The sequence below is a fragment of the Mycobacterium sp. C31M genome, from assembly GCF_053345865.1.
Genome location: NZ_JBKFAX010000006.1, coordinates 57064 through 114734, shown reverse-complemented (window position 1 = coordinate 114734; position 57671 = coordinate 57064). Strand labels below are relative to the sequence as shown.

Annotated in this window: 27 protein-coding genes (1 of these 27 running past the window's edge); 15 read left to right on the top strand and 12 right to left on the bottom strand. The window is 67.8% G+C overall.

Annotation, left to right across the window (positions count from 1 at the left end):
- Nucleotides 1–36 precede the first annotated feature (36 nt).
- The 7 genes from ACLBYA_RS11330 to prfB form a co-directional block, all read right to left on the bottom strand.
- Nucleotides 37–2274, bottom strand: coding sequence for a putative bifunctional diguanylate cyclase/phosphodiesterase (locus ACLBYA_RS11330; RefSeq protein ID WP_447709655.1), 2238 nt, complete (start codon nucleotides 2272–2274; stop codon nucleotides 37–39).
- 307 nt (nucleotides 2275–2581) lie between these two features.
- Nucleotides 2582–3079 (bottom strand): SsrA-binding protein SmpB, encoded by a 498-nt coding sequence (gene smpB / locus ACLBYA_RS11325; RefSeq protein ID WP_447709498.1) that lies wholly within the window; start codon nucleotides 3077–3079, stop codon nucleotides 2582–2584.
- A 3-nt stretch (nucleotides 3080–3082) separates the two neighbouring features.
- Nucleotides 3083–3976: a permease-like cell division protein FtsX gene (gene ftsX, locus ACLBYA_RS11320; RefSeq protein WP_447709497.1), complete on the bottom strand. Its 894-nt coding sequence runs from the start codon at nucleotides 3974–3976 to the stop codon at nucleotides 3083–3085.
- Nucleotides 3976–4665, bottom strand: coding sequence for a cell division ATP-binding protein FtsE (ftsE, locus tag ACLBYA_RS11315; RefSeq protein ID WP_335328825.1), 690 nt, complete (start codon nucleotides 4663–4665; stop codon nucleotides 3976–3978). Before ftsE ends, ftsX begins: the two co-directional genes overlap by 1 nt.
- A gap of 51 nt (nucleotides 4666–4716) precedes the next feature.
- A complete protein-coding gene (locus ACLBYA_RS11310) occupies nucleotides 4717–5214 on the bottom strand; it encodes a hypothetical protein (RefSeq protein WP_447709496.1) in 498 nt (165 codons plus the stop codon).
- On the bottom strand, nucleotides 5211–6152 hold the full coding sequence (locus tag ACLBYA_RS11305) for a mechanosensitive ion channel family protein (protein ID WP_447709495.1): 942 nt from the start codon (nucleotides 6150–6152) through the stop codon (nucleotides 5211–5213). Before ACLBYA_RS11305 ends, ACLBYA_RS11310 begins: the two co-directional genes overlap by 4 nt.
- Nucleotides 6139–7248, bottom strand: coding sequence for a peptide chain release factor 2 (prfB, locus tag ACLBYA_RS11300; RefSeq protein WP_447709494.1), 1110 nt, complete (start codon nucleotides 7246–7248; stop codon nucleotides 6139–6141). The genes ACLBYA_RS11305 and prfB overlap by 14 nt, the downstream gene beginning before the upstream one ends.
- Before the next feature lie 141 nt (nucleotides 7249–7389).
- Between prfB and ACLBYA_RS11295 the strand changes: the two genes are divergently transcribed.
- A complete protein-coding gene (locus ACLBYA_RS11295) occupies nucleotides 7390–8733 on the top strand; it encodes an FAD-dependent oxidoreductase (RefSeq protein ID WP_447709493.1) in 1344 nt (447 codons plus the stop codon).
- A 108-nt stretch (nucleotides 8734–8841) separates the two neighbouring features.
- On the top strand, nucleotides 8842–9789 hold the full coding sequence (locus ACLBYA_RS11290) for a hypothetical protein (protein WP_447709492.1): 948 nt from the start codon (nucleotides 8842–8844) through the stop codon (nucleotides 9787–9789).
- A gap of 4 nt (nucleotides 9790–9793) precedes the next feature.
- On the opposite strand, the gene ACLBYA_RS11285 is transcribed toward ACLBYA_RS11290, so the two are convergent.
- The gene (locus ACLBYA_RS11285) at nucleotides 9794–10264 is read right to left on the bottom strand and encodes a hypothetical protein (protein WP_447709491.1); all 471 of its coding nucleotides are present in this window, start codon (nucleotides 10262–10264) and stop codon (nucleotides 9794–9796) included.
- A 23-nt stretch (nucleotides 10265–10287) separates the two neighbouring features.
- On the opposite strand from ACLBYA_RS11285, the gene hisN reads away from it, so the two are divergent.
- The 3 genes from hisN (at nucleotide 10288) to ACLBYA_RS11270 (ending at nucleotide 13785) form a co-directional block, all read left to right on the top strand.
- The gene (gene hisN / locus ACLBYA_RS11280; protein ID WP_447709490.1) at nucleotides 10288–11067 is read left to right on the top strand and encodes a histidinol-phosphatase; all 780 of its coding nucleotides are present in this window, start codon (nucleotides 10288–10290) and stop codon (nucleotides 11065–11067) included.
- Nucleotides 11068–11181: 114 nt separating this feature from the next.
- Entirely contained in the window at nucleotides 11182–12558 is a 1377-nt protein-coding gene (locus tag ACLBYA_RS11275; protein WP_447709489.1) for an acyl-CoA dehydrogenase family protein, read from the top strand.
- Between the two features lie 15 nt (nucleotides 12559–12573).
- A complete protein-coding gene (locus tag ACLBYA_RS11270) occupies nucleotides 12574–13785 on the top strand; it encodes an acyl-CoA dehydrogenase family protein (protein WP_447709488.1) in 1212 nt (403 codons plus the stop codon).
- Nucleotides 13786–14052: 267 nt separating this feature from the next.
- Here ACLBYA_RS11270 and ACLBYA_RS11265 read toward each other — a convergent pair whose 3' ends face one another.
- Complete coding sequence (locus ACLBYA_RS11265; RefSeq protein WP_447709487.1) at nucleotides 14053–15033, bottom strand: esterase family protein; 981 nt, start codon at nucleotides 15031–15033, stop codon at nucleotides 14053–14055.
- A 234-nt stretch (nucleotides 15034–15267) separates the two neighbouring features.
- Here ACLBYA_RS11265 and ACLBYA_RS11260 point away from each other — a divergent pair, with 234 nt between their 5' ends.
- The 5 genes from ACLBYA_RS11260 to ACLBYA_RS11240 all read left to right on the top strand — a co-directional run bounded on the left by ACLBYA_RS11260 (nucleotide 15268) and on the right by ACLBYA_RS11240 (nucleotide 18243).
- Nucleotides 15268–15840, top strand: a complete 573-nt coding sequence (locus ACLBYA_RS11260) for a TetR/AcrR family transcriptional regulator (protein WP_447709486.1) — start codon at nucleotides 15268–15270, stop codon at nucleotides 15838–15840.
- Between the two features lie 34 nt (nucleotides 15841–15874).
- The gene (locus ACLBYA_RS11255) at nucleotides 15875–17038 is read left to right on the top strand and encodes an acyl-CoA dehydrogenase family protein (protein WP_447709485.1); all 1164 of its coding nucleotides are present in this window, start codon (nucleotides 15875–15877) and stop codon (nucleotides 17036–17038) included.
- Nucleotides 17038–17637: an NAD(P)H-dependent oxidoreductase gene (locus ACLBYA_RS11250; protein WP_447709484.1), complete on the top strand. Its 600-nt coding sequence runs from the start codon at nucleotides 17038–17040 to the stop codon at nucleotides 17635–17637. Before ACLBYA_RS11255 ends, ACLBYA_RS11250 begins: the two co-directional genes overlap by 1 nt.
- Nucleotides 17638–17762: 125 nt before the next feature.
- Nucleotides 17763–17918 (top strand): hypothetical protein, encoded by a 156-nt coding sequence (locus ACLBYA_RS11245; RefSeq protein ID WP_447709483.1) that lies wholly within the window; start codon nucleotides 17763–17765, stop codon nucleotides 17916–17918.
- A 118-nt stretch (nucleotides 17919–18036) separates the two neighbouring features.
- Nucleotides 18037–18243, top strand: coding sequence for a hypothetical protein (locus ACLBYA_RS11240; RefSeq protein WP_447709482.1), 207 nt, complete (start codon nucleotides 18037–18039; stop codon nucleotides 18241–18243).
- On the opposite strand, the gene ACLBYA_RS11235 is transcribed toward ACLBYA_RS11240, so the two are convergent.
- From ACLBYA_RS11235 to ACLBYA_RS11225, 3 genes are read right to left on the bottom strand one after another with little or no spacing between them, the layout of a single operon-like run.
- Entirely contained in the window at nucleotides 18198–21191 is a 2994-nt protein-coding gene (locus ACLBYA_RS11235) for an MMPL/RND family transporter (RefSeq protein WP_447709481.1), read from the bottom strand. The genes ACLBYA_RS11240 and ACLBYA_RS11235 overlap by 46 nt on opposite strands.
- Complete coding sequence (locus tag ACLBYA_RS11230; protein ID WP_447709480.1) at nucleotides 21188–52015, bottom strand: non-ribosomal peptide synthase/polyketide synthase; 30828 nt, start codon at nucleotides 52013–52015, stop codon at nucleotides 21188–21190. Before ACLBYA_RS11230 ends, ACLBYA_RS11235 begins: the two co-directional genes overlap by 4 nt.
- Nucleotides 52016–52044: 29 nt before the next feature.
- Nucleotides 52045–52269: an MbtH family protein gene (locus tag ACLBYA_RS11225; RefSeq protein WP_447709479.1), complete on the bottom strand. Its 225-nt coding sequence runs from the start codon at nucleotides 52267–52269 to the stop codon at nucleotides 52045–52047.
- A gap of 555 nt (nucleotides 52270–52824) precedes the next feature.
- Here ACLBYA_RS11225 and ACLBYA_RS11220 point away from each other — a divergent pair.
- The 5 genes from ACLBYA_RS11220 to ACLBYA_RS11200 form a co-directional block, all read left to right on the top strand.
- Complete coding sequence (locus tag ACLBYA_RS11220) at nucleotides 52825–53256, top strand: hypothetical protein (RefSeq protein ID WP_447709478.1); 432 nt, start codon at nucleotides 52825–52827, stop codon at nucleotides 53254–53256.
- Nucleotides 53257–53363: 107 nt separating this feature from the next.
- Nucleotides 53364–54467, top strand: a complete 1104-nt coding sequence (locus tag ACLBYA_RS11215; protein ID WP_447709477.1) for a homogentisate 1,2-dioxygenase — start codon at nucleotides 53364–53366, stop codon at nucleotides 54465–54467.
- A 33-nt stretch (nucleotides 54468–54500) separates the two neighbouring features.
- Entirely contained in the window at nucleotides 54501–55751 is a 1251-nt protein-coding gene (locus tag ACLBYA_RS11210; RefSeq protein ID WP_447709476.1) for an alpha/beta fold hydrolase, read from the top strand.
- Nucleotides 55748–56956, top strand: a complete 1209-nt coding sequence (locus ACLBYA_RS11205; RefSeq protein ID WP_447709475.1) for a CaiB/BaiF CoA transferase family protein — start codon at nucleotides 55748–55750, stop codon at nucleotides 56954–56956. The genes ACLBYA_RS11210 and ACLBYA_RS11205 overlap by 4 nt, the downstream gene beginning before the upstream one ends.
- A gap of 2 nt (nucleotides 56957–56958) precedes the next feature.
- Nucleotides 56959–57671 carry the 5' portion of a hydroxymethylglutaryl-CoA lyase gene (locus ACLBYA_RS11200; protein ID WP_447709474.1) on the top strand. Its footprint extends 190 nt past the window's final position, so the window shows 713 of its 903 coding nt (coding positions 1–713); the start codon lies at nucleotides 56959–56961; its stop codon lies off the right edge, out of view.

Here is a 57671-nt window from a genome sequence, read left to right as displayed (position 1 = left end):
CACCATCATACCGGCCACACCGACAACAGCCAGCGATTAAACCGTCTGACCCGACCGCGCCACCAGATCGGCCATCGGCACCGGCCGACCGAACAGGTGCCCCTGCCCGTATTGGCCGCCGGCCCGGCACACCATCGCAGCCTGCTCCGTCGTCTCGATGCCCTCGGCGATGACCTCCAGGCCCAGGTCATCACACAGTTTGATGACCGACCGGTACAAGGTCAGGTCACGGCCGGGCTCGCCACCGGAGGCCAGGGTGCGGTCCAGCTTCACGATGTCGACCGGCAGGCAGTGCAGATACAGCAGCGAGTTGAACCCCGACCCGAAATCGTCGAGCGCCACCTTGACGCCCAGTTGGGCGAACCGGCTGATCTGCCGCGCGGCCCGCTCCAGGTCGACGATCGGTTCGGTCTCGGTGATCTCCAGCACCAGCCGCCCGCGGGGAACGCTGCGACGTTCCAACACCTCGCGCACTTGCTGCTCGAATCCGGGCGTGCCCAATCGCGCCCCGCCGATGTTGACGTGGATGTCGAGATCCAACCCGCTGTCGCGCACCTCCGCACACGCCATATCGAGCACCAGCGCGTCGAGATCCGCCCCCAGGCCGGCGGCCTCGGTGCTGGCGACAAAGGTCTCCGGCGAGATGTCGATACCGTTGGCGGCGGTCCACCGGGCCAGCGCCTCCACGGCCACCGGCACCCCTTCGGGCATCCGCACCATCGGCTGGTAGACCAGCCGGAACCCGGGTGGCGGCTGCCCGTCCGCGGCACGCAGCACGGTCGGGAAGTCGACGACCGCGCCGACGGCCGGGTTGTAGACCACTACGGTGTCCTTGCCGATCCGCTTGCCCGCGTACATCGCGACATCGGCCTGGCGCAGCAGATCGTCGGGGGTCTGAGCCAATCCCTCAGTATCCGGGCGCACCAGGCCCATGCTTGCCTTCACCCGAATCGATGTGCCGTGCAACGGGAACGGGTCGCGCAACGCGATCCGCAACCGTTCTGCTGCGCCCTCCAACTGCTCGCCGTGATCACCGGTGCTCTCAATCAGCACCGCGAACTCGTCGCCGCCGATCCGCGAGAGGGTGTCGTTGTCGGTCACACACCGCGACAACCGCTCCCCGACCGCACACAGCAGGTCGTCGCCGGCGCCGTGCCCGAACCGGTCGTTGATCTCCTTGAAATCGTCTAGGTCCAGGAAGATCAGCACGAACTGACCGTGGGCCATCGCCTCGTCGAGCCGGCGCGCAAACAGCGTCCGGTTCGTCAACCCGGTCAACGCATCGTGATTGACCTGGTAACCGAGCCGGCGCTGGGCCCAGTACAGCGACTGGGTCAACGACCGTTCCGCCCGTGACGCCAGGACCTGCCGCGCCGCGACCAGGGTCACCAACACCACCGTCAACACCACCGCAGCGACGGGCAGGCCACGGCCGATGATGACATGGAAGGCGAACACCACCGCGACACCGAGAAATCCTGCATACGGCAACAACAGCTGCGGCCAGTCGTCACGACGGAACGCACCAGATCCCCGCGGCTCGGACATCGGCAGGAATGCGATGCCGACGAGCACCGGCCCGAGGATCAGTCCGGCCCCGCCCCACAGTTCCGCTCCAGGCAGGCCGATACCGACAAAATAGGCGGCGAACCGCCCACCGGACGCGGCCATCATCAGGCCCGCAGCCATGAACAAGTAATTCGTCCGCCCCGGACGGCCGGGTTCGTAGATCATCGCGATCAGCACCGCGACGCCGACCAGGATCAGTTCACCGGCAGCGAAGACGATGTCCAACGGCGCAGAACCGGTGGGTGTGGACACCCGCGACGTTCGGGTCTCGAAGTTCGCCATGACCGCCAGAATCAGGTAGGCCAGGCCGGCAATGATCCCGTCGAGCACATTGGTCACCAAGGGTTGCCGCAGCGGGCTGTCGGGCGGACCCGTCACACCGCCGCTGGAGTACACCAACAGAATCACCGAAGTCAGCGCAAGCGCAGGCAGCACCATCAGATACGTCGTCCGAGCCCACTCCGGTGTCAGCTGCGCGACGCCTGCCCACCACAGGATCTCCCCCGCCACCCAGGCCACGAGCGCGACAACGTACAACAGGCGCCACCACCGGGCGGTTCCGGACATCCGCAGGGCAACCACCAAACCGACGAGGGCTGCTCCGCCACTGGTACACATCTGCAGCAGAAACGCTCCGCGGTGCGCCGCAGCGTCGCCCCAGGGCACCGACGCGTTGACCACGATCGCCACGATGACAAGGGCCATCGCGAGCACCCCGAAACGTGCGCGTCGCGTAGCCACCCCATCCTCCCCCTGCGCCGGATCCTTTCTCAGCCGTCCTGGCCCGTCACTCTAGGCCCCACGACAGTTTGCCGACGGCAAGATGAATACATGCCGCGCGTCGATACCCTCACCCGTCACATTTCGGCCGACCCGCATGCCATCTATGCGGCATGGCTGGACCCGCAGGCCCTGGCCTGCTGGCTGCCACCAACCGGAATGACGGCGCGCACCGAGCAGTTCGAGCCACGGGTCGGCGGCCGCTATGTGATGACACTGCCTATCTGGCGCGTTAACGCATGCCCTTGGCGCGGCGGCCGAGTTCGCGGACGATCTCCCGGTCCGCGTCGCGCTTGGCCAGGTCCTGACGCTTGTCGCGGGCCTCTTTACCGCGGGCCAGCGCCAACTCGACCTTGACCTTGCCGTCGACGAAGTACAGCGACAGCGGCACCAACGTCAGATTGCCGTCGCGGATCTTGCCGACCAGGGTGTCGATCTGGCTGCGGTGCATCAACAGTTTCCGGTTGCGCCGCGGTGCGTGGTTGGTCCAAGTGCCGTGGTGATATTCGGCGATGTGCAGGTTGCGCAGCCAGATCTCGCCGTCGTCGACGGTTGCGAACGCATCGGCCAGTGAGGCCTGCCCCTCGCGCAGACTCTTCACCTCGGTGCCCACCAGCATGATCCCGGCCTCGTAGACGTCCAGGATCGAATAGTTGTGGCGCGCCTTGCGATTGGTCGCAACGACGTGGTTGTTCGCCTTCTCGGCGGCTTTGTCGGGTTTTTTCGCCATCTTCTATCTTCGTACGTAAAGGCGCAGCGTCACGTACGCAGTCAGCCCGGCCATCGCCACACCCACGAACAGCAGGATCGGCGATATATAAAGTATGTCGGCGAAGTCCAGCGGCGCAATCAAATTAGCCTGGGTGAACTGCGACAGCGCCTTCTCCAGGAACAGCGAGCGCACCGTCAGCAGGCCGATCATCGCCAGCACCACACCGATGAACGCGGCCAGCATGGCCTCCACCAGGAATGGCAGCTGGGTATACCAACGGGTTGCGCCCACCAGCCGCATGATGCCGATCTCGGTGCGCCGCGTGTAGGCCGCCACCTGAACCATGTTGGCGATCAACAGGATCGCGCCGATCGCCTGCACCAGCGCCACCGCGAACGCCGCGCTGGACATGCCGTCGAGCAGCGCGAACAGCCGGTCGATCAGGTCCTTCTGGTTGAGCACGTTGAGCACACCGGGTTGGCCCTGCATCGCGGTGTCGAAATCGACGTGCTGCTCCGGGTTGTCCAGCTTGACGATGAACGAGGCCGGGAAGGCATCCTTGCTGGCGACATCCTTGAAGGCCGGGATCTTGGCGATCGCATCCTCGTAGGCGTCGGCCTGGTTCAGGTAGCGCACCGATTGCACGTCATCGCGGGCATCGATCTGGGCACGCAGCGCCTTGCACGGATCCTGGTCGCAGTTCGGGTCGTTGGCCGAGACGTCGTTGGTCAGGAAGACCTGGCTCTCCACCCGGTCCAGGTAGATGTCACGGGACTGATCGGCCACCCGCATCACCAGCAGGCCCCCGCCGAACAAGCCGATCGAGATGGCCGTCGTCAGGATCATGGCCACCGTCATGGTGACGTTGCGGCGAAGTCCGGTCCAGACCTCGTTGATCAAAAAGCCAAAACGCACTAGCGATCCATTCCGTAGACACCGCGCTGCTCGTCGCGGATGAGCCGGCCCAGTTCCAGTTCGATGACACGCTGCCGCATCGAGTCCACGATGTGGTGATCGTGCGTCGCCATCAGAACGGTGGTTCCGGTGCGATTGATCCGCTCAAGCAGATCCATGATGTCCTTGCTGGTTTCCGGGTCCAGGTTGCCGGTCGGCTCGTCGGCGATCAGCAGCAGGGGACGGTTGACGAAGGCCCGTGCGATCGCGACGCGCTGCTGCTCACCACCGGAGAGCTCATGCGGCAGCCGGGCGGCCTTACCGGACAGCCCGACCATCTCCAGCACATCGGGCACCACCCGGTTGATGACATCCCCGCGCTTGCCGATCACCTCCAGGGCGAACGCGACGTTCTCGAAGACGGTCTTCTGCTGCAGCAGCCGGAAGTCCTGGAAGACGCAGCCGATGACCTGCCGCAGCTGCGGGATATGCCGGTCGGCGAGCTTGTTGACATGGAATTTGGAGACGCGGATATCGCCCTTGGTGGGGTGCTCCGCGCCGAGCAGCAGGCGCATGAACGTCGACTTGCCCGAGCCGGACGGCCCGATCAGGAAGACGAACTCACCCTTGTCGATTTTGAGCGAGACGTCATCCAGCGCCGGTCGAGCAGAGGATTTGTACTGCTTGCTCACTTTGTCGAGGGTGATCATCACGGCACGCCAGTGTAGCGGGATGTCGACGGGTGTCCGTTTTCCGCAGGGTTACGGCGGCGGCGGTGTCGCCGGTGCGGGCGCGGCGGGCGGCAGCACCGGCAGGGTGATCGGCGGCAGCAATCCGCCCGGTCCGTCCGGGTCGAACACCGTGGTGCTCGGCGGCGCCGTCGACGTCGGCGACTCCCCCGGGCCAGGGGTGTCCGTCGGGCTGGTGGGTGTGGTCGTCGGCGTCGGCTCGGCGCTGGTCACCGGCGGAGCCGTCGTCGTGGTGGTGGTCGGCTCGGTGGTCGTCGGATACGTCGTGCGCGGCCGTTCCTGCACCTGGGTGCGCGGCACCCAGGTGTACTCCGGATCCGGCACGAACCCGGGCGGCACGGTCTGGGTGACCGGCGGCGGTTCGGGTGGTGGCCGATACGTCTCGTAGAGCCAGGCGGTGAAGAAGAACGCGATGATCAGCCCGATGGTCGAGGTGCGCATGCGCCCGCCGAACACATAACCCGGCCACCTCTTGACATCGCTGTCACTGGACCGCGAGATCAGTTTCATTGGCCGCGGACCTCGGAGTTGGCCGCCAACGAGGTGGACTCGGGTTTGGAGGCGATACCGGCGCGGGCCAGCGCCGCGATGACCAGCACCCGCAGCCGGCGGCCCACCTCGAACTGCTTACCCGGCAGGGTGCGGGCCACCATGCGCAGATTCACGGTGTCCAGTTCGATGCTCTCGACACCCATCAGCTGCGGCTGATCCAGCAGCAGGTCGCTCATCTCCGGGTCTTTCATCGCGTTCTCGCACACCGCGTGCAGCAGCTCGTTGATCGAATTGAGGTCGGCCGAGGTCGGCACCGGGATGTCGACGACGGCCCGTGCCCAGTCCTTGGACAGATTGAGCGATTTCATGATCTGGCCGTTGGGGACGGTGAACACCTCACCGTCGCTGGTGCGCAGTTTGGTGACACGCAGCGTGACGTCCTCGACGGTGCCGGTGGCGTCGTTGGAGGCGCCGAGGGTCAGCGTGACGAGGTCGCCGAAGCCGTACTGCTTCTCGGTGATGATGAAGAATCCGGACAGCAGGTCCTGCACGATGCGCTGCGCGCCGAAACCGAGTGCGGCACCGAGCACGGCGGCCGGCGCGACCAGCGAGCTGACCGGGATCGCCAGGATGTCGGTGATCTGCAGCAGCACCATCACGCAGATCAGCGCGATGGTCACCCAGGAGATCACCGACGCGACGGCCTGGCGATGCTTGGCCGTCTCGGTGCGCACCAGGGCGTCGCTCTCCCGGAAATCGGCGTCGATGCGCCGGCTGATGCGTTGGGCCGCCCAGTTCACGAACCGGGCGAGCAGGATCGCCAGGATGACCAGCATGACGATCTGCAGGCCCTTGGTGATGATCCACTGACCGATTTCACCGCGCCAGAAGTCATGCCAGCGGTCGGCCACTGACAGTGCGTTGAAGCTGGTGACAGTCGCGTTAGTCCTGATCATCTCTCCTGTTGCGCCAACGGATTCCTGCCTCCAGGAACCCGTCGATGTCTCCGTCGAGAACCGCTGCCGGACTACCGACCTCGAATTCGGTGCGTAGGTCTTTGACCATCTGATACGGGTGCAGTACGTAGGACCGCATCTGGTTGCCCCACGAGCTGCCGCTGTCACTCTTGAGCGCGTCCATCTCGGCGCGCTCCTCCTGCCGCTTGCGTTCCATCAGCTTGGCCTGCAGCACTCGCATGGCCGAGACCTTGTTCTGCAGCTGGGACTTCTCGTTCTGGCAGGTGACGACGATGCCGGTGGGGATGTGCGTCAGGCGCACCGCCGAGTCGGTGGTGTTGACCGACTGGCCGCCCGGACCGCTGGACCGGTACACATCGACCCGGATATCACCCTCGGGGATCTCGATGTGGTCGGTGGTTTCGACGACGGGCAGCACCTCGACCTCGGCGAACGACGTCTGGCGGCGGCCCTGGTTGTCGAACGGGCTGATCCGCACAAGTCGGTGGGTGCCCTGCTCGACCGACAACGTGCCGTAGGCGTACGGGGCGTGCACCGCGAAGGTGGCGCTCTTGATGCCGGCCTCTTCGGCGTAGGAGGTGTCGAACACCTCGACCGGGTACTTGTGTGCCTCGGCCCAGCGGATGTACATCCGCATCAGCATCTCGGCCCAGTCGGCGGCGTCGACACCACCGGCGCCGGAGCGGATGTTGACCAACGCCTCGCGCTGGTCGTACTCACCGGACAGCAGGGTCCGGACCTCCATCGCCTCGATGTCCTCGCGCAGCTTGGCCAGCTCGGCGTCCGCTTCGTTGCGCTCGTCCTCCCCGCCCTCTTCGGCGGCGAGTTCATAGAGCACCGGCAGGTCCTCGACGCGCTGGCGGAGTTCCTCGACGCGCCTGAGCTCCGATTGAGCGTGCGACAACCCGCTGGTGACCTTCTGCGCGTGCGCCTGGTCATTCCACAGGTTGGGGTCGGCGGCCTCGGCTTCGAGTGTCTCGATGCGGCCGCGCAGACCATCGACATCGAGCACCCGCTCCACAGTTGTCAACGTGGTGTCGAGGGCGGCGATATCGGCAAGACGGTCTGGATCCACGATTGTTGAGGTTACCGGCCGCTTCCTCCGACTCGGCCCTCGATCGGCGGTCCGCGACTAGGCTCGGGTGCGGTAACCGTCCCGGCGACGTCGCGACAGCCCCTTGCGCGCCGCCGGTCAGCCTCACGAAAAGGCTCCTGCATGCGCCCGTACCACGTGGCGATCGTCGGCTCCGGCCCGTCCGGGTTCTTTGCTGCCGCATCGCTTCTGAAGTCTGATACCCACGACGTGCGCGTCGACATGATCGAGATGCTGCCCACCCCGTGGGGGTTGGTGCGCTCGGGTGTCGCGCCGGACCATCCGAAGATCAAGTCGATCAGCGCGCAGTTCGCCAAGACCGCCGAGGATCCGCGGTTCCGGTTCTTCGGCAACGTCAGCGTCGGTGAGCATGTGCACGCTGCCGAGTTGGCGCAGCGGTACGACTCGGTGGTCTACGCGATCGGGGCGCAGGCCGACCGCGTACTGGGCATCCCCGGTGAGGATCTGCCCGGCAGCGTGTCCGCGGTGGACTTCGTCGGCTGGTACAACGCACACCCGCATTTCGAGGAGACCGCGCCGGATCTCAACGTCGAACGCGCCGTGGTGATCGGCAACGGCAACGTGGCCCTCGATGTGGCGCGCATCCTGATCAGCGAGCCGGAGATCCTGGCGCAGACCGATATCGCCGACCACGCGCTGGACCGCCTCGGCGGGCGTGCCGTGCAGGAGGTCATCGTGGTGGGCCGCCGCGGCCCGCTACAGGCGCCGTTCACGACGCTGGAACTGCGCGAGCTCGGACATATGGAACAGATGGCCGAGGTCGACATCGTGGTGGAGCGCGCCGACTTCGATGACATCAGCGACGAGCAGCTCGAGGCTGCCGACAAGACGGTGCGCACCAATATCAAGGTGCTGCGCGAGTATGCGGAGCTGCAGCCCGCCGGTGCCCAGCGGCGCGTGGTGTTCCGGTTCGCGACATCGCCGATCGAGATCCGCGGGACCGATCGGGTCGAGTCAATCGTGTTGGGCCGCAACGAGTTGGTCGACGAGGGCGGCCGGGTGGTGGCCAAGGACACCGGAGAACGTGATGAGCTGCCGGTGCAATTGGTGGTCCGCGCGGTCGGCTATCGCGGGGTCGCCGTCGACGGGCTGCCGTTCGACGAGCGCTCGGGCACCATCCCGCATGTCGACGGGCGCATCGAGGGCCGCGAACACGAGTACGTCGTCGGCTGGATCAAACGCGGGCCGTCGGGAGTGATCGGCTCCAACAAGAAGGATTCCGCCGATACCGTTCAGACGCTGTTGGACGGGCTCGGTGAGCCCGGTTTCGGTGCCGAGCACGCGGCCGATTTGGAGCAGTGGCTGCTGTCGCGTCAGCCGAAGCTGGTCACCGATGCGCACTGGCAGCGCATCGACGCGCACGAGCGGGCCGTCGGCGAGGCGCAACACCGGCCGCGGGTGAAGGTCACCAGCGTCGAGAAGCTGCTGGGGATCGCGCACGGCTGAGGGTGCTCGTCTGTCGCGAGATTGCCGTTATCGCGGCGTCCACTCGCACTTTCGCGTAATAGTCGCAATCTCGCGGAGCTTGTCGGTGCGTCTGGGCAGCATCACCTCATGGGGGAGCTTGTCGTCGGCAGCCACGCGCGTGCCGCAGGAATCGTCACCGGCCATGAACTTCGTCGCTGGTATGAACGTGTGCACCGCGACATCTATGTGCTGCGCGGGTACGAACTCACCTCGGAGGATCGCATCGACGCGGCTCATCTCCGGTCCGGGCGCGTGGGAGTCGTCGCCGGGGTGGCGGCGTCCGCGCTACACGGTGCCGAGTGGGTGCCCAGTGATCGGCCGATCGAGATGATCTGGAACGTGAGCCGCGCCCCGGCCGGAATCATCGTGCGACGCGACCGCATCGGGCCAGACGAGATCACGGTGTGCAACGGCATTCCGGTGACGACGCCGGAACGCACCGCGTTCGATCTCGGCCGCTATCAGGATCGCAGCGAAGCGCTTGCCCGATTGGACGCCCTCCAGCGGGCGACGCCGTTCCGGCCGGATGACGTGCTCGTGCTCGCGCAGCGCTACCGGGGCGCCCGCGGGTTGAAGCAACTTCGCGAACTCCTCCCACTGGTCGACGGCGGAGCTGAGTCACCCCGCGAATCCCGACTGCGGCTGCTTTTCCTCGACGCCGGTTTCCCGGACCTCACTACGCAGATCCAGGTGTTCGACGGGACGCGGCCGCTTCGCAGGCTGGACATGGGTTGGGAGGAGCTCATGGTGGCCGCCGAGTATGACGGCGAACATCATCAGGCCGACCGCTATCAGTACCTCAAAGACCTCCGCGTGCTCCCACAGGTCGAGCGTCTGGGCTGGACGGTGTTGCGGGTGGTCAAGGAGGACAGCAAGGGCGAGACTCTGGTGCGTGCGTCCCGCGCCCTCACCGCGCATGGCTGGGACGGGGAACTGCGTCCACCGCACCGATCCGTCGCGAAGCTCGCCGCGAGATTGCCGTTATCGCGTTCTGCACTCGCACTTTTGCGCAATAGCCGCAATCTCGCGGGCTAGGTGCCTAGCGGGAGGGGCCCGGCGGTGGGTAATCCGGGGGCGGCGGGTAGTCCGGGGCCGGTGGATAGTCGGGTGGCGGCTGGTTCGGTGGTGGCGGCGGATAGTCGGGAGGCGGCGCGTCCAGGGGTGCGAAACCCCACTTGTCCGGGTTCTTCGGCGAGTAGACGACATCGATCAACTGCCCGATGGTCGGCCACTGGTCGACGTCGACGATCATCCGCTGATAGACCACATGCTCGTTGACCGTCGGGCCGTTGATCACCCCGCTGATGGTGACAAACTGCTCACCGACCTCGTCCGGCCGCGGGCTCACCCCGGTGACCAGGAGTGTGCCCGGTGCCAGATTCGACGGGCGCCCACCACCGAGCCCTCGGCCCCCGCCGCCACCCCCGGAGGCGGCGCGCTTACGGATCCAGGGCGCTGCGATCAAGACCAGCGCACCGACCAACAGCAGGATCATCGCGAATTCGACCACAGGGCCATGGTAGGCATTCGGTCATGACCACCGTCGCCGATGATCTCGCCCTCGCCCTGCACCTCGCCGATCAGGCTGACGCGCTGACGATGGATCGGTTCGGCGCGCTGGACCTGACCATCGAGACCAAGCCGGACCTCACACCGGTGACCGATGCCGACAAGGGTGCCGAGGAGACGCTGCGGGCACTGCTCGCCGAGGCCCGACCCGAAGACGCGGTGTTCGGCGAAGAGTTCGGCGGCGCAACCGATTTGACGACGGCAGGCCGGGTATGGGTGATCGACCCGATCGACGGCACCAAGAACTTCGTCCGCGGCGTGCCGGTGTGGTGCACCCTGATCGCCCTCATCGAGAACGGCGTCCCGACCGTCGGCGTCGTCAGCGCACCGGCGCTGAGCCGACGGTGGTGGGCCGGCCAGGGCCTGGGTGCGCACACCGCGTTCGCCGGTCGCGAACGGCGCATCCAGGTGTCCGGCGTCAACGACCTGTCCGCGGCCAGCCTGTCGTACTCGGACCTGACCACCGGCTGGGAAGACCGCCGGGATCGGTTCGTCGCTCTCACCGACGAGGCCTGGCGGGTGCGCGCCTACGGTGACTTCTGGTCCTACTGCCTGGTGGCCGAGGGTGCGGTCGACATCGCCTGCGAGCCCGAGGTGAAGATCTGGGACATCGCCCCGCTGGACATCCTCATCCGCGAGGCCGGCGGCACGTTCAGCAGCATCGACGGCCGACCCGGCCCGCACGGGGGCAGCGCGCTGGCCACCAACGGCAACCTGCACGAGGCGGTACTCGCCAGGTTGTGACTTTGGTAACAGCCTCCTCGCTATCTTACTCTGGAGTAAGATAGCGTCACGACACATCGTCGCCTATCCGACGTTGTCCCAAAACGCACGAGTCCCCAACCACACGAGGCTGTGATGACCCAACTCGAATCCCGTCCGAAGCGCACCGGTCCGGAGAGCGCCGTCGGACTGCAGAAGCACAAGCGCACCGCCACCGATATCGGCATCGCGCTGCTCACCCCGTTGGTCGGCCAGGAGTTCCTGGACCGCTACGGGCTGCGTGACCCGCTCAACAAGGGCATCCGCTACGGGGTGAAGACCGCCTTCTCGGCGATCGGCGCAGGTAACCGGCAGTTCAAGCGCATCCAGAACATCGGCGCGTCCCCCACCCGGCTGGCACCCAGCGCCTCGGACTATTTCGACCTGACCCCCGATGACGACCAGAAGATGATCGTCGAGACGGTCGCCGAATTCGCCGAGGAGATCCTGCGTCCCGCGGCCCATGACGCGGACGCCGCGGCCTCCTACCCGACGGACCTGATCGCCAAGGCCGCCGAGATCGGTGTCACCGCACTGAACATCCCGGAGAACTTCGACGGGATCGCCGAGCACCGCAGCACCATCACCGGCGCCCTGGTCGCCGAGGCGCTGGCATACGGCGATATGGGCCTGGCACTGCCGATCCTGGCGCCCGCCGGGGTCGCCTCCGCGCTGACCCACTGGGGCAGTGCCGATCAGCAGGCCACCTACCTGCCCGAGTTCGCCGGCGAGAAGGTGCCCCAGGCCTGCCTGGCCATCGCCGAACCGCACGCGCTGTTCGACCCGACCGCGCTGAAGACCACCGCCGTGCGCACCCCGGGCGGCTACCGCCTCAACGGCGTCAAGTCGCTGGTGCCCGCCGCCGGCGATGCCGAACTGTTCATCATCGCCGCCCAGCTCAACGGCAAGCCGGCGCTGTTCATCGTCGAATCCTCCAGCGAGGGACTGACTGTCGAGGCCGACCCGTCGATGGGTGTACGTGCCGCCGCTCTGGGCCGGATCGCCCTCGACGATGTCGCCGTCCCGCTGCACAACCGGCTCGGCGAGGACGGTGCCACCGATCAGGACTATTCCGAAGCCATCGCGTACTCCCGGTTGGGCTGGGCCGCACTGGCCGTCGGCACCTCTCACGCGGTGCTCGACTACGTCATCCCCTACATCAAGGAGCGCACCGCATTCGGTGAGCCGATCGCGCACCGGCAGGCGGTGGCCTTCATGACCGCCAACATCGCCATCGAACTCGACGGCCTGCGGCTGATCGTCTGGCGTGGCGCATCACGGGCCGAGCAGGGCCTGTCCTTCGCCCGGGAGGCTGCGCTGGCCAAGCGGATCGCCACCGACAAGGGCATGCAGATCGGCCTGGACGGCGTCCAGCTGCTCGGCGGCCACGGTTACACCAAGGAACACCCGGTCGAACGCTGGTACCGCGATCTGCGGGCACTCGGCGTCGCCGAAGGTGTTGTGGTCCTCTAGAAAGGCTCGAAAGACATGGCAATCAACCTGGAAATGCCGCGCAAGCTGCGGGCCGTGATGGAAAAGGGACATCAGGGTGCGGCCGAGATGCTGCGGCCCATCTCCCGCAAGTACGACCTGGCCGAGCACGCCTACCCGGTGGAACTCGACACCCTGGCGACCCTGTTCGAGGGCATCTCGGCGGCCAAGACCATCTCGTTCGCCGGGGCCGACGGTGTCGGCGGCGGGGACAACGATGGCAAGTCGAATGTCAACGGCGCCAACATGTCTGCTCTGCTGAACGCCCTCGAGGTCAGCTGGGGTGACGTCGCGCTGCTGCTGTCGGTGCCCTATCAGGGCCTGGGCAACGCCGCGATCTCCAGCGTGGCCAGCAAGGAGCAGCTGGAACGCCTCGGCAAGGTGTGGGCGTCCATGGCGATCACCGAGCCGGGCTTCGGGTCGGACTCGGCCGCGGTGACGACCACCGCGGTGCTCGACGGTGACGAGTACATCATCAACGGGGAGAAGATCTTCGTCACCGCCGGATCGCGCGCCAGCCACATCGTGGTGTGGGCGACGGTGGACAAGTCACTCGGCCGGGCCGCCATCAAATCGTTCATCGTGCCGCGTGAGCATCCCGGTGTGACGGTGGAGCGCCTGGAGCACAAGCTGGGCATCAAGGCCTCCGATACCGCAGTCATCCGCTTCGAGAACGCCCGCATCCCCAAGGACAATCTGCTGGGCGATCCCGAGGTCAAGACCGACAAGGGTTTCGGCGGGGTCATGGAGACCTTCGACAACACCCGGCCCATCGTCGCGGCGATGGCCGTCGGTGTCGCCCGGGCGGCGCTGGAGGAGCTGCGGGTGATCCTCACCGAGGCCGGTATCGAGATCTCCTACGACAAGCCGGCACACGCGCAGAGTGCGGCGGCCGCGGAGTTCCTCCGGATGGAGGCCGACTGGGAGTCGGGTTACCTGCTGACGGTGCGCTCGGCCTGGCAGGCCGACAACAAGATCCCGAATTCCAAAGAGGCGTCCATGGGCAAGGCCAAGGCCGCCCGGGTGGGCAGCGACATCACCCTCAAGGCTGTCGAGATGGCCGGTACGGCCGGCTACTCCGAGCAGTCGCTGCTGGAGAAGTGGGCCCGCGACAGCAAGATCCTGGACATCTTCGAGGGCACCCAGCAGATCCAGCAGCTGGTGGTCGCGCGTCGGTTGCTCAGCCTGTCGTCGGCTGAGCTCAAGTAAGCGCCCTCAGCAGCACCCTGCGCCCGGTCCGCCATCGGCGGGCCGGGCGCAGCTGCGTAGCCAAGTAGGTACCGATCGAAAATATGAGTAGTGCTCTACTCAGGTCGCTACGCAGCCGGTCGCGCAGACTACGTACAGGGCAAAGAGCCAGACGCCCGAGGCGCGGATCGCGATCTGAGGGGAATCGCGATCCGCGCCATTATTTGTCTGTCACGAACAAAAAATCCCCCCGAGGCCTGGCCTCGGGGGGATTTTTCAGTGCTCAGATCAGGCGGTCGGGGCTGCACCCAGAACGCGCTGCAGATCCGGCTTCATGGCCTGCAGCTCCCGGCCCCAGTACGCCCAGTTGTGCGTGCCGTTGTCCGGGAAGTTGAACACACCGTTGCTACCGCCCGCGGCCAGGTAGTTGTCGCGGAAGGTGATGTTGGTGCGGATGGTCAGGTCCTCGAGGAAGGTCGCGGGCAGATCGCCGCCACCGAGCTCGTTGGGCTGGCCGTTACCGCAGTAGACCCACAGGCGGGTGTTGTTCGCCACCAGCGTCGGGATGTTGACCATCGGGTCGTTGCGCTTCCAACCGCTGTTGGGGTCCTCGGTCTTGCCCCACATGTCGTCGGCCTTGAAGCCGCCGGCGTCACCCATGGAGATGTTGATCAGGAACGGCCACCAACCCTCGGAGGGGTTCAGGAAGCCCGACATCGAGCCGGCGTAGATGAACTGGCCGGGGTGCCAGGTCGCCAGGTTCAGCGCGGACGAACCGGCCATCGACAGACCGATCGCGGCGCTGCCGGTCGGCTTGACGGCCTTGTTGGCCTGCAGGTAGGCCGGGAGCTCCTGGGTCAGGAAGGTCTCCCACTTGTAGGTCAGTGTCGGACCCTTGTTACGGGCCGGCGCGTACCAGTCCGCGTAGAAGCTCGACTGGCCACCGACCGGCATGACGATCGACAGGCCGCTGTCCAGGAACCACTCGAAGGCCTGGGTGTTGATGTCCCAGCCGTTGAAGTCGTCCTGCGCACGCAGGCCGTCCAGCAGGTAGACCGCCGGCGAGTTCTCGCCACCGCTCTGGAACTGGACCTTGATGTCGCGACCCATGCTGGAGGGCACCATCAGGTACTCGACCGGCAGTCCGGGGCGGGAGAAGGCACCAGCGGTGGCCGTCTCACCCACAACTGCGATCGCGCCGGGCACGACCAGCGCGGCCGCGGCGGCGGCCCCGATCCGGCGCATCCACCGGCCTACAACGTTCTGCATCAAATTCATCCCAACTCTAAATTGTTCACGGTCCCGCCCGACCCTCGGTGACGTCATGTCCCCGTCACCCAGAGATACCGCAGTGCGTCTTTGCACTGCGGTATCCGCGTCCGCTCGCCTCGATTCGGATCGTGGAGCGGACCGAGAATTCAGTTGTCGCGGGTTGCAGTAAAACACGGCGCCAACGGGTACAGAAAGTCAGGGCACCCGGCGCGCCGCCGTAGGCTGCCGGTCATGACGCCCGCCCAAACGCCGTCCGGCAACCGTCTGACCACGGACGACTGGCTTCAGGCCGGCTATACGATCCTCGCTGAGGACGGTCTCAAATCGCTGAAAATCGACAGGCTCTGCCAACTCCTCAAAGTGACCAAGGGCAGTTTCTACTGGCACTTCGACGGTATGCCCACTTATCGCACGGCGCTCATCGAAGGTTGGCGCGACCTACGTGACGAAGATCGCCGCCAGATCGATGCCGTCGACACCCTCCCGCCGCGCGATCGGCTGGCACAGATGATGGCCTCGCTGCTCAGTCCGCGGCACTGGACGCTGGAGCGCGCGATGCGGGAATGGGCGCGCACCGACGACACCGTGGCCGACAGCGTGCGCGCCGCCGACCGACGCGTACTAGCCGCCGTGCGCAAGGCCTTCGACGACGCCGGGTTCGACGCCGACGACGCCGACCTGCGCGCCAACGCGACATTTGCCGTGGGTATCGGATTTCTGCACCTGGCCGGCGAGGCTCCGAACGCCCGACTGACCGCACAGAGTGAGCGCTTCCTGGACCTCATGCTGGCCGGCCGAGCCTAGTTTCCATACTAAAAGGTATGGTACGTTTCGGGCCATGACGACGATCGAGGCCCGTGGCCTTATCACCGATGCGTTCGTGGCATCACTTGCCGAGCGCGCCGCAGAAGCCGAGACTCTGCGCCGACTGCCCGATGCGACGATCGCCGACCTGACGGCCTCCGGTTTCACCGATCTGCTCGTTCCGGCGGCCTATGGCGGCCAGCAGGCGCCGTTCCCCACCCTTCTCGACCCGGTTCGGCGGATGGCGCACGGTTGCACGTCGAGCGCGTGGACCATCGGCTTCCTGGCGCTGCACAACTGGATGCTGGCGTTGTTCGGCGAGCAGGCCCAGGCCGAGGCGTTCGCCGACCGGCCGTTCCTGGCCCCGGCGCCGCTGGCCCCGACCGGTCGCGGTGTGCCCGCCGACGGCGGCATCCGACTGACCGGCCGCTGGTCGTGGGCGACCGGGGTGATGCACGCGAACTGGATCATCGTCGCCGCGCTGTGCGGCCCCGATGACAGCATCTACCCGGCCCTGGCGCTGCTGCCCGCCGCCGACGTCACCGTCGAGGACGTCTGGCATACCGACGGCATGCGGGCGACCGGATCCAACGACGCCATCGCCACCGATGTCTTCGTCCCGGCGCACCGGCTGGTCAAGGTCACCGATATCTATGCCGGGACCGCACCGGGGGCCGGGCTGCACGACAGTGCGACCTACCGGTGGCCGATGGTACCCGCGCTGGCCCTGTTGTCGGCGATGCCGGCGCTGGGCAGCGCCGAGAAGGTCACCGAGATGTACGCGGCGCGGCTGGCCGAGCGGGTGCTGGCCTATGAGGGTGTGATGCAGAAGGACAAGCCGATCGCCCAGGCGCGGCTGGCCGAAGCACAGGTGCGCCTACGTGCGCTGCGCGGTCTGCTGGCCGACACCGTCGGCGAGATCGAGGCCATCGTGACGACCGGGGACAGTGTAGACAAGCCGGTGCGCGCACAGGCTCGACTGGCCGCCGCCCATATCGTGGCGGAATCCAAGAGTGTGATCGCCGATCTGATGGGGTCCGGCGGTGCGAGCATCCATTTCCTGTCCAGTCCGATGCAGCGCTACAAGCGCGATGTCGACGTGCTGTCCGGGCATGTGGTGTTCGACTACGACACCGCCCGAGAGCTGGCCGGCGCGCTGTCGCTGGGTATGCGTATCCCCCGAACGTCGATGATCTGATGAAAACGCTGTGGATCGAGGGCAGCCCCAAGGGAGACGACGCGCTGTCCTCGCAGCTGGCCCAGGCCTTTCTGGAAGGCGAGGACTACGAACGTTTCTCGGTGTGGGGCGAGGATGTGCTGCGGTTCGGCCGGGATGCCGCTATCGCCAAGTTCGCGCCGCTGTTCGGCGAACAGGTCACCTCCGAACAAGACGCCGTGTGGCAGCAGGTGCTCGCCGAGATCGAGCGGGTACGCGGTTTCGACCGACTGGTCATCTCGTCCCCGATGTGGAATTGGCATGTGCCGCATGCCCTGAAGGCGTGGATCGACATCATCGTGCAGCCGATCGCCAGCTTCACCCTCAACGCCGAGGGTGAGCACGTCGGCACGCTCGGCGAGGGAAAGCCGGTGCAGCTGTTGCTGACCCGCAGCAGCGCCTATGACGGCCGTCATCCCGAGCTGCAGGATTTCCAGCGCCCCTACCTGGAGTACGTGTTCCGGATGCTGGGCTATCGCGTGCAGACGCTGGCCATCGAGCCGACGACGCGCTGGACGCCGGAGGAGCGGGCACAGATGCGTTCGGAGGCCGTTGAATTGGCTCGGCGGGCTGGAGCGTAGCGACCGGGGAATCGATACAGCTCAGCCGGGCGGGCCGGGTAACGTCGCGGCGTCGCGCCGGATCAGAGACGCTGGACCTTGCGCTGTCGGCCGCACCGGAGGCACTGCGGCCGGCCGCCGATGTGGTGGGCACCGACCGCTTGCTGTACGGCAGCGATATCCCGTTCGCCCCGGGAGGGTTCATCGACCGCAACACCGCCGCGGTCAGCTCGGATCTGGTGGCCCGGACCAGGGACAACACCGCTCGGTTGTTCGCCTCAGCAGCGCCTACTGTGCGTTGAGCGCTACCTGCACTACGGGCTAGTAACATAGCCGCCAAACCGTTTGTACGGCGGTTCGCGGCGTGCCCACCGCCCGGTCCCGCTGCGCCGATGAGCTGCACCGATACGAGATAGCGATATGAGCAACGACACGTCCACCGGCGAGAGCGTGGCCCTCGCCGAGCCGCAGGAGACGCCGGAGCCACCACAGCCCGCGCCGCCCACCCCGCCCGGGGAGGACGGGGCGACGACGCCGGGCGGCCCAACCATGGTGCTGGTGGGACTGACCGCGTACATCACCTACAAGGTATGGCGGTACCGGCGCCGGCGCGCCAAGCGGAGCTGACCGGCTAGCCGCCAGCCCACCGGTACCGGTTCGTCCTCCGCCGGCGCGGGCCGTTCCCGCGGTGCCCGCCGACCCGACGGCCACCAGTTGTACTTGCCGAACAGCACCGCCAGCGCCGGCACCGTCAGGGTGCGCACCAGCAGGGTGTCCAGCAGCAGGCCGATACCGATGATGAAACCGCCCTGCACCATCGAACTGATACTGGAAAAGCACATGGCCAGCATCGGCGCCGCGAAGATCATGCCCGCCGAGGTGATGACGCTGCCGGTGGCGCGCACTGTCTTGATGACACCCGAGGAGATCCCGTGCGGGGATTCGTCGCGGATCCGGGAGATCAACAGCATGTTGTAGTCGGCGCCGACGGCCACCAACACGATGAACGCCAACCCCGGTGTGCTCGCCGCGATCTGCTGATCGGCCAGCACCTGCAGCACCAGCACGCCGATACCGAGCGCGGACAGGCACGAGATGATCACCGAGACAACCAGATACAGCGGGGCGACCACCGCCCGCAACAACAGCATCAGGATCACGAACACCACCGCGACCGTCATGATCACGATGAACAACAGGTCCCGGTCGTAGAAGTCGCGCAGTTCGCTGTAGTAGGGCGTCATCCCCGACATCGAGATCGAGGCATCCGCCAAAGCCGTGTTCACCTGGGCGCCCTGCGCGGTCACCAGGATCTCCTTCACCTGATCCATCGCCGCGGTGTCATAGGGGTTCAGCGAGGACTCGACGAGATAGCGGGCCGAATGCCCGTCGGGTGACATGAACACCTGCACGACATCCTGGAACTGCTCGTTGTCCAAAATCTCCGGTGAGACGAAGAAACCCGCGGTGCCCGGATCGTTGGCATTCCGTTTCATCGACATCAGGAACGCCGAGGCGTCGGACAGTCCCCGGCCCAGTTCGTCGGTCTGCTCGTCGAGCATCTTCACACCCTCGGCGAGCTGCCGACTGCCGTCGGCCAGTGCCGTTGCGCCCTGGTCGATCTGGGCGATCTGCTGCTGCAACCCACTCGAGCCGCCGGAACCCAAGGTGGAGAGTACCTTGGATGCGGCGTCCAGGGACGGCTGCACCTTGTCGAGCACCTCGACCACCCGCTGCCACCGGTCCCGGTCGGCTGCGCACGCCGGGTCCATATCGCAGTTCGGGTTGTTGCGCAGCGAGTCGACCACGAACCGGGTGAACTCCAGTGACTCCTTGAAGCTCTGCGCGTCGGTGACCACCGGACCACCGGGCATCTGCGGCAACAATTCGGAGTTGGTGAGCTGGCTGCGGACATCGGACATCGTCTTCTTCAGCCCGTCGAACACCGAAGTCGCCCTGGTCAGTTGGGCCCGCACCGAGGCCAGGCTCTCGGCGAGCTGGTCGGCTCCCCCGGTCAATTGCGCTCGTGCGTCCGTGCTCTCGGTGATCTTGTCCGACGCATCGGCCAGCCGGCTACCGATCTCACCGGCCTGGAAACTCAGGGTGGCCTGTTCCAGCGGTTCACCGGTGGGCCGGGTGACACCGCGCACCGTCTCGATGTTGGGGAGCTGGCTGACCCGCTGCGCCATCTGCTCCATATCGCCGAGTGCCTCAGTGGTGCGCAGATCGTGCGGTGACTGGATGAAGATGTACTGCGGCGCGGTGATACTGGCCGGGAAGTGCTCCTCGATGGCGGCCATCCCGACATTGCTCTCGGCCGACGGCGGCAGCGCGGTGCGTGCGTCATAGCTGGTGTCCATCATCAGCACACACAGCGCCAACGGCACCAGGATGATCATGCTGCCGACCAGATGCGCCGTCGGCCGCCGCACGATCCGGATGGCCGAGCGGCGCCAGAACTGCTTGGTGAGCTCGCGCCGCGGTTTGGCCCAGCCGCGCCGACCGCACAACACCAGGAACGCCGGCAGCAGCGTGATCGAGGACAGGAAGGCCACCACAATCGACACCGCTAGCGCGGGCCCGGCTGTCGAGAACACCTTGAGCGTGGTGAATCCCATGCCGAGGAAGGTGACCGCCACGGTGGCCGCCGAGGCGGCGATCACCTTACCGATCGCGGTGATCGCCTGCGCGACGGCGTCATCGGGGGCCAGCCCGGCCCGCAGGTATTCGTGGTAACGACTGATCAGGAACACCGCGTAGTCGACACCGGCACCGATCATCATCGCCGACATGAACACCAGCGTCTGCTGCGAGATGGCCAGCCCCATCTCTGCCAGGGCCGCGACGATCTGCGCCGCGGCCACCTGCGAGATGGAGATGGTCAGCAGCGGTAGCAGCATCGTCACGATGCTGCGGTACACCACCAACAGGATGATGAGCACCAAACCGACCGTGACGGTTTCGATCAGCCGCAGGTCGCGTAGACCGATCTCCTCGCGTTCGGCCACCGTGGCGGTCAGGCCGGTCATGTGCAGTGTCAGGTCCGAACCGGCGACCGATTCCTCGACATCCTCGACCACCCGTTGGTAGGCTTCGGTCGATTCCGGGGAGCCCAGTTCGCCGATGATGCCGACCGGGATGAACCACGCCCGGTCGTCCTGGCTCTGGAACACCGCACGCAACGGGGGCTGGCTGACGAAGTCCTGCACCATCACCACGTCGCGGACGTTGTCGTGCAGCCGTTCGACCAGCCGGCCGTACACCTGCTCGTCGGCCTCGGTGAGCCCGTTGTCGTTGGTGAGCACCACCAGCGCGATGTTCTGGATGCCCGGTTCCCCGAAATCTTCGGTCATCTGCTTGGTGGCTACCATCACCGCGGCGTCGCTGGGCAGCATCTCCTGATCGCGGTCACTGGCCAGCTGGATCAGTGGCGGGATGGTCGACACCAGAACCGACACCAGCACGAGCCAGGCCGCGATCACCCACCATGGCCGCCGGACGACGACGCGGCCCAGCAAACCGAAGAACCCGTTGACCGACCACTTCGGGGTAGCGCCGCGCATCCCCAGCTTCACGGCACCTCGTGGATCTGTCTCAACCGGTCGCCGTAACCGTCCAGCGCGTCGAGGGTCAGCATGTCCTGGTGGCTGCAGTCCACCGGATGCACGGTGACGGGACCGTCGACATGTTCGCGCCACCGCCGGGTCAGGTAGCCGGCGCGGTCGATGTCGTCGCGTTCGGCGGAGAACAGGATGAGTTCACCGCGGAAGGTGCCGGCCTGGTGGCCGCGGTAGCAGGCGATGTTGGTGTCGAAGTTGTGCACCATCTGGTCCACCAGAGCCGTGATGTCGAGATCACCGATCAGGACGTCGATCTGGCGCCTGTCCACCGCATGCGCGGCCTTGTCGCTCAGGCTGGGTTCGGCGTCCAGCAGCACCAGCCGGTCGACGACGGCGCCGCGGTCCTGAAGCTCCACCGCGATGGCATGCGCCAGCACACCGCCGTAGGACCAGCCCAGTAGCCGGTACGGTCCGCCCGGATGGTGGGCCTGCAGGCGGTCGGCGTACCGGACGGCAAGGTCGCGCAGCGAGGTCGGGTCGGGCTCACCTCGCACCTGCTGGATTCCGATGACGGGGTTGTCGAGGATACCGGCGAACACCTGGTAGGGCCAGCTCACACCGGTGACGGCGTGCGGGGTGAACACCGGGATGCCGGTACCGTCCTGCAGGACCTGCAGTGCGGCGATCTCGGCGCCGGTCGGGGCGTTCAGTCGCTGCGCCAGCCCGGCCACCGTCGGGGCTTCGAAGACCGCCGACACCGAAAGATCGCACCCCAGCGCGGTATTGGCGTCGGCGACCAGCCGCATGGCGGCGATGCTGTCACCGCCGAGGTCAAAAAACGACGCATCGATGTCGACGGCCGCCTCAAGTCCGAGGACCGCGGTGAACACCGCGGCCAGCTGTTGCTCGGTGTCGGTGCGTGGGCCGCGATGCGCGCCCGTGGCATACCCGGGGGCGGGCAGGGCGCGGGTGTCGAGCTTGCCGTTGACGGTCACCGGCAGCGCTGCGAGCGCGACCACCGCGGCGGGCACCATATAGCCGGGCAGCACGTCGGCGAGCGCGGCCCGGGCGGCCGCCGGGTCGGCGCTGCCGGTGATGTAGCCGACCAGCCGCTGCTCACCGGGAGTGTCGGTGCGGACGATGACGGCCGCCTGGTCGACGCCGTCGAGTGCGACCAATGCCGTTTGCACATCACCGAGTTCGATACGGTAGCCGCGGATCTTGACCTGGTCGTCAGAGCGTCCGAGATGCTGCAGTTGGCCGTCGCTGCCCCAGCGGGCCAGGTCGCCGGTGCGGTACATCCGGGTGCCCGGCGGCCCATACGGGCAGGGCACGAACCGGGTCCCGGTCAGCGCCGGACGGTGCAGGTACCCGGCGGTGACGCCGGTGCCGGCGATATACAGCTCGCCGACGACACCGACCGGAACGAGTCGCAGCCGGTCGTCGAGCACAAAACACGCCGCCCCGGGCACCGGTGCGCCGATCGGCATCGGCCCGCCGACGGTCAGCGGCGTACTCACCGAGGCGTAGATGGTGGTTTCGGTGGGTCCGTAGATGTTGACCATGGTGCGGCCGTCGGCGCTGAAGCGGTCCACGAGGTCCTGTCGGCACGCTTCGCCGCCGATCAGCATGGTCACAGATTCCAGCCCGTCGGGGTCCAGCATGGCTGCCGCCGAGGGGGTTTGGGCCAGGGCGGTGACCTGTTCGTCGATCAGCAGGGTGTGCAGATCCGTCGGTGAGGCTGTGACATCCTCGGGAACCACCACCAGGCGGCCACCGTGCAACAGCGCCGCCCACATCTCCCCCACCGAGAAGTCGAAGGCGAAGGCGTGAGTGAGCGTCCAGACGGCATCGGCCAGTCCGATGACCGGGGTGCCGAACTGGCCGGTGACGTTGTGATGGCTGACGACAACACCTTTGGGGACACCGGTGGTGCCGGAGGTGTAGATGATGTAGGCCAGGTCATCAGGGTCGGGGCCTTCTGGTGCGGTGACCGGCTGATAGTCGAGCCGGACGTCGTCTGGTGTGATGACCGGCAGGCCGTCGAAACGGTCGGCCAACTCGACGCTGGTGACCGCGGCGACGGGCGCGATATCGGTGAGCATGAAGACGCGGCGTTCGGCGGGCACACCGGGATCGATCGGTAGGTAGGCAGCGCCGGATTTCAGGATGCCGAGCACCGCGACGACACCATCGGCGCAGCGTGGGAAGGACAGTGCGACGAATCGTCCGGCGCGGGCCCCGTGGGTGACGAGCATCTGCGCCAACCGGTTTGCCGCCTCGTCGAGTTCCCGGTAGGTCAGTGTTTTTCCGGCACAGCTCAGCGCGGGTGCGTCCGGGGTACGCGCGACCTGCGCAGCGAACAGTTGCACGATCGAAACCGGGGCCGCCGGCCGGTCCAGCACGGTCCGGTGGCCGATCTCGTCGAGACGGGCGCGGGCGGTGTCATCGAGGACGTCGATCGTGGTGAGAGCTTGCGCCGGATCATCGGTGATGGCGGTCAGGATTCGTTCGAACCAGACGGCGACGGCATCGATATCCTCGATGACGTCGGTGTCGTACTCGATACGCAAGGTCAGCCGTGGCCCGGGCGCGGCTTGCACCGTCAGCGGGTAGTGGTTCTGCTCGTGGGTTCGGAACCCGGTGATGGCAAGTCCGTCGTCGGACCCTGCGGCCGCGGCGCTCAGCGGGTAGTTCTCGTAGACGAACATGGTGTCGAAAAGCTGTTCCTGACCGGTCATCCGGTGGATCACGGCCAGTGCCACGTGCTGGTGATCCAGGGTCGCGGTGTGGGTGTCCTGCAGCCGGGTCAGCAGGTCGGCGCCGGTGCCGGCGCTGGTCGCCCGGACCGGGACGGTGTTGATCAGCAGTCCCACCATGTGTTCGGCACCGGCGATCTCCGCGGGTCGACTCGACACCGCGGTACCGAACACGATGTCGTGTTCTCCGGTCAGGGTCATCAACAGCCGAGCATAGGCGGCCTGCAGCACCACGTTGGTCGTGGTGTGCCGCGCCCGGGCCACCTCGCTCACGGCAGTGGTCAGCCGTTCGGGCAGTTCGAACGTGCGAACTGCCCTGGGCCCCCGTGACTTCCGTGTGCTCAGCAGGGTCGGCGTGTCGAATCCGTTCAGCACCTGCGCCCACGCGGCGCGGGCACTGTCGAGGTCGCGGCCGGCGAGCCAGCCGACGAAGTCACGGTATGGAGCCGCGGCCGGCAGTCGCTGTCCATGGTAAACGGCGAAGATCTCGTGCAGCAGGATGGGCAGCGACCAGCCGTCGAGCACGATGTGATGGTTGGTCAGGATCAGCCGATGCTGCCGTTGTGCGGTGCGGACGACGGCGACTCTGATCGGTGACTGCCGGCCGACATCACCGACCGCGACACGTTCCGCGACACACACCTGCTCGATCTGGCTGTCCGACAACCGGTCCAGGTACTGCCAGGCCGCAGTCGGCTCGGCCGGAATGACCGCGACGGTCTGCTCGAATCGGGCGTCCAGATGCGGGTGCCGCATCAGCACAGCTTCCACCGCGCGATGCAGGCGGTGTGCATCCAGCTCGCCGGCGACGGTGAGGTCGAGTTGCACCGCGTACGCGTCGGATTCGGCCGTGCTGCTGTGGTAGAGCAGGCCCTGCTGCAGCGGTGTCAGTGCCACGATGTCGGCCACCCGGTGCCGGCGGGACAGCTCGTCGATCTGAGGTTGGGTCAACTCGGCGGGCGCGATATCGGACGGGGTGAGTCCGCCACCACCGGCCCGGACATGGGCGCAGATGCCGCGCAGGGCCTCGAACCACAACCTGTTCAGGCGGTCCACCGCATCGTGGTCGAGGACCGAGGTGGCCCATGTCCAGTTGGCCTGCAGCTGCAGGCCATCACCGGTGTCGACGGTCGCGGCGTTGACGTCGACGGTGTGCATGAGCGGCATCGGTACGGCGGCGCAGACCGCGGTGATGGTGGCGTCGGTGGCCGGGGTCCACAGGTCGGCGGGTAGCGCGCCGCCGCCGAGGCGGCCGAAGTAGTTGAATCCGATGGCCGGTTCGGGACCGTCGAGGTCGCCTGCATCATCGAGGTAGCGGGCCAGGCCGTAGCCGATGCCGTCGGGGTGTGCCCGCAGTTGTTCCTTGATGTTCTTGAGGATCGGGCCGAGTGCGGGGTCGCCGGTCCGGATCTGCTCCCAGCTGAGTGTGCCGGGGGTCAGGGCGACCGGGTATTTGGTGGTGAACCAGCCCACGGTGCGGGACAGCTCGATATCGGGGCCGAGTTCCTCGTTGCGGCCGTGCCCCTCCACGTCGATCCCGACGGTTGCTTGCCCGGTGAATTCGGCTACCGCCAGCGCGAATCCGAGCAGCAGGATGTCCTGCACGCCGGTGTGAAAGGCGGCCGGGGCGGCGCCGACCAGGGTCTGTACGAGGTCGGTGTCCGTCAGGGATGCTGACAGGCGGCCGGCGGCGGCATAGGTGTCGAGCTCGGGCTGGATGGCCGGGAGTGCCGGCGGGGTCGCCGCGATGCGGCGCCAGGTGTCGGCGTCGGAGGCCGCGGTGGTGGCGTATTCGGCGAGCAGGTGCGACCAGGTGGCGAACGAGGTTCCGCCGGTGGGTAGTTCGATCGGCTGGCCGGCGCGGTGCTGCCCCCAGGCGACGTTGAGGTCTTCGGCCAGGATTCGCCAGGACACCCCGTCGACCGCGAGGTGGTGGACGATGAGCAGCAGTCGTGCACCGTCCCACAGCGCCCGCAGCGTCACCCCGGCGCCGGGGTCGAGCTCGGTCCGGGCTGCCTGCACGGTGGCCTCGGTGAGCGTCTCCACGGTGCGCAGGCAGTCTTCGGCGCGCACCGTTCCCGGTGCGGGAACCTGCAGCGAGTCGCCGACGGCCTGCGCGCGCAGCATGGCGTGTCGATCGAGCAGTGCCTGCAGGATCACCAGTACATCGGCTTCCCCAGTGCCGGCCGGTGCTTGCAGCAGCATGCTCTGGTTGAATTCCGTTGTCGGGCCGTCGACCTCGGCGAGCCAGCGGATGATCGGCGTGGCCGTCACCGGTCCCACCCCGTCGTCGACGGGGCCGTCGGCGTCGGCGGTGCCGACGACCAGCGCCAGCCGGGCCGGTGTCTGTTCGACGAACATGTCGCGCGGCCGGCAGATCAGCCCGGCGGCCCGGGCGCGGGCCACGGCCTGCATGGACATGATGCTGTCGCCGCCGAGTTCGAAGAAGGAGTCGTCGACACCTACCCGGTCGAGGCCGAGCACCTCGGCGTAGATCGCGGTGAGTGTCTCCTCGACGGGTGTGGCGGGCGCGCGGTAACGGTCCGGCTGGTCGTAGGTCGGTGCGGGCAGGGCACGGCGATCCAGCTTGCCGTTCGGGGTCAGTGGCAGCGTGTCGATCGCGACGACCGCGGTGGGCACCATGTACGGCGGCAGCACCGGGATCAGAGCCGTCCGTGCTGCACCCGGGTCGACGCCGCCGGTGATGTAACCGACCAGCCGCTTGTCCCCCGGACGGTCCTCCCGGGCGATCACCACCGCCTGCTCGACACCGGCGACACCGGCCAGTGCGGCCTGCACATCACCCAATTCGATACGGAACCCCCGGATCTTGACCTGATCGTCGGCGCGTCCCAGGTACTGCAGTTGACCGTCGGCGCCCCAGCGCACCAGATCGCCGGTGCGGTACATCCGGGTGCCACCGCCGGCGAACGGGCAGGCGACGAAGCGTGAGGCGGTCAGCTCGCCGCGGCGCACATAGCCTGCCGCGACACCGGATCCGGCGATGTACAGTTCGCCGACGACTCCGACCGGCACCGGCCGCAGCCGGTTGTCGAGCACGAAGGCCGCCGCACCGGGCACCGGGACGCCGATCGGGACGGCCGGGTCGGTGGCCCGCAGGGGTGCGCTGACCGTGCCGTAGATGGTGGCCTCGGTGGGACCGTACGCATTGATCATCCCGCGTGAGGACCACCGGTCGACGAGTTCGGCCGGGCAGGCCTCACCTGCGACCACCAGCGTCGTCGAGTCCAGCCCGTCGGGCGCCAACATCATGGCAGCCGAGGGTGTTTGGGTGAGCATGGTGACCTTCTCGGCCACCAGCAGTGCATGCAGATCCTCCGGGGTGCGGGCGACCTCTTCACCGACGATGACCAGGCGTCCCCCGCGCAGCAACGCACCGAAGATCTCCCACACCGAGACATCGAAGGCCAGCGAGTGCCACTGCGACCACACCCCGGCCGGGGCCAGGTCGTCGCCGGCCGGTCCCAGTAAGCCGACAACGTTGGCATGGCTCACAGCAACACCTTTGGGCTTGCCGGTGGTGCCGGAGGTGTAGATCAGGTAGGCGATATCGTCGATTGCGGGCGCAGGCAGCGCGGTGGCCGGATACCGGTGCAGGGTCTCGATTTCGACATCGGTGAACACCGTGATCGGTGCGGCGTCGGTGAGCATGAACTCGACGCGGGCCGCAGGCAGGGTCGGATCGATCGGCAGGTAGGCGGCGCCGGTCTTGAGGACGGCGAGGATCGCGATGATCGCCTCGGCGGAGCGGTGTAGCTGCAGGCCGACCGTCTGACCGGGCCGCGCGCCGTCGGCAGACAGCTTGTGCGCCAATCGGTTCGACGCGTCGTCGAGGTCGGCGTAGGTCCACGACCGGTCGCCGTGGGTGAGCGCGACCGCCACCGGAGTGCGGGTGACCTGCGCGGTGAACAGGTCGACCAGCGAGCCAAGGGTGGGGCGCGGTTGCGTCAGGGCCGGCAGGTGTTCGAGGTCGGCGAGCTGGTCGTGTTCGGTGTCGTCGAGCAGGTCGACCGTCGACAGCGGCCGCTCCGGTGCGGCGGTGGCCGCGGTGAGCACCCGCTCCAGCCGCGCGATCAGGGTCTGCACGGTGCCCGGGTCGAACACATCGGTACGGTATTCAACCTCGCCGCCGATGCCGGCCGGTGTGCCGGTGGCCGACCAGCGTTCCGACAGTGAGAAGGTCAGATCCATCCGGGCCGACCGGCTGTACAGCGGCAGTGATTCGATGTCGACACCCTTGAGCCCGGATCCGCCGGCGGGGTCGGTGAGGCCGCCGAAGTTCTGCCAGGCCAGCAGTACCTGCACCAGCGGGTGGTGGGCCAGGCTGCGGGTGGGGTTGAGCCGCTCGACGAGCACCTCGAACGGGACGTCCTGGTGCTCGAAGGCCTCCAGGCTGCGGGTGCGCACCTGGGCCAGCAGGTCGGTGAAGCTGGGGTCGTCGGTCAGGTCGGCCCGCAGCACCATGGTGTTGACGAAGAATCCGACCAGGTCGTCCAGCGCGGGGTCGCGGCGTCCGGCGATCGGGAAGCCCACGGCCACATCGGTACTCGCACTGATCCTGGAGAGCAGTGCGAGCAGGCCGGCCTGCACCACCATGAACGGGGTCGCATTGTGGGCGCGCGCCACCCGGGTGATCTGCTGTTGCAGGTCGGCCGGCCAGTTCACCTCGACGGTATCACCGGCCAGATCGGCGACCCGCGGGTGCGGGCGGTCGGTGGGCAGGTCGAGGCGCTCCGGCATCCCGGCCAGGGTCCGTTCCCAGTAGCCGAGCTGCGCGGCGATCCGGCTATCGGCGTCGTGCAGGTCACCGAATTGTGCTCGCTGCCACAGGGTGTAGTCGACGTACTGGACTCCCAGCGGTTCCCAGCCCGGCGGCCGGCCCACACTGCGTGCGGCGTAGGCCACCGCGAGATCGGCGACCAGAGGTCGCAGTGACCAGCCGTCGGCGGCGATGTGATGCAGCACCGTCACCAGCACGTGCTCGTCCTCGGCGATGCGGAACAGGTGGGCGCGGATCGGGATATCGGCGCTGAGGTCGAAGCTGCGCTGTGCCACCGCGTCGACGGCCTGCAGCAGCCGGTCTGTCGACCAGTCGGCGGCATCGGCGATCTGCCAACCGAAGTCGGCGCGCGCGGCGGGGACGATGACCTGTTGCGGGGTGCCGTCGGTGGCGGCGAACACGGTGCGCAGGCTTTCGTGCCGCCCCACCACATCGGCGAGCGCCGCGGCCAACGCGGCGGTGTCGAGGGCGCCGCGGCAGCGTAGGGCCGAGGCGACGTTGTAGGCAGCGGAGCGGCCGTGCAGTTGGTCGATGAGCCACAGCCGGCTCTGCCCGAAGGACAGCGGGATCTCTGCGGGCCGGGCGGTGGCCACCAGCGGTTCCCGAGCTTTGTCGCCGTCCCCGATGCAGGCCGCAAGCCCGGTGACGGTCGGCTGTTCGAACACCATTCGCACCGGCAGGTCGACGTCGAGCGCGGCATTGATCTCGGCGACCAGTCGCATGCTGGACAGCGAGTCGCCACCGAGATCGAAGAACGAATCGTCGACCCCGACCCGGTCCACCCCGAGCACCCGGCCGAACACCGCGGCCAGCACCTCTTCGGCGAGATTGCCCGGCGCACGGTGTGATCCGCCGGTGTAGTCGGGTTCGGGTAGCGCGCGGACGTCGAGCTTGCCGCTCACCGTCATCGGTAGCTCGGGTACGTCGACGACCGCGGCGGGCACCATATAACTCGGGAGCCGCTGGGCCAGGGTGGCGCGCACGTCACCGGGGTCGGCGGCGCCGGTGAAGTAGCCGAGCAGCCGGCGCCTGCCCGCGGGGTCCGGGCGGGCGATCACCACGGCATGCTCGACGCCGGCGACGGCGGCCAGTGCCGAGCGGACCTCACCGAGTTCGATCCGATAGCCGCGGATCTTGACCTGATCGTCGGCGCGGCCCAGGTACTGCAGTTGGCCGTCGGCACCCCAGCGGACCAGATCACCGGTGCGGTACATGCGCTCCCCCGGCGGCCCGAACGGGCAGGGCAGGAAGCGGGTCGAGGTCAGTGCGGAGCATTGCCAGTAGCCGATACCGACACCGCTGCCTGCGACGTAGAGTTCGCCGATGGCGCCGGGCCGGACCGGCCGCAACCAGTCATCGAGCACGAACAGGGCCGCGCCGGGCGGTGGCGAACCGACCGGCGGAGCACCCGATCCCGTCTGTAGCGGGGCGCTGGCGGCGGCCCAGATGGTCGCCTCGGTGGGGCCGTACAGGTTGACCATCACCCGGTTGGGCTGATCGTGTTCCTCGCGGCCGCCCCAGCGGTCGACCAGTTCGGGTGGGCAGGCCTCCGCACCGACCATGAGGGCCACCGAATCCAACCCGTCGGTGGACAGTACCGCCGCCGCCGACGGTGTCTGGCACAGCACGCTCACCCGTTCGCGGATCAGCAACTCGTGCAGGGCATCGGCGGAGCGGGCGGTCTCCTCGGGCACCACCACCAGCCGTCCGCCGTGCAGCAGGGCGCCCCAGGTCTCCCACACCGAGAAGTCGAAGGCGTACGAGTGGAACTGGGTCCATACCTGGCCGGGAGCCATCTCGATGCCGATATCGACTCCGTCGTACAGCCGGGTGAGGTTGCGGTGGCTGATGGCAACACCTTTGGGCCGGCCGGTGGTGCCGGAGGTGTACATGATGTAGGCGATATCGTCGGGCTGTGGCGCGGGGATGTCGATCGGGTCATCGACTGCCACGGATGCCTCGATATCGATGATCGGCACCGGGTGACCGTCCAACTGATCGGCCAGTTCGGTGGTGGTCAGTGCAGCGACCGGTGCGGTGTCGGCGAGCATGAACGCGATGCGCTCGGCGGGCATCAGCGGGTCGATCGGCAGGTACGCCGCACCTGATTTGAGCACGGCGAGGATCGCGACGATCGCGTCGGCCGAGCGCCCGAACAGCAGTGCCACGACCCGGCCCGGGCCCGCACCGTCGGCCACCAGCCGCCTGGCCAGCCGGTCCGACGCGTCGTCGAGTTCGTGGTAGCTCAGAGTGGTGTCCCGATACACCACCGCGATCTCGTCGGGGGTCCGGACGGCCTGGGCGCGGAACTGCGCGGGGATGGACACCGCGGACCCCTGCCGGGTCAGGGCGGCTCGGTTGCCCCAACGGTCCAACATCGCGTGGTCCTCTGTGTCCAGGCCGGCGAGGGTGGCCAGCGGCCGGTCGGGATGGTGCGTCATGGCCGTCAGGACACGGGCGAATCGGGTGACAAGCGCGGCTATTTCGGTGGGTTCGAATACCGCGGCGTCATACTCGATGCGCAGGGTCAGGTCCGGGCCGGGCTGGGCCTGCACGGTGAGTGGGTAATGGCTGGACTCGCGGGTGGTCACGCCGGTGACAGTCAGGTCGCCGCCATCGTCACCGCCTCCCGACAGCGCGGCGGTGTCGACGGGGTAGTTCTCGTAGGCGAACATGGTGTCGAACAACTGATCCTGGCCGGTGCTGCGGTGAATCTCGGCCAGTGCCAGGTGCTGATGGTCGAGAGTGGCCCGGTACCCGTGCTGCAGTTGGTCGAGCAGGTCGACGGTGGTGGTGCGTGTGGTGAGCGCGGCCCGCACCGGCACGGTGTTGATGAACAGACCGACCATGGACTGCACGCCAGGGATCTCGGCCGGGCGGCCGGAAACCGTGGTGCCGAAGGCGATATCGTGCCGGCCGGTCAGCCAGCCCAGCACCTGGGCATAGCCGGCCTGCAGCACGGTGTTCGCAGTGGTGTGCCGGGCACGGGCCAATGCGGTGACCGCCTCGGCCAGACCGTCCGGCAGCGTGGCGGTGTGTACCCCGTGTGGTCCCGGAGTGGCGCCGGGGGCGACCAGGGTGGGGTCGGCGAAGCCGGCGAACTGCTCGGCCCAGACGGAGCGGGCAAGGTCCCGGTCGCTTTCGGCGAGCCAGGTCAGGTAGTGCCGGTACGGGGTGGACGCGGGCAGTCGGTGACCGTGGTAGGCGGCGAAGATCTCGCCCAGCAGGATCGGCATGGACCAGCCGTCGAGCACGATGTGGTGGTTGGTGAGTACCAGGCGGTGGCGGTCGGCGGCCTCCCGGATCACCAGCACCCGCAGCGGCGGTCCGGTGGTCAGGTCGCACACCGCGGCACGCTCGGCCGCGCATTCTGTCCCGATCGCATCGACATCGGTGAGATCGACCTGCCGCCAGGCCAGTACCGGGTCGGCGGGGATGACCTGCACCGGTTGGGCGTAGCGGCGGGGGAAGTCGGCGACGAGGTGCGGATGTCGGGTGAGCACGGTGTGCATGGCGGCCTGCAGGCGGTCGGTGTCCAGCGGTCCGGTCAGCGCGATGTCGAGTTGTCCGGCGTACTGGTCGCCGCCAGGCTGCCCCGTCGACGCGTGGAACAGCAGTCCCTGTTGCACCGGGGTGAGCGGCAGGATGTCGGCGATCCGGTGGGTGCGTTGCAGGTCGTCGATCTGCGCCTGGTCGAGCACGGTGGGCGCGATATCCGATGGGGTGAGTCCGCCGCCCCCGGCCCGGATGTGGGCGCAGATCCCGCGTAGCGCCTCGAACCACAGCGCACCCAGTCGGGCCACCCGGCCCTCGTCGAGCGCCGAGGGCGCCCAGGTCCAATTGGCCTGCAGCACGGTGCCATCGGAGCTTACGACGGCGGCCGCGTTCAGGTCCAGGGTGTGCATCAACGGCATCGTGATGGCCGCCGCAGTTTCGACGACCGTAGCCGTCTCGGTCACCGAGGTGTCGCGGGCGATGCGCCACAGGTTCTCCGGCAGCTCGTCGAGGCCGCCGAGCCGGCCGAGGTAGTTGAATCCGATGGCCGGGTCGGGTGTGTCGAGGTCGGTGTCGTCACGCAGGTACCGCAGCAACCCGTAGCCCAGCCCGGTGGGAATGGACCGCAGCTGTTCCTTGAGATCCTTGAGCACCCGTCCCAGTGCGGGTCCGCCGGCGACGACCTCCGGCCACGACAGTGTGCCGGGCCGCACCGCCACCGGGTACTTGGTGGTGAACCAGCCGACGGTGCGGGACAGGTCGATATCGGCGCCGAGTTCCTCATGCCTGCCGTGGCCCTCCACATCCACCGCCATGGTGTCGGTGCCGAGCAGTTCCGCTGCGGCCAAGGCGAATCCGCAGAGCAGGATGTCCTGGATACCGGTACGGAAGGCCGCGGGCGCCGCGCCGAGCAGGGCCTCGGTGGTGTCGGCATCCAGCGTGGTGGTCAGCCTGCCGGCGCCGGCGAAGGAGTCGGTGTCCGGCTGGACCGGCGGTAACCCCGAAGGAGCGGTGACGATCTGTCGCCACGTCGGTGCGTCGGCGAGCAGTTCGGCCGACTGGGCGTGCGCGGCGAGGATCGACGACCACCGCTGCAAGCTGGTGCCGGCTGAAGGGAGGGCGATCTCGCTCCCGGCACGGCGTTGTTGCCAGGCGATATTGATATCTTCCAAAAGGATTCGCCAGGATGCGGCGTCGACGGCGAGGTGGTGGACGATGACCGCGAGCCGCCCGGCCGACGGCACCCAAAGCGCACGCATCATGACTCCGGCGGCGGGGTCCAGTTCGGCGCGGGCCGACTGCAGTGCCTCGTCGGTCAGGGCGCGCACCGTCTGCAGGCAGGTGTGCACGGCGACGGCACCGACGGGCGGGATCTCGACGGTGTGCTCATCGCGCACCCGCAGTCGCAGCGCGGGATGCCGATCCAGCAGTGCCTGCAGCACGGCTTCCACATCGGCCGTGATGACCCCGACGGGTGCCTGTACCAGCACGGTCTGGTTGAACTCGTCGGTGGGGCCGTCGACGTCGGCCAGCCAGCGCATGATGGGTGTCGCAGTCAGCGTTCCGATGCCGTCATCGTCGGCGTCGGGGCCCGCCGGGTCCGAGGCGGTGCCGACCACCCGCGCCAGTCGGGCGACGGTCTGTTCGACGAAGATGTCGCGGGTGCGGCAGTTCAACCCGGCGGCACGTGCCCGCGTCACGACCTGCATCGAGGAGATGCTGTCGCCGCCGAGATCGAAGAAGGAGTCCTCGACACCGACGGCGGTGGGTGCCAGGCCCAGCACCTCGGCGTAGATACCGGCCAGCAGTTCCTCGACGGCATCGGCGGGCGCCTGATAGGCGGTGGTGCCGAAATCCGGTGCGGGCAGCGCCGACACGTCGAGTTTGCCGTTGGGGGTCAGTGGCAGTTCGGGCACCGCGAGGACGGCGGCCGGGATCATGTAGCCGGGCAGCGTGTTCACCAGTGCGGCGCGTGCCCGCGCCGGATCGGCGGATCCGGTGAGGTAACCGACAAGGCGGTCGTCACGGGCGATCACGACCGCCTGGTCGATACCGTCCACCGCGGCCAATGCGGCCTGGACATCACCGAGTTCGATGCGGTACCCCCGGATCTTGACCTGCTGGTCGGCACGGCTCAGGTAGTCCAGCTGACCGTCGGCGCGCCACCGCACCAGGTCGCCGGTGCGGTACATGCGCTCGCCGGGCGGCCCGAACGGACAGGCCAGGAAGCGACCGGCGGTCAGCCCGCCGCGGTGCAGGTAGCCGGCGGCCACCCCGTCGCCGGCCACGTACAGTTCACCGACCACGCCGACCGGGACCGGTTGCAGCCGTGCGTCCAGCACGAACAGCGCGGCCGCGGGTACCGGGGTTCCGATCGGGGCCCCGGTCGACGGGGTCAGCGGTGCGCTGACGGACGCATAGATGGTGGCTTCGGTCGGCCCGTAGGCGTTGATGACGGTGCTGCCCGGTGTCTGCCAGCGCGCCACCAGTTCGTTCGGGCAGGCTTCCCCGGCGACGATCAGTGTGCGGCCGCCCAAGCCTTCGGTATCGAGTGCACCAGCGGCCGAGGGTGTTTGGCTGATGATGTTGACCTGTTCGGCGATCAGCAGGTCGTGCAGGTCCTCGGGCGCGCGGGCCACCGATTCGGGCACCACGACCAACCGGCCGCCGTGCAGCAGGGCACCGAAGATCTCCCAGACCGAGACGTCGAAGGCCAGAGAGTGCCATTGCGACCAGACCCCGGCGTGCGGCAGCGCGGATTCGGCCGCGATCAGGGAGGTGACGTTGTGATGATTGACGGCAACACCTTTCGGCATACCGGTGGTGCCGGAGGTGTAGATGATATAGGCGAGATCGTCGGCGGCCGGGGTGGGCAGCGGCCGCGCAGGACCCGGGGTCCGATCCCCCACGTCGAGGACAGCGCCCGAGCAACCGGCCAGCCGATCGGCGAGAACCGAATCGGTGAGGATGACGACCGGGGCCGCATCGTCGAGGATCAGACCCAACCGGGTGTCGGGCAGCGCGGGATCGATCGGCAGGTAGGCCGCACCCGATTTCAGGACTGCCAGGATCGCGATGATGGCGTCCGCGGAACGTGGCAGCAGCAACGCCACCACCTGACCGGCACCCGCTCCCCGACCGATCAGCGTGTGCGCGAGCGTGTTCGAGGCATCGTCGAGTTCGGTGTAGGTCATCGACGTGTCGCCATGGCGCAGTGCCACCACATCCGGGGCGTGGCGCACCGTCTCGGCGAACAGCGTGGTGATGGTGTGCTGCTGTCGTGGCCGCAGAGCGCCGCGGTTGCCCCAGGCGTCCAGCCGGTCGAGTTCGGTGGCGTCGAGCATGCCGATGGCGGACAGCCTCAGGGTCGGGTCGGTGGTGGCGACGGTCAGCAGCCGCTGCAGCCGGGCGATCAGGGTGGTGATGGTCGCGGCATCGTAGATGTCGGTGCGGTATTCGACGGTGCCGCCGATGCCGGCGGGTTCGCCTGCGTCATCCCACAGTTCGCCGAGCGAGAAGGTCAGATCCATTCGTGCGGTGCGGGTGTCGACGGGCAGCGGTTCGACCCGCAGATCGCCGAGGGCCAACCCGGTGACCTGGGACCGCCCGGGCAGGTTCTGCCAGGACAACAGGACCTGGATCAGCGGGTGGTGGGCCAGGCTGCGGGTCGGGTTGAGCCGTTCCACCAGCAGGTCGAAGGAGACGTCCTGGTTCTCGTAGCCGGCCAGGCTGCGGGTGCGGACCTGATCGAGCAGGTCGGCGAAGGTCGGGTCACCGTCGACGTCGACCCGTAGCACCAGGGTGTTCACGAAGAATCCGACGAGGTCGTCGAGCGCCGGGTCACGCCGGCCGGCGACCGGGACACCCACGGCGACATCGGTGCTGCCGGACAGTTGCGCCAGCAGGGCCGCCAGGGCCGCCTGGACCACCATGAATCCGGTGACATCGTGGGTACGTGCCGCGCGGGTGATCTGGCGCTGCAGGTCGGCGGGCCACCTTACCCGGGTGGTGGCGCCGCGCTGGTCGGCGACCAGCGGCAGCGGGCGGTCGGCCGGTAGCGACAACCGGTCCGGCAGACCGGCCAGCTCGCGCTCCCAGTATCCGAGTTGCCCGGCCAGTGGGCTGTCGGAGTCGTCGAGATCACCGAATTGGGTGCGCTGCCAGAGGGTGTAGTCGACGTACTGGACCGGCAGCGGCGCCCAGTCCGGGGCGGTGCCGGCGCACCGGGATGTGTAGGCCAGGCCCAGGTCCCGGGCCAGCGGGGTCATGGACCAGCCGTCGGCGGCGATGTGGTGCACGATGGCGACCAGTACGTGCACGTCGATGTCGACGCGGAACAGGTGCGCCCGCAGCGGGATCTCGGCAGCCAGGTCGAAGGTGTGCCGGCCGGCGGCGTCGGTGGCGGCGGCCAGCCGGTCGTCGGACCAGCCGGTGGCATCGGTGAACTGCCAGCCGAAGCGGGCGTCTGCGGCCGGGAGGACGACCTGTTGCGGCACCCCGTCGGGTGCCGCCAGCAGGGTGCGCAGGATCTCGTGCCGGTCGACGACGTCGCCCAGCGCCGCCTGCAGTGCGGCGGTGTCGAGGCCGCCGTGCAGCCGCAGCGTCGTGGTCATGTTGTACACCGCCGATGGGCCCTGCAGCTGTTCCAGGAACCACAATCGGTTCTGCGCGAACGACAGTGGGATGACCGCGGGCCGGTCGACGGCTACCAGCGGTTGCAGGGACGACTCGGAGACCGTGATGCGGGGTGCGAACTCGGCGATGGTGGGTGCCTCGAACAGTGCCCGCACCGCCACGTCGGTCCGCAGCGCGGTGTTGACGGCGGCGATCAGTCGCATCGCGGTGATGCTGTCACCGCCGAGGTCGAAGAACGAATGGTCGACCCCCACGGCGGCCGGGTCCACACCGAGGGTGTCGGCGAAGATGCCGACGAGGATCTCCTCGACCTCGCAGGTCGGCGCTCGATGGTCGCCGGCAAGGTAGTCGGGCGCCGGTAGCGCGCGAATGTCGAGCTTCCCGTTGGCGGTCAGCGGCATCGAGTCCACCGTCAGCACCGCGGCCGGCACCAGGTGGCCGGGCAGCCGGCCGGCCAGTGCGGCCCGCGCGGCAGTGGGATCGGCGGCACCGGTGATGTAGCCGACCAGCCGCTTGTCCCCCGGCCGGTCCTCCCGCGCGATCACCACGGCCTGCTCGACGCCATCGACGGCCGCCAATGCGGCTCGCACCTCACCCAATTCGATGCGGAAACCGCGGATCTTCACCTGTTCGTCGGCGCGGCCGAGGTACTGCAACTGACCGTCGGAACCCCAGCGCACCAGATCGCCGGTGCGGTACATCCGTTGTCCGACAGCACCGAACGGGCAGGCCACGAAGCGGGACGCGGTGAGCGGGCCGCGGTTGCGGTAGCCGACGGCGACCCCGGCTCCGGCGACGTACAGTTCGCCGATCACCCCGGGAGGCACCGGTCGTATCCAGCCGTCGAGCACGAACAGACCGGCAGCGCCCACCGGGGAGCCGATCGGGACGACGGACCGTTCGGGGTCCAGCGGTGCGCTGATGGCCACGCACATGGTCGTCTCGGTGGGGCCGTAGGCATTCACCATGACCCGGCCGGGGGCCCAACTGCGGACCACCTCCGGTGGGCAGGCCTCCCCGACCACCACCAGCGCGGCGGCCTCCAGTCCGCTCGAGGACAATACCGCTGCCGCCGAGGGTGTCTGGGTGAGTACCGTGACGCCCTCGGCCACCAGCAGCCTGTGCAGATCCGGTGCCGAGCGGGTGACGGTGTCGGGTACCACCACGACCCGGCCACCGCGCAACAGTGCCCCGAAGATCTCCCAGACCGACACGTCGAAGGCCAGCGAGTGGGCGTGACTCCACACCCCGGCCGGCGGCAGACCCGAATCGAGTGCCCCGAGCAGTTGGGTCACGTTGCGGTGGGTCAGTCCGACCCCCTTGGGCAGGCCGGTGGTGCCGGAGGTGTAGATCAGGTAGGCGAGATCATCGGCCGCGGCGACGTGCACGGTGGTGGCGAGGTACCCGGCGATCGCGGGATCCTCGATATCGAGCACCACGCCGGTGAATCGGGTGACCCGGTCGGAGAAGTCGCCAGAGGTGATGGCGGCGATCGGTGCCGCGTCGGCGAGCAGGAAGTCGACACGTTCGGCGGGCACCGCCAGATCGATGGGTAGGTATACCGCACCGGATTTCAGGACCGCGAGCATCGCGATGATGGCCTCGGCCGATCGCGGCAGGAGCAGCGCGACGATGTCACCCGCGCCGACACCGTGGGCGAGGAGGTGGTGTGCCAACCGATTCGATGCGGCGTCCAGGTCGGCATAACTCATCGACGTGGGTCCGCTGATCGCGATAGCGTGCGGGATACGCGCCACATGGCTGCCGAACAAATCGGTAATGGTCACCGCGGGCGCCGGTGTGCGCAGCGCCGCCCGGTGGGCCAGCGTGTCGAGGTAGGCACGTTCGGCCGGCGTCGAGACATCCAGCGCCGCCACGGTGCAGGTGATGTCGGTGGTCAGGGTCGTCAGGACCTGCTGCCACCGGTTCACCAGCGTGGTGACGGTGTCGGCGTCGAAGACATCGGTACGGAACTCGACGATTCCGCCGATGCCCGCCGGTTCACCGGTGGCGGTCCAGCGGTCCGACAGCGAGAAGGCCAGGTCCATCCGGGCGGCCTGGGTACCGACCGGCTCCGGGGTGACCCGCAGTTCGCCGAGGGTCAATCCCGTGGCGGTGTCGCTGTTCTGCCAGGGTAGGTTCTGCCAGCCCAGCATGACCTGGACGAGCGGGTGGCGGGTCAGGCTGCGGGCGGGGTTGAGTCGCTCGACGAGCACCTCGAACGGCACGTCTTGATGCTCATAGGCTTCCAGACTGCGGACGCGAACCTGGTCGAGCAGTTCGGCCATGGTGGGGTTGCCGTCCAGTTCGACCCGCAGCAGCAGCGTGTTGACGAAGAACCCGACCAGATCGTCGAGCGCAGGGTCGCGCCGCCCGGCGATCGGAAAACCGATGGCGACATCGTCGGTGCCGCCGAGCTGGGCCAGCAGGACGGCCAGCGCAGTCTGGATGACCATGAAACTGGTCGCGTGATGCTCGTTGGCGATCCGGGCGATCTGCTGCTGCAGGGCCGGCGGCCAGTTCACCTCGACGGTGGCGCCGCGGTGGTCGGCCAGCGGTGGGTAGGGGCGATCGGTCGGCAGGTCCAGGTGCTCGGGCATGCCGGCCAGCGTGTGCTGCCAGTATGCGAGCTGTTGGGTGATGGCGCTGTCGGGGGTGTCGAGGTCGCCGAGTTGGGCGCGCTGCCACAGGGTGTAGTCGACGTATTGCACCGGCAGCGGCGGCAGGTCCTGGGCGGCGCCGGCGCAGCGCCGGATATACGCCGCACCCAGGTCGGTGATCAGCGGCCGCAACGACCAACCGTCGGCGGCGATGTGGTGGATCACCGCGACGAACAGGTGCTCCTGCGGCCCGGTGCGGAACAGGACGGCCCGCACCGGGATGTCGGTGGCCAGCACGAAGGCGTAGCGGGCGACGGTACGAACCGCTTCGGCCAGCCGGGCGGCCGGCCACCCGGTGGCATCGATGTCGTCCCAACCGATCTCCAGACTGTCGGCCGGTAGCACGACCTGGTGGGGAACGCCCTGATCGGCGCCGAAGACGGTGCGCAGACTCTCGTGGCGCGCGACGATATCGGCCAGCGCCATCCGCAGTGCAGCGGTGTCCAGCGGGCCGTGCAGCCGCAGCGCGACCGGCAGGTTGTACACCGGTGACGGGCCCTGCAGTTGGTCGATGAGCCAGAGCCGATTCTGCGCGAACGACAGCGGAATCCGTGGTGGGCGCTCCATTGCCGTCAGTTCTGCACGTCGAGAGCCGGCGCCGTCGATGTGCAACGCGAGTTGAGCCACCGTGGGCGCCTCGAACACGGTGCGCACCGGCAGGTCGACACCGAGCGTGGCGTTGATCTCGGCGACCAGCCGCATGGTGGACAACGAATCCCCGCCGAGATCGAAGAACGAGTCGTCGGCACCGACTCGGTCCACCCCGAGGATCTGTGCGTAGGCATCGGCCAAGGTGTGTTCGATATCGCCCGACGGGGCCCGATAGTGCCCGCCCGCACGGTAATCCGGTTCGGGCAGCGCGCGGGTGTCCAGCTTGCCGTTGACCGTCACCGGTAATGCCTCGATCGCGACCACGGCCGCCGGCACCATGTAGGCGGGTAACCGCTCGGCCAGCAACGCCCGAATTGCCGCCGGGTCGGCGTCACCGGTGATGTAGCCGACCAGCCGCTTGTCGCCCGGGCGGTCCTCCCGCGCGATCACCACGGCCTGCTCGACAGCGTCGAGTGCGGCCAGTGCGGAGCGGATCTCGCCCAGTTCGATCCGGTAGCCGCGGATCTTCACCTGTTCGTCGGCCCGGCCGAAGTAGTCGAGCTGCCCGTCGGGTCGCCAGCACACCAGGTCACCGGTGCGGTACATCCGCCCTCCGGCCGGGCCGAACGGGCAGGCCATGAAACGTGTTGCGGTCAGCGACGTCCGGCGCCAGTACCCGACACCGACCCCGCGACCGGCCAGATACAGTTCGCCGACCACCCCGGGGGGCACCGGGCGCAGCCACTCGTCGAGCACGAAGAAAGCGGCACCGGCGGTGGGTGCACCTATGGGCGGTGCCCCCGATCCGGGCTGCAGCGGGGTGCTCTTGCAGGCCCACATGGTCGTCTCGGTCGGACCGTAGACGTTGACCATGGTGCGTCCGGGCGCCCAGCGGTCGACCAACTCCGGCGGGCAGGCCTCGGCTCCGATCACCAGCGCTGTGTCGGGCAGGTCGGCGCAGTCCAGCACCGCGGCCGCCGACGGCGTCTGGGTGAGCACGGTGACACCCTCGTCGACCAGCAGGGTGTGGAAGTCCTCGGCGGACCGGGCCACCGTGTCGGGCACCACCACCAGGCGCCCGCCGTGCAGCAACGCGGCCCAGATCTCCCAGACCGAGAAATCGAAGGCGTAGGAATGGAATTGGGTCCAGACCTGCTCCGAATCCAGATCGATACCGATGCGCAGTCCGTCGAACAGCTGCACGACGTTGTACTGGGTGACCGCCACCCCCTTGGGCACCCCGGTCGTCCCGGAGGTGTAGATGATGTGGCCGATGTCCGCCGGCGCGGGTGCCGGCGGCGCGGTGTCGGGGCGGGTGTCGATACCCGGGGCGTGCACATCGACGGTTGTGATGCCGAGACCGTCGAAACGCGAGACGAACTCGGCGGTGGTCACCGCCGCGATCGGTGCGGCGTCGCCGACCATGAACTCGATACGCGAACCGGGCAGCGCCGGATCCATCGGCAGGTAGGCGGCGCCCGATTTGAGTACCGCGAGGATCGCGATGACGGCCTCGGCGGAGCGGGAGAACAGCAGCGCCACAATTTGTCCGGGGCCGGCGCCGTGGGCGATCAGTTCATGGGCGATACGGTTGGCGGACGTGTCGAGGTCACGGTAGGTCAAAGTCTGCCCGTGGCAGGACAGTGCCGCGGCGTCCGGAGTGGCATGCACCTGTCGGACGAAGCGGTCGACGATGGTGTCCGGAACCGGTGGCTGCGACAGCACCGCCCGGTTGCCCCAACGGTCCAGCCGGTCGGCCTCGGCGGTGTCGATCAGGTCGACCGTCGACAGCCGGCGGGCCGGGTCCGCGGTGAGCTCCATGAGTGCGCGGGCCAGTCGTGCGGTGAGCGTCTCGACCGTGTGCGCGTCGAAGACGTCGGTGCGGTATTCGACGACGACCTCCAGGCCCGCGGGCTCGCCGTCGGCATCCCACCGTTCGGCAAGGGAGAAGGCCAGATCCATCCGTGCGGTCTCGGTATCGGCGGGGATCGGCGTCACCTGCAGGTCACCGAGGGACAACCCGGCGGCATCGCCGGGCTGCCAGGAGAAGTTCTGCCAACCGAGCATCACCTGCACCAGCGGGTGATGGGTCATGCTGCGGGTCGGGTTCAGCCGTTCGACGAGCATCTCGAACGGCACGTCCTGATGCTCGTAGGCGGCCAGGCTGCGGCGACGCACCTGGGCCAGCAGGTCGGCGAACACCGGGTCGCCGGCCAGGTCGACCCGCAGCACCAGGGTGTTGACGAAGAACCCGACCAGGTCCTCCAGCGCCGCGCCGCGCCGACCCGCGATCGGAAAGCCCACCACCACATCGGTTGTCGCGCTCATTTTGGACAGCACGGTGGCGAATGCCGCCTGGATCACCATGAAGCCGGTGGCGTTGTGCACGCGCGCGACCCGACGGATCTGCTGCTGCAGCTGCTGTGGCCACAACGCGCTGATCCGGGCACCGCGGTGGTCGGCCACCGGTGGATAGGGCCGGTCGGTGGGAATGGACAGTTGTTCGGGCATCCCGGCGAGCGCGTCCTGCCAGTACGTCAGCTGGGTGGCGATCGGGCTGTCGGGATCATCGGGTTCACCCAATTGGGTGCGCTGCCAGACGGTGTAGTCGGCGTACTGCACCGGTAGCGGCGCCCAGGCCGGTGCCTCACCGGCGCACCGGCAGGCATACGCCGCTCCGAGGTCACGCACCAGCGGGGTCACCGAGGCCCCGTCGGCGGCGATGTGGTGCACGACCGCGACCAGCACGTGTTCACCGTCGCTGCGCCGGAACAACTCGGCGTGGAACGGGATGTCGACGGCCAGGTCGAAGGTGTGCCGCGCCGCGGCGGTCACGGCCTCGTCGAAGCGCCGGGTTGTCCAACCGGCTGCATCGGTTATGCGCCAACCGATATCGGCCTGTTCGGCGGGCAGCACCACCTGCTGCGGAGTGCCCGCCGGCGCGACGAACCTGGTGCGCAGCGATTCGTGGCGGGCCACCACATCGGTGAACGCGGCCGCCAGCGCGTGCGGATCGAGCCGTCCGCGCAGCCGCAGCGCGACGGCGAGGTTGTAGATGGGCGACGGACCCTGCAACTGGTCGAAGAACCACAGCCGGCTCTGGGCGAAGGACAGCGGGATCACCGCCGGCCGGGCGCCGGGTGCCGGCGGCGGGATGGCTGCGGCGTCACCGCCGATGAACGGTGCCAGCTGCGCGATGCTGGGAGCATCGAACACGGTGCGCACCGAAAGGTCCACGCCCAGACTGGTGTTGATGGCCGCGATCAGCCGCATGGCGGACAGCGAATCGCCGCCCAGGTCGAAGAACGAGTCGTCGACCCCGACACGCTGCATCCCGAGCACCTGTGCGTAGATGTCGGCGAGGATCTCCTGCACCGCACCGACCGGGGCGCGGTATCCGTCGGCGTCGGCATATTCCGGTGCGGGCAGTGCGCGGCGGTCGAGCTTGCCGGTCGGGGTCAGCGGCAACTCGTCGAGAACCACGATATGCGGCGGCACCATATAGTCCGGTAGCCATTCGGCCAGGCGTCGCCGGACCCCGCCGACCTTGGTGCTGCTGTGTGGTTCGTTGGCGTGCACCGCATTCCGTCCGGAATCCGGTGCGGGCAGGTACAGGTCGGTCAAGGCCGGTCGGGCCGGGTGACCGCCGGCGACGAAGACGGCGTCGACCGTGCCCGGTTCGCTGCCCCAGGTGACGGCCGCGTGGTAACCGGCCCGCTCCCCCAGCGCGTACAGCTGTTCCGGGGTGACCGCACCGATCGGATCGGGGTGGGCGCGTCCTGCGCTGTCGGTCGCGCGCAGCACATCGGATATCACCCCAGCGCGCGGAATTCCGGTGATGCGCACCATGTCCGGTCGCTCGGCGAGCAGCCGGTCACCCACGGCGGCGGGGTCCGACGTCCACTCCCAGTGCGGCGCATCGGCCATCGAGCGCGGCGCCGTGGGTGCCTTGTGGATGATCACGTCGTACCGGTAGCGAGTCAGCTCGTTGTCGGCGCTGCCCCGTTTCACCAGGACCTCCACCCCGGCCGCCGATGGGTGGCGCGCGGCAAGGGCTGTGAAGAATTCCGGAGCCAGCAGGAGTTCCGGTTCGCCGAGCATGGCGTTGCGGACCCGTTGCCGGATGATCGCCGGGTCGGTGTCGGTGCCGCCGCTGCGGGCCAGCGCGATCGCCGTCTGGAAGGCCTCCTGCAGGCTGTGGTTGCGGACATCGCCGATGAACAACGCGCCGCCGGGGGCGAGCAACCGCAGCGCGTTGTCGATCACCTCGCTCAGGTATCCGGCGTTGGGAAAGTACTGCACCACCGAGTTCACGACGATGGTGTCGAAGGTCTGCGCCGGCAGCGATCCGGTGTCATGGGCGGGACCGGCCAACAGCTGCACGCGGTCTCGCCACGCGACCTGCTGCAGCGACTCCTGCAGCGCAGCCACCACCACCGCCGAGATGTCGGTGCCCACATAGCTTTCGCAATGGGGGGCGAGTTTGGCGAGCAGTAGTCCGGAGCCGACGCCGATCTCCAGGACCCGGCGTCGGCGCAGCGACAGCACGCGGTCGACGGTCCCCTGTCGCCACTGCATCATCTCCGGCAGCGGGATCGCCTCACCGGTGTAGCTGCTGGTCCAGCCCCGGAAGTCGTCACCCAAGCCGGGTGTCTCGATATCGGCGCCGTACAACTCGTCGTAGATGCCCTGCCATTCGTCGACGATCTCGGCATCGTGTGCGGTGTCGCGGTGGCTGTCGGTGGCGCCGTCGAAGGTGACGTAGGCGACCAGTTGCGCTCCGCCGGCGCCGTGATGCACGGTGGCGGCGGCCTGCCCGACCTGTGGGCAGGCCAGCAGCGCGCTCTCGATCTCACCGAGTTCGATGCGCTGGCCGCGCAGCTTGATCTGAGTGTCCACCCGGCCGCGGTAGTCCAGGGTGCCCACCGACGTCCAGCGGGCCAGGTCACCGGTCCGGTACATGCGGTTGCCGTGCGCACCGAACGGGTCGGCGACGAATCGGTCGGCGGTCAGCGCGGCCCGGCCGATATAGCCGTGCGCGACCGCCGGGCCGGCCAGGTACAGCTCGCCGACCACGCCGACCGGTACCGGGCGCAGCTGGGCATCGAGCACCATGGCCCGCACGCCGGTGATGGGGCTGCCGATCTTCACCGTGTCCGAAAGTGCGGTGCCGCTGGCCCAGATGGTGACCTCGCTTGGGCCGTAGGCGTTGAACATCCGCCGTCCGGGGGCCCATTCGGTGACCAGCTCGCCCGGGCAGGCCTCACCGCCGGTGATCAGGGTCGTCAGCCCCGGCAAGCTGTCGGGGTCCAGCGATGCCAGCACCGTCGGGGTCAGCAGTGTGGCGCTGACCTGATGGCGTTGCATCAGCGTCGTCAGGGCTCGGCCTGCGTAGATATCGGCCGGTGACACCACCAGCGGCGCACCGGAACCGGTGGCGAGCAGGATCTCGAAAAGCGAGGCGTCGAAGGTGGGCGCGGCGACCATCAATACCCGCGCGGCCGGGTCCAGTTCATAGGCATCGCGTTGGGCGACAGCGAATCCCAGGAGGCCGGCGTGGCTGACGGCCACACCCTTGGGCTCGCCGGTGGAACCGGAGGTGAAGATGACGTAGGCGGTGTCCACGACGGCAGTGGCAGCGGTCCGGTCGGCGTCGGTGATCGCGGTGTCCGGATACTGTTGCAGCACAAGGTCGTCGATGCGTAGCACCGGGCGCGCGCCGGCCCCGTCCACGATGTCGGTGTCCCGGCTGATGACGCAGACCGCGTCCACCGAGTCCAGCACCTTGGCGATGCGCTCGACAGGATGTGCCCGGTCGACCGGGACATAGCTGCCGCCGGCCTTGAGCACCGCCCACCATGAGGCCACCAGTTCCGCGCTGCGGCTGACGGCCACCCCGACGGCACCTCCCGGCGCGACGCCGTGCTCGATCAGCCTGCGCGCCAACCGGTTGGACCAGGCGTCCAGGTCGCGGTAGCTCCATATGCGGTCACCGTCGATGACGGCAGGCGCGTCGGCATCCGCTGCCACTGCCGCGGCCAGCAGTTCGGTGCCCAGCCCGATCGGCGCCTGCCGGCCGGCTCCGGACCAGTCCTGCAGCCGGGCCCGCTCGGTGTCGTCGAGCAGGTCGATCGACAGCAGGTTGTGTGCCGGGTCGGCGGCCATGGTCGCCAGTAGCCGCTCGAACCGGCCCAACAGTGAATCGATCTCGGCTGCGGTGAACAGTTCGATGTCGTACTCGACATGGAATCGTAGTTCGGGGCCCGGCAGGGCTTCCACCGTCAGCGGGTAGTGGTTGAACTCCCGGTTGGTGAACTCGTCGATGCGCAGATCGTCGATGCCGAGCGCGGCCAGGCTGTCGACCGGGTAGTTCTCGTAGACGAACAGCGTGTCGAACAGTTGCTCGTGGCCGGTGGCGCGGTGGATCTCGGTGAGCGCCAGGTGTTGATGATCGAGCAGCGCATTGTGCGCGGTGTGCAATTGCTCGAGCAGGTCGGCGGTGTCCATGGTGGCCGCGAGGGTGGCCCGCACCGGGACGGTGTTGATCAGCAGTCCGACCATCGATTCGGCCTCGTCGACGTCGACCTGTCCGAGTCGGGATCGGGCGGTGCCGAAGACGATGTCACGCCGGCCGGTCCACCCGGCGAGCAGCACCGCCCAGGCGGCCTGTAGGCCGGTACTGAGCGTGGTCTGCTGGTTGCGGACCATCACGACGAAATCCTCGGTGGTGGCCTCGGACAGGGCGAACGTGGCAAAACCACGCCCGCCATCGCCCAGTCGGTCGGTGCGCTTGTGCTGAGCGGCCACCAGGGTCGGCGTGTCGAACCCGGCGAGGGCCGCACTCCACGCGGACCGGGCGGCGTCGAGGTCACGGTCGGCCAGCCAGGTGATGAACCGGCGGTAGGACGCGGCCGGCGGAAGTCGATGTCCGGCGTAGGCGGCGAAGATCTCGCGCAGCAGGATCGGCAGGGACCAGCCGTCGAGCAGGATGTGGTGGTTGGTCAGGATGAAACGGTGCCGCTGCTGCGCGACGCGGACCAGCACCGCCCGGAAGGCGGCCCGGCCGGATCCGATCTCGCTGACGGCGACGCGCTCGGCGGCGCACAACCGGTCGATCTCCGCCTCATCGATATGGTCGTCGACGGTGAGATCCAGGAATTGCCAGGCGATCTCCGGTTCCTCCAGGACGACCTGCACGGGCTCGTCGTAGTCGGTCACGAACAGCGCGGCCAGGTGTGGGTGTCGGGTGAGGACAGTGTGCACCGCCGCGCCCAGCCGATTCGGGTCCAGCGCACCGGTCAGGGTGAAATCCAGTTGTACCGAGTACATGTCGGACCGTGCGGTACTGGTGTGGAAGAGCAGGCCCTGTTGCAGCGGTGTCAGCGGCAGGATATCGGCGATCCGGTAGCGCCCGGCGAGTTCATCGATCTGCGGTTGGGTGAGTCGGGCCGGCGCGATATCGCTCGGTGTCCGGCCGCCACCGCCGTCGGCTACAAGCGCGCAGATGTTGCGTAAGGCCTCGAACCACAACCTGCTCAGCCGTTCGACCTGGCTGCGGTCGAGGGCGGTCGGGGCCCAGGTCCAGTCTGCCCGCAACTGCGGTCCGGCCTCCGTGTCGATGGTGGCGGCGTTGACCTCGACGGTGTGCGAAAGCGGTATCGGTACCGCGGCGGCGACGGCCGCCAATGCCATGCTGTCCGGGTGCAGCCGCCAGTCGTCCTCGCCCGCGTGTGAGCGCGCCGCGCCCAACCGGCCGAGGTAGTTGAACCCGAACACCGGGGCGGGCTCGGTCAGTTCGGCATCGTCGGTGAGGTGGCGCAGCAGTCCGTGGGTGAGCGGGTGCGGGAGTCCGCGTAGCTGCTCCTTGGCGTCCTTGAGCAGCCGGTCCAGTGTCGCCCCTCCGTCGAGCACCCGTCGCCACGGGGTCGGACCCACGGTCAGTGCGGCGGGATGTGTGGTGGTGAACCAGCCGACGGTGCGGGACAGGTCGAGGTCGGCGGCGATCTCCTCGTGCCGGCCGTGCCCCTCGATATCGATGCCGACTCCTGCCTGGCCGGTGAATTCCGCTGCGGCCAGTGCGAACCCGAGCAGCAGGATGTCCTGGACGCCGGCGTGGTAGGCGGCCGGCACCGCACCGAGCAGGGCGGCCGTGGTGTCCTCGTCGAGAGTGACCGACAAGCGTCCCGCGCTCGCGTGGGTGTCGTGACCCGGTCCGGGCAGCGTCGAGGACGCGGCGGCCTTGGCGGTGCGTCGCCAGGTGTCGGCATCGGCGCGGATCTCGGGGGCGCGGGCAAGTTCGGTGAGGCGTTCGGCCCACCGCCGGAAGGAGGTGCCGGACACCGGGAGCGCGGCGGGTTCGCCGGTGCGGTGCCGATGCCAGGCACCGTTGATGTCCTCCACCAGGATTCGCCAGGACACCCCATCGACGACGAGGTGATGGCCAATGAGCGCCAATTGCCCCGTACCGGGCACCCAGAGTGCCCGCAGGTTGACACCGCGGCTCGGGTCGAGTTCCGCGCGGGCCTCCGACACCGTCTGCTCCGACAGTTCGGTGACGGCGCGGATGCAGTCGGTGGCCCGCACCGTGCCGGCCTCGGGCACCGTCATCGCGCCGTCGACGACCTGCAACCGCAGCATCGGGTGCGCATCCAGGATGGCCTGCAGCACAGCGGTGACCTCGTCGGTACCGGCGTGGACCGGCGCCTGCAGCAGCACGGTCTGGTTGAACTCGGTCGTAGGACCGTCGATCTGGTTGAACCAGCCGATGATCGGTGTCGCCGGTACCGTCCCGACACCAGTGTCGGCGACGAGCTCGGTTCCTGACACACCGATGACCGCGGCCAGTCGTGCCACGGTCTGTTCGACGAAGATGTCCCGCGGACGGCAGCGCAGTCCGGCGGCTCGGACCCGCGACGCCACCTGCATGGACATGATCGAGTCGCCGCCGAGCTCGAAGAACGAGTCGTCCACGCCCACCCGCTCGATCCCGAGGACCTCGGCGTAGATTCCGGCGAGCAGTTCCTCCACCGCGCTGGCCGGTGCCCGCGACGGCGCGGTGGAATGGCCGGGAGCCGGCAACGCGCGGACATCGAGCTTGCCGCTGGAGGTCAACGGGAGCACCTCGAGCGCGACCACGGCGGCGGGCACCATGTACCCCGGAAGTCGTTGTGCCAGTTGGGCGCGCACCTCCTCGGGATTCGCCGTGCCGGTGACGTACCCGACCAGCCGCTTGTCGCCAGGGCGGTCCTCCCGGGTCACCACTACCGCCTGCTGCACACCGTCGAGCGCTGCCAGACACGCGCGGACCTCACCGAGTTCGATGCGATGCCCGCGAATCTTGACCTGTTCGTCGGCGCGGCCGACATAACGCAGTTGACCGTCGCCGCCCCAGTACACCAGGTCACCGGTCCGGTACATCCGGCCGCCGGCGACGCCCTCGAACGGACATGCCACAAACCGGGACCCGGTCAGGCCGGCCCGGCCGAGGTAACCGACCGCGAGGCCGGCGCCGGCCACGTACAGCTCGCCGATCACACCGGCACCGACCGGTTGCATCCAACCGTCGAGCACGAACAGCGCCGATCCGGGAACCGGTGACCCGATGGGCGCGGCTCCCCCGCCGGCGTGCAGCGGCGCGCTGACCGAGGCGTAGATGGTCGCCTCGGTCGGCCCGTAGGCGTTGATCATCACCCGATCCGGTCCGCTCACCCCGGGTGCCCAGGTGTCGACGACCTCGGCCGGGCAGGCCTCACCGCCCATGACCAGGTTCACCGACTCCAGGCCCTCGGGATCCAACAGTCCGATCGCCGAGGGTGTCTGGGTCAGGATGTTCACGTTCTGGTTGATCAGGTAGTCGTGGAAAGCATCCGGGTCACCCGAGACGGACTCGGGAACCACGACCAGGCGCCCGCCGCGCAGCAGCGCCGCGAAGATCTCCCAGACCGAGAAGTCGAATGCGTATGAATGCCAGTGTGACCACGCCTGTTCCGACGGTTCGGGTAGTCCGCCGTCGAGCGAGGTGATCACCTGGGTGAGATTGTGATGGCTGACGGCGACACCCTTGGGCGTGCCGGTGGTGCCGGAGGTGTAGATGACGTACGCGATATCGTCGGGTGCGGCGTATCGGCGTGCGTCGCCGACGGTCCCCCCGGGTGCGACGGCACCGATATCGATGATCTGACCGTCGAAGTCGCCCAACAGTTCCCGGTGTTCGGTAGTGGTGAGCGCCGCCGCCGGGTTGCTGTCGCCGAGCACGAAATCGATCCGCGCCGGCGGCAACTCCGGATCGATGGGCAGGTAGGCGGCACCGGTCTTGAGCACCGCGAGAATCGCCGTGATGGCCTCGACTGAGCGCGGCAGCATGACCGCAACCCGCTGACCGGCGCTGACATCACGCTCGATCAGCACCTGCGCCAGCCGATTCGATGCCTCATCGAGCTGCGCGTAGCTCAGTGTGTGGTCTGCGCAGCTGATCGCGACGGCATCGGGGCGGTGCCGGACCTGCGCGGCGAAGACCGCCGGTATAGACATCGATGTGGCATCGGATGTCAATGCCGACCAATTTCCCAGGTCGGCCATCGTCGACCGGTCGGATTCGGTGCCGGCCGTGATCGTCGACAGTCGGCGCTGCGGGTCGGTGACCATTGCGGTCAGCACCCGCAGGAGCCGATCGGCGACATGGGCATTCGGCTCGGCCGTGAACGACCGGCCCGCACCGAAGGTGGACAGCTGTAGGTCCTCGCCGGCGCCGGTGAACATCAGCCCCGTTCCGCGGCCGAGGCCGGAGAGCATGGTCGCCGAGGCTGTCGACCCACCGAAGGGCACGACGAACGACGCCGTCAGGAAGTCCAGAACGACCCGATCGGCGGCCGCACCCGGGCCCCGCGGGTGGAGTTCGCGTTCCAGCGCCTCGACGGGGAAGCGCTGATGCCGGATGGCCTCCCGGATTCGGATGTCCACCTCTGCGCAGTATTCGGCGACCGAGGCCTGCGGTGTGGTCCGCAGGGTCAGCGGGACCACGCCGGCAAGCATCGCGGGCAGCATCTTGGACTGCGGGTCGACGCGGCGGCGGACGGGGAGATCGAAGACGATGTCGTCACCGTCGGCACACGAACTGCGCAGCATCAGCGCGCACGCGGCGGTGAGCACCGAGGAGCGCCGCATTCCCCACGTCGCACACAGTTGATCGACCCGCTCGAGAAGCTCGGGGTCCAGAGTCACCGGCGCCGACGACGAGGGCCGCCCGGCACCGATTTCGGCGGCTGTACGGCCGTGATCATGCACCGATTGCGGGGGCAGATGCGCCGACCAGTATTCCCGATCCACGCCGTATGAATCAGAATTCTCGTATTCGCTTTCTAGTTCAAGAAAATCGGGCAGCGAGCCGAAGCCGGCCGGTGGAATCGGCGCACCGGATACCGCTACCGAATACAGTGTCGCAATGCGGTGCCCGAACAGCACCAGGCCATGACCATCAACCACGATATGGTGGCACCCGATATACAGAAACGATTGTCTGCCGCCGGTGGTGAATAGCGCGAATCTGTACAAGGGTCCGTGCATCGGAATTGGCGTGTGCAGAATGGCCGACGCCCGCTCACGCGCCTGCTCTTCAGGGTTTTCCGCACTTTCCAGGTCGACGACGTCGAGTTCCACCTCGATGTCATCGAGCACGCGCTGGCGAACCTCGCCGTCGACCTCATACAGGCCGACACGCAGCGGTTCTGATTCGTCGACGGCCTGTTGTAACGCCCATTCGAGAGCGCCGCGTTCCACGGCCCCGTCTATTTCGGCGAATACCCCGAGTTGCCATTCGGTTTCGGCGTGGCCGGTCTCCTGTGCGAGCCAGATGTCGAGTTGTCCACGGGTGATCGGTAAAGACTGCTCTGCGGGTTCCATCCCCACCCTCGAATCGCGCTACGCCGATATCAGCCTGGTTGGTTCACGGCCAATCGGTCACGCAGGCTCTTCGGGCGGATATCGGTCCACGATTGTTCGATGTAGTCCAGGCAGGAGGCCCGATCAGCCTCGCCGAACACCACCCGCCAGCCATCGGGGACATCGGCGAAGGTCGGCCACAGGCTGTGCTGTTCCTCGTCGTTGACCAGTACCACGAACCGGCCCTTGTCGTCGTCGAACGGGTTGGTGGTCACTGTGCCCTCCAAAGGAATTGGCGTATAGAGAAATTCGATTCGGCAGATCCGGCACAACACCGCGGCGGATCCGGAGGACGGGTGTGGACGCGGTTTCCTGAACGTGCGCCCGGATACGGGTTTCCCAGTTCAGCACTACGCCGGCCATGAAAGTGCAGATTGCCGACGCGGGCCGCCGAGTAGTCGCCTCCGAGGGATTCCGCGAGGCGCATCGTAGGTGAGCCGGCAAACTTCAAAGTGAAATCAACTTTCTCAGTCGAAAACAAACACACGGGGCCGATGAGCGGACGAAGTCGTTTATCGTTCGAGCGCATATTCCGCCTTCGCTGCCGCCGTAGCGACCATCGGTCTTAGAGCAACTCCAAATCTGGCATTCATGCCTGAAACTGTCAATACATCCAGCGCACAGCCCCGCACCATACGGATTACGAATTTACATGCCCGAAAATTATTGTGCCGCAGTCGAATGCACGCGCGACCAGCATGACCGAAATTCGTCGTCAAGTTGTTCACGATTCTCCGGAATTCGACGCGCATCCCGCCTATCCTGTCGACATGCGTCCCGGCAGCGAACTCCGACCGCGCCGACGACGGTCGGTCCGACTCACCCTCACGGTCGTCGCGGCAGTATCCGCCCTCAGCTCGGCCCCCACCGCAGCGGCCGACGTGGCGCCGGATCAGGTCGCGCTGGCAACTCTCGACGAGATCGTGCGTGGCGATTTCCCGGCCGCCGCCGCCGAGTTCAACCCGACCATGAAGATGTTCCTGTCGCCGGCCGCGCTGCAGCAGTCGTGGGACGTGTACCAACAGATGTTCGGCCGCTACCTGTCGCACGGCACCCCCGAGAACGTCGCACGCGGTGACACCACGGTGGTGAATGTGCCGCTGCAGATGGACCGCCGCCCCGGCCAGTTCCGACTCACCGTGCAACCCGACGGCACCGTGGCCGCGCTGACGTTTCTGCGCGAGGGTGTGCCCGTGCCGTAAGGCGCCACGCGTCCCGTGGTTGACACGACCCGGCTCGGATCGTTGCGTAGACGTAGAACAAAAAGTAAAGTCACTTTCAGTTTTACGTCATACAGTCGAGGAGCGATATGGAATCCTTCGTTCACCTGCGCAAAGGCAAAACGCCCAAGCGTGTGCACGCCGATCTGGACGGACTAAAGGACGACGAACTCGGCCGCGGCGGCTTCGTCGGGCGCACGGCGAACATGTACCGACGCAACGATCCGACCGCGTACCGCACCGTCGGCCCCCTGCGCCCCACCGATGTGTTGTCCTCCGAGCTCAAGCCCGGTGACGCCACCGACGCCCACGGCGGGCCGCTGCTGATGTTCAGTAACGCCGACTGCCTGGTGTCGTTGAGCAGGCGCACCGAGGAGATGCCGTTCTTCGTCCGTTACGTCGATGGCGATCTGCTGATCTTCGTGCACAAGGGGGCCGGCCTCCTGGAGACCGAGTTCGGCCCGCTGCACTACCGCGAGGGCGACTGGGTCTACATCCCGAAGGCCTGCACGTTCCGGCAGGTGCCGGACAGTGAGTCAACCTGGCTGATGATCCAGGCCACCGACGATTTCCGTGTCCCGCCCGCGGGGATCCTGGGCCGGCATTTCCCGTTCGACCCGGCGCAGGTCACCATTCCCGAACCCGCCCCCATCGATGACGACGGCAGGGACGAATACGAAGTCCGGCTGATCCACTCAGAGATTGAGGGAGTGGGTTCCACATCTCTTTTCTACCAACATAATCCACTCGATGTGGAGGGCTGGCGGGGCGACAACTTTCCGTTCACCTTCAATATCGAGGACTACACGGTGATCACCAGCGAGAGCGTGCATTTGCCGCCGACAGTGCACCTGTTCATGCAGGCCACCGGGGTCTATGTGATGAACTTCCTGCCCAAGCCCGCCGAGAGCGTGCCGGGCACCGAACGCACCCCCTGGTATCACCGCAATGTCGACTACGACGAGATCGCGTTCTTCCACTCGGGTTCGTTGTACGGGATCCCGATGCCGCCCGGACTGATATCGCACGCCCCACAGGGTGTGCACCACGGCGCACCGGAGAAAGCCCGCGAACGTGCGCGGCGCAAGTTCGCCGACTACGACCGGGTGGACTGGTCGGTGATCGCCATCGACACACGTCGCCGACTCATCCCGTCCGCCGAAATCCTCGCAGGAGATCTGGGGCAACACTGATGAGCGCTTGCGCGAAGAAGAGAGAGCTTGAGCATGACGACCGTTGAGTCTTCCGTCAAGTACGAGTACGACCGAATCCCATATCTGGTTGCCTACCAGAACACTTCGAGTGTGCGCGATGTCTACGGCGGGGTTGCCGAACTGGTGGTGTTGGAGAGCTATCTGCTCAAACCCAAGACCAGGGCCTCCGATACCGTGCTGGTGTTCATGCACCCGATCGGTGGCGGCGCGTATCTGCCGATGATCAATGCGCTGGCCCGCGCCGGCCACCATGTCATCTACTGCAACAGCCGTTTTCGCGGCACCGACTCCGCCCTGCTGATGGAGAAGGTGGTCGAGGATCTCGGCGAGTGCATCAAGGATGCCAAGAACCGTCTCGGCTATGACAAGGTGGTGCTGGCCGGGTGGAGCGGCGGTGGCTCGCTGTCGGTGTTCTACCAACAGCAGGCCCAGCATCCGACGGTGACCGCCAGCCCATCCGGCGACGGCCCCGATCTGACCAAACTCGGCCTGATCCCGGCCGACGGCATCATGCTGCTGGCCGCGCACATCAGTCGCCACGGCACCATGACCGAATGGATGGACGCCTCCATCCTGGACGAGAACGATCCCACCAAGCGGGACCCGGAGTTGGATCTGTACAACCCGGACAACCCCAACCAGCCGCCGTACACCACCGAGTTCCTGGACCGCTACCACCAGGCGCAGATCGATCGGAACCGGCGAATCACCAAGTGGGTCAAAGAAAAATTGGCGGAGTTGTCCGAGAAGGGTCGACCCGATGACGAGTACGCGTTTGTCGTGCACGGCACGATGGCCGACCCGCGCTGGCTCGACCCCGCCGTCGACCCCAACGAACGCACCCCCCGACAGTGCTACCTCGGTGATCCACAGGTGGTGAACATGAGCCCGGTCGGCCTCGCCCGGTTCTGCACCCTGCGCAGCTGGCTGTCACAGTGGAGCTATGACGACGCCAACGGAGACGCCGTGAAGGCCGGACCCGATATCGCGGTACCCGCACTGGTGATCGGCAACCTCGCCGATGACGCGTGCACCCCGAGCCACACCCGTCGGCTGTTCGAGGCAATCGGCCACGCGGACAAGGAGATGCACGAGATCCACGGCGCCAATCACTACTACTCGGGACCCGACCAACGCGGCACGCTGCGCGAGGCGGTCGGGATCTGCACCGATTGGCTGCACCGACACGGGTTCGGCGGGCTGGGGGTACCTCCCGCTTGCGGGGGAGAGCGCAGCGACCGGGGATTGGGTCAGTCGCTGTGAGTGCGTCCGCCGGTGCACTCGACGGCATCCGGGTCCTGGAGCTCGGTACCCTGATCTCGGGGCCGTTCGCCGCGCGTCTGCTCGGCGATATGGGCGCCGAGGTCATCAAGATCGAGCTACCGGGCTCCCCGGATCCGCTGCGGACCTGGGGCCAGGCCGAACTCGACGGACACCACTTCTTCTGGACGGTGCACGCCCGCAACAAGAAGGCCGTCACCCTGGATCTGCGCACCGAACGCGGCCGGGAGCTGTTTCTGGAACTGGTCGACCGCACCGATGTGATCGTGGAGAACTTCCGGCCCGGCACCCTGGAGAAATGGAACCTCGGCTACGACGTGCTGCGGCAGCGGAACAAGGGCCTCATCCTGGTGCGGGTGTCGGGCTACGGGCAGACCGGACCGGACGCCGGGAAGGCCGGCTATGCATCGGTGGCCGAGGCGGCCAGCGGGCTGCGGCATATGAACGGTTTCCCCGGTGGACCTCCGCCGCGGCTGGCGCTGTCGATCGGTGACAGCCTGGCCGGGATGTTCGCCGCCCAGGGCGCGCTGGCCGCCCTGTACCGGCGCAGTGTCACAGGTGAGGGGCAGATCGTCGACACGGCACTGACCGAAAGTTGCCTGGCGGTACAGGAATCCACCATCCCCGACTATGACGTCGGCGGTGTGGTGCGCGGCCCGTCGGGTACCCGACTGGAGGGCATCGCACCCTCGAACATCTATCAGAGCGCCAACGGAAGCTGGGTGGTGATCGCGGCGAACCAGGACACCGTCTTCCGCCGGTTGTGCGCTGCGATGGGCACCCCCGATCTGGCCACCGACGACCTTTTCGTCGATCACGTTGCCCGCGGCCGCAATCAGGATGAACTCGACAAGATCATCGGTGATTGGGCCGCGGCGCGCCAGCCCGAGGACATCATCGCCACACTGTCGCAGGCCGGGGTGATCAGCGGGCCGATCAACACCGTCGCCGAGGTGGTCCGCGACCCGCAACTACAGGCCCGCGGCATGATTGCCGACCACTGGGACGAACGCATCGGGCGTAACGTCAAGGGACCCGGCATCGTGCCGGTGCTGTCGGAATCACCGGGCAGCATCCGAAATTCGGGATCGTCGCGGCCTGGCCAGCACAATGACGAGATCTACACGGGCCTGCTCGGTCACACCGCCGAGGAGCTCGCATCACTGCGTGACGAGGGGGTGCTGTAGTGATGAACCTGCCCGGCAAGGTCGACATCCGCGAGGTCTGCCTGCGCGACGGCCTGCAGATCGAGGCACCGATCCCGTTGGCCGCCAAGGTCGACATCCTCGAGGCCATCGTCGCCACCGGCGTCCGTGAGGTCGAGGCGACGGCCTTCGTCTCCCCCTCCAAGGTCCCTGCGCTCGCCGATGCGGCCGAACTGGCCGCCGAATTGTATCGGTTCCCCGGGGTCGAGTTCTCCGCACTGGTGGCCAGCCCGAACGGCGCCAAACGCGCCATCGCGGCCGGGTTGAACTCCATCGAGTACGTGGTGTCGGCCTCGGATGCACACAGCCGCGCCAACGTCGGCCGCGACACCGCCGAGGCGACGGCCGCGATCGCCGATGTCACCCGCATCGCCCACGACCACGAGGCGACCGTCGAGGTGATCATAGCCACCGCGTGGGACTGCCCGTTCGACGGCCCGACCGAACCGCGACGTGTCCTCGACATCGCCTCGGCAGCAGTCGAACTCGGTGTCGACCGGATCGCCATCGCCGACACCATCGGCACCACCACACCGCTGCGGGTCAGTACCCTGGTCGAGCTGATCCGGCCGATCGTCGACAGACTCCCCCTCGGTGCACACTTCCACAACACCCGGGGTGCCGGTCTTGCCAGTGCCTTCGCCGCCGTGCAGGCCGGTGTGACGCGACTGGACGCATCGGTCGGCGGTCTGGGCGG

Coding starts and splice junctions, on each gene's coding strand:
- ACLBYA_RS11330 (WP_447709655.1), bottom strand. CDS start 2,274: ATGGCCCTTGTCATCGTGGCGATCGTGGTCAACGCGTCGGTGCCCTGG.
- smpB (WP_447709498.1), bottom strand. CDS start 3,079: ATGGCGAAAAAACCCGACAAAGCCGCCGAGAAGGCGAACAACCACGTC.
- ftsE (WP_335328825.1), bottom strand. CDS start 4,665: ATGATCACCCTCGACAAAGTGAGCAAGCAGTACAAATCCTCTGCTCGA.
- ACLBYA_RS11310 (WP_447709496.1), bottom strand. CDS start 5,214: ATGAAACTGATCTCGCGGTCCAGTGACAGCGATGTCAAGAGGTGGCCG.
- ACLBYA_RS11305 (WP_447709495.1), bottom strand. CDS start 6,152: ATGATCAGGACTAACGCGACTGTCACCAGCTTCAACGCACTGTCAGTG.
- ACLBYA_RS11295 (WP_447709493.1), top strand. CDS start 7,390: ATGCGCCCGTACCACGTGGCGATCGTCGGCTCCGGCCCGTCCGGGTTC.
- ACLBYA_RS11290 (WP_447709492.1), top strand. CDS start 8,842: ATGGGGGAGCTTGTCGTCGGCAGCCACGCGCGTGCCGCAGGAATCGTC.
- hisN (WP_447709490.1), top strand. CDS start 10,288: ATGACCACCGTCGCCGATGATCTCGCCCTCGCCCTGCACCTCGCCGAT.
- ACLBYA_RS11275 (WP_447709489.1), top strand. CDS start 11,182: ATGACCCAACTCGAATCCCGTCCGAAGCGCACCGGTCCGGAGAGCGCC.
- ACLBYA_RS11270 (WP_447709488.1), top strand. CDS start 12,574: ATGGCAATCAACCTGGAAATGCCGCGCAAGCTGCGGGCCGTGATGGAA.
- ACLBYA_RS11265 (WP_447709487.1), bottom strand. CDS start 15,033: ATGCAGAACGTTGTAGGCCGGTGGATGCGCCGGATCGGGGCCGCCGCC.
- ACLBYA_RS11260 (WP_447709486.1), top strand. CDS start 15,268: ATGACGCCCGCCCAAACGCCGTCCGGCAACCGTCTGACCACGGACGAC.
- ACLBYA_RS11255 (WP_447709485.1), top strand. CDS start 15,875: ATGACGACGATCGAGGCCCGTGGCCTTATCACCGATGCGTTCGTGGCA.
- ACLBYA_RS11250 (WP_447709484.1), top strand. CDS start 17,038: ATGAAAACGCTGTGGATCGAGGGCAGCCCCAAGGGAGACGACGCGCTG.
- ACLBYA_RS11240 (WP_447709482.1), top strand. CDS start 18,037: ATGAGCAACGACACGTCCACCGGCGAGAGCGTGGCCCTCGCCGAGCCG.
- ACLBYA_RS11230 (WP_447709480.1), bottom strand. CDS start 52,015: ATGGAACCCGCAGAGCAGTCTTTACCGATCACCCGTGGACAACTCGAC.
- ACLBYA_RS11220 (WP_447709478.1), top strand. CDS start 52,825: ATGCGTCCCGGCAGCGAACTCCGACCGCGCCGACGACGGTCGGTCCGA.
- ACLBYA_RS11215 (WP_447709477.1), top strand. CDS start 53,364: ATGGAATCCTTCGTTCACCTGCGCAAAGGCAAAACGCCCAAGCGTGTG.
- ACLBYA_RS11210 (WP_447709476.1), top strand. CDS start 54,501: ATGACGACCGTTGAGTCTTCCGTCAAGTACGAGTACGACCGAATCCCA.